The sequence below is a fragment of the Frateuria sp. genome, from assembly GCF_035943815.1.
GTDB lineage: Bacteria > Pseudomonadota > Gammaproteobacteria > Xanthomonadales > Rhodanobacteraceae > Frateuria_A.
Map to the genome: position 1 here is coordinate 281,353 of NZ_DASZBU010000015.1, position 57,671 is coordinate 339,023.

A 57,671-nucleotide genomic window follows, 5' to 3' on the forward strand; every position below is an offset into this window, starting at 1 on the left:
TGAAGTCCGGCATCGCGGTGTCGGGCGACAGCTGGATCATGCCGAAGGGGACCGTGGCGCCGGGAAAGGTATGGCCGTCGCCGCCGGTGCCGATGCGCGGGTCGACGTCGCCCGCATGGCTCGCTGCAAGAGCAAGGCCGGGCAGCAGGGCCAGGGCGAGGGCCAGGCGGGGCAGGCTCGGGCGCATCGGAGTCTCCATTTGGATCGTTCTAAACGGGCAAGCTATCAGCGCTGGGGCGGGTATGCATGTTGCGGTGCGTGAATGGCCCTTCGTCGCAGCGAGTCAGACGGGGCCTCCATACCCGAGTCCGTCCCCTGCGGACGCGGGGGATGTGCCGACAGCCGGGAGGAGGCGACTGGAGCGCGTGCCACCCCTTCGCGAAACCCGAGCTTGCACCCACCGGCCAATCGACTACATTTGGATCGTTCCAAACCAGGCCGCCCCATGGACAGCACTCCCCCGCTCGGCCGCAAGGTCACGGTACGCGACATCGCCGCAGGCTGCGGCGTATCGCGCGCGACCGTGTCGCTGGTGCTGCGCGGCAGCCCGCTGGTCAACAAGGATACCCGTGCCCGCGTCGAGGCCGAGCTGCGCAAGCAAGGCTACGTGTACAACCGCGCCGCAGCCAACCTGCGCCGCCGGACCTCCTCCTCGATCGCGCTGGTGATCAACGAGCTGGCCAATCCTTTCTTCGCGGAGTTCGCCGCAGGCGTGGACGAGATCGTGGGCGAGGCCGGCATGGTCACCCTGCTCGGCTCCTCCAGCGAATCGCCGCGGCGCGAGCAGGCCGTGCTCGGTTCGATGATCGAGCACGGCCCTGGCGGCATCATCCTGTCACCCGCCGAAGGCAGCGACGCCCGCCACGTGCTCGCTGCGGTGGGAGCACGCACGCCGCTGCTGCTGTTCAACCGCGAACTGGCCGGCGAACAGCCGGAATACGCGCACTGGGACACGCTGCTGCTGGACAACCAGCAGGGCGCCCGCGAGGCCACCGCGCACCTGATCGCCCAGGGCCACCAGCGCATCGCCTTCTTCGGCGGCCACCGCGATTCCAGCTCCTGCCGCCAGCGCCGCGCCGGCTACCGCGAGGCGATGCAGGCCGCCGGCCTGCCGGTGGCGCCACACTGGGAAGTCGAGTGCGCGCCGACCCGCCTCGATGCGGCACGCTGCGCCGAGGCGTTGTTCGCCGGCGACCCGGCGCCCACCGCGGCGGTCTGCTACAACGATGCGGTCGCGCTGGGCCTGATGCACGGCCTGACCCAGCGCGACGTCGCGCCCGGCCGCGACTTCGCGCTCACCGGCTTCGACGACATCGCCGAAGCTGCGCTCGCCGCACCTTCCCTGACCACGCTCGCCGCCGCGCCGCGCGCGCGTGGCCGCCAGGCGGCGCAGATGCTGCTGGAGCGGCTGCGCGACCCGACCGCGCAGGCGCGTCGCATCGTCGCCCCCGTCCAGCTGGTGATCCGCGCCAGCAGTTGCCCGCCCGCCTGACCCAGGAGCCCTCCATGGCCTTCGCCAACGCACCTGCCCCAACGCCCGTCGCCTCCGCGGCCGGACCGCGCGAGCGCTACACCGACAACCCGGTGGCGCTGGGCGTGGTCACCACCATCTTCTTCATGTGGGGCTTCCTCACCTGCCTCAACGACATCCTGATTCCCCACCTCAAAGCCTTGTTCGAACTGAACTACGCCCAGGCGATGCTGGTGCAGTTCACTTTCTTCGGCGCGTATTTCCTGATGTCGCTGCCGGCCGGCTGGGCGGTGGCGCGGCTGGGGTACAAGCTCGGCATCGTGGCGGGCCTGGCGATCGCCGGCGTCGGCGCGATGGGCTTCTGGCCGGCGGCGGGGCTGCATTCCTATCCCGCCTTCCTGGGCGCGCTGTTCGTGCTGGCCACCGGCATCACGGTGCTGCAGGTCGCGGCCAATCCGTACGTGGCGCTGCTGGGCCCCGAGCGCACCAGCTCCAGCCGGCTCACCCTGGCGCAGGCACTCAACTCCTTCGGCACCTTCCTGGCGCCGCACTTCGGCGGCCTGCTGATCCTGAGCGTCGCGGTGAAAAGCTCGCTGGAGGTGGCGCAACTGTCGCCTACGGCGCAGCTGGCCTACCGCACGCAGGAGGCGCAGACCGTGCAGGGCCCCTATCTGGGCCTGGCCATAGCGCTGTTCGCACTGGCGGTGCTGGTGTACCTGTTCCGCCTGCCCGCTCTGGAGGAAGCCACCGAGCAGGCCGACCGCAGCCGCCACACCCTGCTCGACGCGCTGCGCATCCCGCACGTGCTGTTCGGCGTGCTCGCGATCTTCTGCTACGTGGGCGCGGAAGTGTCGATCGGCAGCTTCATGGTGAGCTACCTGACCATGCCGCGGATCGGCAACATGCCCGAGACGACCGCCGCAACCTACGTGTCGTACTACTGGCTGGGCGCGATGATCGGCCGCTTCGCCGGCTCCTGGCTGATGACGCGCTATTCGCCGCGCGCACTGCTGGCGCTGTTCGCGCTCGTCAACATCCTGCTGCTGGCCACCACCATGAGCACGGCGGGGATGACCGCGGGCTGGAGCGTAGTGGCGATCGGCCTGTTCAACTCGATCATGTTCCCGACCATCTTCACGCTGGGCATCGAGCGGCTCGGGCCGTTGACGGAGAAGGCGTCCAGCCTGCTGATCATGGCCATCGTCGGCGGCGCCGTGGTGCCCTTCGCGCAAGGCGCGCTGGCCGACCGGATCGGCGTGCAGATGGCCTTCGTGCTGCCGGCGCTTTGCTACGCCTACATCGTGTTCTACGGCCTGCGCGGTTCGCGCGTCGTCGACGCGCCGACACTTGCGCGCTGAGGGCTGGGGCATGGCGCAGGACATCCTCTGTTTCGGCGAGGCGCTGATCGATTTCCACGCCGAAGGCAGTGGCGAAGGCGGCTTCCCGCGCGCCTTCGTGCCCTTCGCCGGCGGCGCGCCGGCCAACGTGGCGGTGGCGGTGGCGCGGCTGGGCGGCCGGGCGCGCTTCGCCGGCATGCTCTCGACCGATCCCTTCGGCGACTTCCTGCTCGACAGCCTGCGCCGCGCCGGCGTCGGCGTGCAGGACGTGGCGCGCACGGCCGAGGCCAACACGGCGCTGGCCTTCGTCAGCCTGGATGCGCGCGGCGAGCGCAGCTTCAATTTCTACCGCCCGCCTTCGGCCGACCTGCTGTTCCGGCCGGAGCATTTCCGAGCCGGCGCGTTCGACGCCGCCGCGGTGTTCCACGTCTGCTCCAACAGCATGACCGATCCGGAGCTGGCCGAAACCACCCGCGAAGGCATGCGCCGCGCACAGGCTGCCGGCGCGCTGGTGAGCTTCGATCTCAACCTGCGCCCGGCGCTGTGGCCGCGCGAATCGAACCCACGCCCGTCGGTGTGGCCGGCGTTGCACCTGGCCGACGTGGTGAAGCTGTGCGCCGAGGAATTCGCCTGGCTGGCCGAGGACGATGCCCTGCCCGGCCGCCTGTGGCAGGGCCGCACGCGCCTGCTGGTGGTCACCGACGGCCCGCGGCCGCTGCGCTGGTTCCGCCGCGACGGTAGCGGCGAACTGCCTTGCCCGCAGGTCGCTGCGGTCGATACCACCGCCGCGGGCGATGCCTTCGTCGGCGGCCTGCTGTGCCGGCTGGCGGCGCTCGAACCGGGCGGCTTCGACGCAACGCTGCGCGACGACGCGGCGCTGCGCGACCTGCTCGCCTTCGCCGCGGCCTGCGGCGCGCTCACCGTCACCCGCCAGGGCTCGTTCACCGCGATGCCGAGCGCGGCGGAAGTCCATGCCTTCCTGGAATCGCACCGATGACCACCCTGCCCGACTTCCGCAGCGAGAATTTCCTGCGCGAGCACATCGCCCAGACCATGGCGTTCTACCATCCGCGCGCGATCGATCCCGCCGGCGGCTTCTTCCAGTACTTCAAGGACGACGGCACGATCTACGACCGTAGCCACCGCCACCTGGTCAGCAGCACGCGCTTCGTCTTCAACTACGCGCTGGCGGCGATGGAATTCGAGGATCCGGACTACCTCGAGGCCGCCCGCCACGGCCTGCACTACGTGCACGAGGTGCACCGCAACCCGGCCACCGGCGGCTATGCCTGGACGATCCGCGACGGTAAGCCGGAGGATCGCACCAACCACGCCTACGGCGTCGCCTTCGTGCTGCTCGCCTGCGCCAGTGCACGGCGCGCCGGCATCGTCGAGGCCGCGCCCTGGATGGACGAGACCTGGGACCTGCTGGAGCGGCGCTACTGGGACGCCGAGGCCGGGCTGTACAAGGACGAAGCGGACGAGCACTGGAACTTCTCGCCCTACCGCGGCCAGAACGCCAACATGCACATGTGCGAGGCGATGCTGGCCGCCTACCAGGCCAGCGACGACGTGCGCTACCTGGACCGCGCCCTGCTGCTGGCCGACCACATGACGCGCCGCCAGGCCGCCAAGGCCAACGGCCTGGTGTGGGAACACTACGACGCGGACTGGAACGTCGACTGGAACTACAACCGCGACAACCCGCGCCACCTGTTCCGCCCGTGGGGCTTCCAGCCCGGGCACCAGACCGAATGGGCCAAGCTGCTGGTGATCCTCGAATCGCTGTTGGCCGAGCGCGGCCGCGAGGAACGCTGGCTGCTGCCTACCGCCCGCCACCTGTTCGACACCGCGCTGATGCGCGCCTGGGACGACAGGAACGGTGGCATCAGCTACGGCTTCGCCCCCAACGGCACGGTCTGCGACGGCGACAAGTACTTCTGGGTGCAGGCCGAGTCGCTGGCCGCCGCCGCGCTGCTGCATGCGCGTACCGGCCTGGCCGCCTATGACGAGTGGTACGTAAAACTGTGGGCCTACGCGTGGCGGCATTTCGTCGACCACAAGTACGGCGCGTGGTATCGCATCCTCACCCACGACAACCGCAAGTACGACGACGAGAAGAGTCCCGCCGGCAAGGTCGACTACCACACCATGGGCGCCTGTCACGAAGTTCTCGCGCTGATCCGCGCCGGCGGCCAACCGTAGCCACAGGGGATTGCATGAGAGCTCTCGTTTTTTCCATCGCCGGCGCGCTGGCGATGGCCGTCGGCATCGCGGCCGCCGCGGACGCGCCGAACTTCGACCCGCTCAAGACCTTCGCTCCGTTCACCTACCCCGACCCGGTCAACGCCTACCGGTCCGCCGACGGCAGGCCTGGGCCGCTGTTCTGGCAGAACCGCGCCGACTACGCGATCGAGGCAACGCTCGATCCGGACAGCCGCCTGCTGACCGGACGCGAGACCATCACCTACACCAACCACAGCCCCGGCGCGCTGGACGTGCTGTGGCTGCAGCTGGACCAGAACCGCTACAAGCCCGACGCGCGCGGCGCCTTCACCAGCCAGTTCCCCACAAAGTTCACCAGCGGCTATCGCGTCGCCTCGGTCGAGGTGCAGGACGCCAAGGGTCATCGCCAGAGCGCCCAATGGCTGGTCTCCGATACGCGCATGCAGGTCCGCCTGCCCGAAGCGGTCAAGGCCAACGGTGGCAGCGTGCGCGTGCACATCGCCTGGAGCTTCACCGTGCCGGGCGAGTTCGGTGGGCGCATGGACGTCAACGCCAGCAAGAACGGCGACATCTTCGAGATGGCCCAGTGGTACCCGCGCCTGTGCGTCTACGACGACCTGCGCGGCTGGGACACCGCCCCTTACTTGAACAGCGAGTTCTACCTCGAATACGGCGACTTCGACTACAAAGTCACCGTGCCGTCGGACATGATCGTGGCCGGCTCCGGCGAGCTGGTGAACCCCAGGGACGTGCTCACCGCCACGCAGATCAAGCGCCTGGACGAGGCCCGCCACAGCGACCGCACGGTGATGATCCGCACGTCGGCCGAAGTCACCGATCCGGCCAGCCGACCCAAGCAGGGCGGCACGCTGACCTGGCACTTCCGCATGCACAACACCCGCGACGTCGCCTTCGGCGCCTCGAAGGCGTTCGTGTGGGACGCCGCCCGCATCAACCTGCCGCAGGGCAAGACCGCCCTGGCGATGTCGGTCTACCCGGTGGAAAGCGCGGGCGACGCTGCCTGGGGCCGCGCCACCGAATACCTCAAGGCCTCCACCGAGTACTTCTCGAAGGAGTGGTTCCCGTATCCCTGGCCGGTGGCGATCAACGAGGCCGGAACCGCCGGCGGCATGGAGTACCCGGGCATCACCTTCGATGCCAAACGTGCCCGCGGCAAGAGCCTGCACATGGTGATCGCGCACGAGATCGGGCACAGCTGGTTCCCGATGATCGTGGGCTCCAACGAACGCCGCCACGCCTGGATGGACGAAGGCTTCAACACCTTCATCGACATCGGCGAAGCGGGCGCCTTCGGCCACGGCGTGTACGCGCCCAAACGCGACAGCGAATACGCCCCCAAGGGCGGCAACCCGGCCGACGAGATCGCCCAGGTGCTCGCCGACGCAGACGCGCCAGCCCTGCTCAATGGCGCCGACGAGACGAGCGAGAAGTACCGCCACCCGATCAGCTATTTCAAGGGCGCCTTCGGCCTGGTGCTGTTGCGCGAGCAGATCCTGGGGCCGGAGCGCTTCGACGGCGCCTTCCGCAAGTACATCGCCACCTGGGCCTACCACCATCCCTCGCCATCGGATTTTTTCCGCTTCATGGAGAGCGAGGGCGGCGAGGACCTGGGGTGGTTCTGGCGCGGCTGGTACCAGCACAACTGGCCCTTCGACATGGCGGTGCGCAAGGTCGAGCCGATCGACGGCGACTGGTCGCACGGCGCCGCGGTGACGGTGGCCAACCTCGACCCGCTGGTGCTGCCCAACACGCTGCGGCTGACCTACGACGACGGCAGCCACCAGGACGTGCGCGTGCCGGTGGAGACCTGGCAGCAGCACCGCGAATACGTGGTGCGGGTCCCTGGCACGCGCAAGGTGGTGTCGGCGGAGCTGGATCCCTCGCATGCGTTGCCGGAGGCGGACCGGGTCAACGATGTGCTGCGGATGAAGTGAGGTAAAGGCCTCCCCCTCTCCCCAGCCCTCTACCCGAGCAGGCTCGGGGGAGAGGGAGCGGGTGGTCTGCCGCGTAGGCTCCCTCTCCCCCGACCCCGCCGGGGGAGAGGGTTGGGGAGAGGGGGAGGCTCTCCGGCACACTGGCCGAGGGCGCTCAGCGGGGCGTTACACCTTCGGCAACCGCTGCTGCAGCTTGGCCATGCCCTCCCACGGATCGGCCTTGAGCTTGGCCGCCCGCTCCAGCGCCGCCTGCATGCCGAACGCGGCCCCGCCTTCGATCTTGCCTAGCTCCTCCCAGCGCAACGGCATCGCTACCGGCGCTCCTTCGCGCGCGCGCAGCGACCAGTTGCACACGCTGGTCGCGCCGCGCGCATTGCGCAGCCAGTCGATGAAGATCTTCCCCTCCCGCTTGGCCTTGCTGGCCGTGGCGATGTAGCGCCCGGGATCCCGCTCGACCATCGCGTCGGCCACCGACTCGCAGAACGCCTTGACCGCCGGCCAGCCCGGGCCGCGCCGGAACGGCACCACCACGTGCAGCCCCTTGCCTCCGCTGGTGCGCACGAAGCTCGTCAGGCCGAGCCGGTCCAGCTGCCCGCGTATTTCGCGTGCGCCCTCCGCCACCGCCTCCCACGCCACACCGGGTGCGGGATCGAGGTCGAGCACGATGCGATCGGGCGAATCGGGCTTGTCCACGCGCGAGCCCCAGGGATGGAACTCCAGCGTGTTCATCTGGACCAGTTGCAGCAGGCCGGTGAGGTCGCGGATGTAGACGTACTCGTCCTCGCCGCCCTCCTTTTCCTCCAGCGGGATGGCCCGCACGCTGCTGCCGAGCTTGGCCGCGTGGTGCTTCTGGAAGAAGCAGGCGCTGTCGGTGCCGCCGGGGCAACGCACCATCGACAGCGGCCGGTTGACCAGTTCGGGCAGCATCCATTCGGCCACCGCCGCGTAGTAGGCGGCGACCTCACCCTTGGTGATGCCGTCCTCCGGATAGACCACGCGCGAGGGGTGGGTGATCCTCACGCCCTGCACCGTCACGCTGTGGTCCCGGCCTGGAGCGGCCGCCGTCGTGGCGGCCTGTTGGCGTGCGGTCACGTCGAGGGCCTCCAGTTACCAGCGCCTGACGTGAAGCGCGCAAGGAACCTGCGAAAGGCGCATCGCCTCAACCCGCCTTGCGGCCCTTGCGGGTCGCCGGCGCCTTCTTGGCCGGCGCCTTGCGGCTGGCGGCCTTCTTGGCCGCCGGCTCGGCCTTCTTGGCGGCAGCCTTCTTCGCCGGTTTCTTTGCTGCCGACTCGTCCTCGCCGCGCGCGGGCGTGCGCTGCTTGTTCTCGATGCTCCTCTTAAGCAGCGACATGAAGTCGACCACGTTGGTAGTGGCGTTGGCGTGCGCCGGCTCCTCTTCCTCCAGCGCGGTGGTGACTCCCTTGCTCTTGAGCCGCTGCTCGATCACGGCGGTGAGCCGATCGCGGAACTCGTCGCGGTAGTTCTCCGGCTGGAACTTGCCTGCCATCGACTCGATCAGTTCGCCGGCCATCTCCAGCTCGCGGTCGCTGATGCGGTAGTCGGCCACCGGTTTGTCCGGCAGCGCGTACTCCTCCGCGCTGACCAGTTCCTGCGGGAAGCGCAGCAGGATCAAGAGCAGCGCCTCTTCCTGCGGCATCACCGCGCACAGGTATTCGCGCGTGCGGATGACCACGCGCGCGATGCCGATCTTGCCGGTGCGCTTGAGCGTCTCGCGCAGCAGCACGTAGCCTTTCTCGGCCTTCTTGCCGGGCACCAGGAAGTAGGGCTTCTCGAAGTAGGCCGGGGTGAGCGCGTCGGCGTCGATGAAGCTGTCGATCTCCACCGTCTCGTGCGTCTCCGGCGCAGCGTTCCTTATGTCCGACTCCTCCAGCACCACGTAGTTGCCCTTGGAGTATTCGTAGGCCTTGACGATGTCCTTCCAGGGCACTTCCTCGCCCGATTCGGCATTGACGCGCTCGTAGCGCACCGGCTGGTTGTTGCGCTGGTCGAGCATGCGAAAGTGCAGGTCGATCCTGCGCTCGGCGGTCATCAGGCGGATCGGGACGTTGAGCAGCCCGAACGACAGCGTGCCGGTCCAGATGGGGCGAGCCATGGCTTACCTCCAAAGTGGCGGGTTTCGATGGTAGTCATGCGGCGCGTGCACGAAATGCCAAGGCGCGGTAGCGCGGACGCGGTCCATCGTCCAGACTTGGCCGATGAGCACCTTGCCCGCCGCCGCCCGCCTGCTCGCCTGCGCCGTCCTGTCGTGGCCGCTGGCCGGCCAGGCGACGGCGCATCGCTACCGCTACGACACGGTGCACAGCCAGATCCTCTTCAGCGTCGACCACGATGGCTACTCGCGCCCGTTCGGCCGCCTGCACATCGCGCGCGGCTGGCTGCGCTTCGATCCGGACGACTGGAGCGATGCCGCCACGGAACTGGACATCGACCTGGCCAGCCTGGACATGGGCGATGCGAACTGGAACGCCGCGGTACTCAAGAGCGCCTTCCTCGACGCCACGCACCAGCGCTACGCGCACTTCGCCAGCACCTCGGTCGAGCGCACCGACGCCACCCATGGCGTACTGCACGGGCAGCTCACACTGCGCGGCGTCAACCGCGGGATAAGCATCCCGTTTACCTTCAACCGCGAGGCGCGCACCATCTTCGGCCTGCACACCATCGCCGGGTTTTCCGCCACCGCCGTGCTCGACCGCACCGATTTCGGCATGACCACCAACCTGGGCTCGATCGGCCGGCACGTATCGCTGTGGCTGGAAGTCGAAGCCATCCGCGAAGAACGCAGCCCCGCCAAGGAGACCGACCATGCTGCGCAATGATGCTTACCGCTGGGGCGCCGTCGCCAAGTTCTTCCACTGGACGATCGCGCTGCTGATCCTGGGCAACGGCGTGTTCGGCCTGCTGATGGACCTGGCCAGCACCCCGATGCAGAAGGTCAACTGGCTGGCCCTGCACAAGTCGATCGGCCTGACCGTGCTGGCCCTGTTCGTGCTGCGCCTGCTGTGGCGTTTGGGCAACCGCCCGCCGCGCGAGCTTCCCGCGCCCCGCTGGCAGCTGCTGGCCGCGCGCGCGGTGCATGGTTTGCTTTACGTGCTGGTGGCGGCGCTGCCGCTGTCTGGCTGGTGGTTCAACTCGGTGCGCGGCTACCCGCTGCAGTTCTTCAAGCTGTTCAACCTGCCGGCGATCGCCGCGAAGAACCCGGACCTGCGCCGCCTGTCGCACGAAGTGCACGAGTACCTGTTCTGGTTCCTGCTGCTGGTGCTCCTGGCCCACGTAGGCGCGGCGCTCAAACATCATGTGTTCGACCGGGACGACGTGCTGCGCCGCATGTGGCCGTTCGCCCGCCTCCGTCACGGACCGAAAGGAGATTCTGCATGACCCCGACCGCCACCATGCGCCTCGCCCTGCTGCTCTGCCTCGCTCTGCCGGGTGTCGCCGCGGCCACCGCCTACCACGTGCAGCAGGACGAGAGCACGCTGGGTTTCACCGCGACCTTCCAGGGCGCGGCGTTCCAGGGTAGCTTCTCGCGATGGCATGCGGACATCCGCTTCGATCCCGCGCGCCTGGCCAATTCGAAGTTCGACGTGACGGTGGACACCACCAGCGCCGCCACCGGCGACGCCGACCGCGACGGCGCCCTGCCGGGGGCGGACTTCTTCAACGCGACCAAATACCCGCAGGCGCACTACCTCACCACCGGTTTCACGCGGTTGGACGGCTCCCGGGCGATCGCGCACGGCAACCTCACGCTGCGCGGCGTCAGCCATCCGCTCAACCTCACCGTCACCTTCACGCCGCAGCCCGACGGTACCGCGCTGATGGACGTGACCGGCACGCTCAAGCGGCTGGACTACGGCGTGGGCGGCGGCGAATACGCCGACACCTCGGTGATCGGCGACAACGTGACGATCCAGGCGCACCTGGTGCTGTCGACGAAGTAAGGTAGCGCGGTTCGAACGAGCCACCGAGCAAGCCTTCCCCGTTTACGGGAGAAGGTGTCGACCGGCGGATGGGTGAGGTCTGCCTCAACCCCTCACGAACGCCGCCACCGCCTCCGCCCCGAACGGCCAATCCAGCTCGCGCCCATCGCGCACGTCGCGCAAGACTGGCACCCGCGCGCCATAGCGCGCCTCCAGCGCCGGATCGTCATCCACCCAGACGCTGTCGAAGTCCGGTGCGCGCGCCTGGGCGAGCACCGCCAGCGCCTGGTCGCACAGGTGGCAGTAGTCGCGCTGGTAAAGGACGAGGTCGGCCATGCGGTAGCGAACGGACTGCCAAAGGTGAAGGGGGCGCGTAGAATAACGGCTTCCGTCTACCACACCGCAGCGCGTTCATGGCCGTCAGCGTCTTCGACCTCTTCAAGATCGGCATCGGGCCGTCCTCCTCGCACACGGTCGGGCCGATGCGCGCAGCGGCGCGCTTCACCGAGCACTGGCTGGAGGAGAAAGGCGTGCTCGACCGCGTCGTTCGCGTGCGCGCCGAACTCTACGGCTCGCTGGCGATGACCGGCCGCGGCCACGGTACCGACAAGGCCGTGCTGCTGGGCTTCGAAGGCCACTACCCCGACAAGGTGGATGCGGACCTCATCCCCGACATCCTCGCCCGCATCCGCGGTACCGCCCGGTTGCGCCTGCTCGGCCGCCAGGAGATCGCCTTCGACGAGAAGAGCGACCTGGTGTTCAACAAGCGCCAGAAGCTGCCCTTCCATACCAACGGCATGCGCTTCACCGCCTACGACGCCGACGGCAACGAACTGGCCACGCGCGACTACTACTCCGTCGGCGGCGGCTTCGTGGTCAACCAGGACGAGGCGGCCGAAGATCGCATCGTCGCCGACACCACCGAGCAGCCCTACCCGTTCTCCACCGGCGAGCAATTGCTCGACCTGTGCGAAAAGCATGGCCTGACCATCGCCCAGCTGATGATGGCCAACGAAAGCGTTTGGCGTCCCGAGGCCGAGACCCGCGCCGGCCTGCTGACCATCTGGAAGGCCATGGCCGACTGCGTCGCCCGCGGCCTGCGCTCGCCCGGCACCCTGCCTGGCGGCCTGCACGTGACGCGCCGCGCGCCGGCGATGGCGGAGGAATTGCGCAATCAGCCCGAGGCCGCGCTGAAAGACCCGCTCACCATCCTTGACTGGGTGAACCTGTACGCGCTGGCGGTCAACGAGGAAAACGCCGCCGGCGGCCGCGTGGTCACCGCGCCCACCAATGGCGCCGCCGGCATCGTGCCGGCCGTGGGCCACTACTACCTGCGCTTCTGCCCGAAGGCGGACGAGAACGGCATCATCGACTACCTGCTCACCGCCGCCGCCATCGGCATCCTCTACAAGGAGAACGCCTCCATCTCCGGCGCCGAGGTCGGCTGCCAGGGCGAGGTGGGCGTGGCCTGTTCGATGGCCGCCGGCGGCCTCACCGCGGCGCTGGGCGGCAGCATCTGGCAGGTGGAAAACGCCGCCGAGATCGGCATGGAGCACAACCTGGGCCTCACCTGCGACCCGATCGGCGGCCTGGTGCAGATTCCCTGCATCGAGCGCAATGCGATGGGCTCGGTCAAGGCCATCAACGCCAGCCGCATGGCGCTCAAGAGCGACGGCAAGCATCGCGTGAGCCTGGACAAGGTCATCAAGACCATGCGCGACACGGGCCGCGACATGAAGGACAAGTACAAGGAGACGTCGCGCGGCGGGCTTGCCGTCAACGTCATCGAGTGCTGATGTTTCCGGTTTCCTGTTTCTTGCGGGGAGCGGGCATGGCGCGGCTTCTAGCGACTTGGCTGGATTGCGAAGAGCTTCCGATCGCCTGATCGGCGCTCGGGTCACTTTCTTTGCTGGCCCACGCCCGCGCCTGGAGCGCGGGCGAACAGCGAAGCTGGCCCGAAGGGCGAAGGGCGGGATGCCCGGAGTAAAGAAAGTAACCAAAGAAACGGCCCTGGTTCAGCCCGGGGCGAGACAAAAGCTAGGTGCCATTGCGACCTGCCGAGCGGGTCTCTTGCTCATAGAGGAGGTGCAGCCGCTTTACCGCGGGCGCTCGGGAGTTGAGGCAAGAGAGGGATCTGGATTTCTGGCGCGAGTGGCTCGGTTGCACGGGCGCACAACGGGCCGCGCGGCGCTCTGCTCCCTTTCCCTCCGGGGAGAGGGTTCGGGAGAGGGGCGGGGCGCACGGGAAGCTTCGCAGCACCCCGGCGTCAAGCTTTTGCCTACCCGAGTCCTTCCACTGCGACCGGCTTGCGCACGCTCAACGCCGTGCCTGCCGCCGCCACGATGATCGCCCCGATCGCCAGCCACTGCAGCGCGCTCAGATGCTCGCTGAGCAGCACCACGCCCGCCAGCGCGGCGATCGCAGGCTCCAGGCTGAGCAGGGTGCTGAAGGTGCGCGCCGGCAGTCGCGTCAGCGCCACCATTTCCAGCGAATAGGGCAAGGCCGAACTCAGCACCGCCACGCCCACCGCATAGGGCAGCAGCGCTGGCGACAGCAAGGTGGCGCCCGCGTGCACCACGCCGAAAGGGATGGCCAGCAAGGCGCCGACCGAGGTGCCCCACGTCACCGCGTCGCCGCCGTAGGCGGCACCGGCCTTCTGCCCCGTGACGATGTACAGGGCCCAGCCCAGCCCTGCGGCAAGCGCGTACATCACGCCCACCGGATCGAGCGCATGCGCCTGGCCGCGCAACGGCAGCAACAAGGCCAACCCCGCGATCACCAGCGCGATCCAGACGAAGTCGAGCAGCCGGCGCGAACCGATCATGGCCAGCACCAGCGGCCCGGTGAACTCCAGCGCGACCGCCAGCCCCAGCGGGACCGTGCGCAGCGACATGTAGAACACCAGGTTCATGGCGCCCATCGACAACCCGTAGGCCCACAACCCGCGCCAGTCCCGACCGTCTCGCAGGCGCCGCCACGGCTGGCGCCACGCCAGCAGGATCAACGCACTGATGCCCAGGCGATAAGCTGTCGCCCCTTGCGCCCCCACCTGCGGAAACAGGTGCTTGGCCAGCGACGCACCGCATTGATACGAAACCATGGCGACCAGCAAGGCGCCGATCGCGATGGCGATCCGGGGAGCATCCGAACGCGAGGACATGGGGAAACCACGACGGGGAAGGCTTCCCATGATGCCAGTAAGCGGTTGGCTCCAAGCTCCCGACCCTCCCGGTCCGGGCTGGATGGGAGGCCGGGGTTCGCGGGGACCTCACTGTGTAAGCACACCGCCTTCGGACGCGCGGTTACCGGCTCGCCTTCGGCGCTCCACCCAACGCCACGATCATCTCCCGCACCAGCCGGCGGTGCTCCTCCGGCAGCTTCAGAAACGCCTCGAACGCCAGGCGATCATGCCCGCGCACCTGCTCCGGCCAGCGGGCCGGCGCATCGCGCACGCCCCTGTGGGACCGATACTCCAGCTCGTGCGCCTCGATGCCCAGGATCGACGCCAGCGCTTCGATATGATCCGGCTTGGGCCTGTGCTTGCCATTGAGCCAGCCCGAGATCGCTTGCTGCGTCACGCTCACGGCGCCCTCGCGGGCAAGCAACCGCTCGATCGCCGCTGGGCTCGCCTCGATGCCTTCCGCCTCCAAGGCGGCCCGCAGGCGCTGGGCGAACGCTTTCTGGTCGGTCTTCATGGCTCGCGACCATAGGCGCGGGCCCACGGCCACAATGAAAGCCTTGCTTCTTTCCTATCTAAAGTTTTGCTTTCATCCGACGGGCGATGAGCTGTTCCGAAGGGCTGGCGACTGTTGCTGCCGCAGCCCGGCGATCGAGCACATCGTGTACGCGCTTGGCCTGACCTCGCGCGATTACTGCATTGCCGCATGCAAGCCTTCCGGACCGATGCTACCTTCCATATAGATCGATCTAAACGGTGGGGAGTCTTGGGCCGTCCGCAGCCATCCCGAAGCGTCTTCGCCTGCTCGGCGGCCTATCGCGCCCGGGCCGCGCACGCCTTGGACCTGCCTCCTGCCGGCGGGGCTTGCTGATGGCTGTCGACAGCGTGCCCTTGCTGGAAGTGGCGGCCAATTCGGTGGCTTCCGCGCTGGCCGCGCAGGAAGGTGGCGCGGGGCGCGTGGAACTCTGCGCGGCGCTGGAGCTGGGCGGGGTCACGCCTTCGTATGCCGAGATCGCCACCGCGCGCGATCAGCTGGCGATTCCGCTCTATGTGCTGATCCGCCCTCGCGGCGGCGATTTCCTCTACAACGATTTCGAATGCGAGGTGATGCAGCGCGACATCGAGGTGTGCGTCGCGCTGGGCTGCGACGGCGTGGTGCTGGGTGTGCTCGATGCGCAGGGACAGGTCGACGCGGCGCGCAGCCGCGTGCTGGTCGCGGCGGCCGGGGCGCTGGGTGTCACCTTCCATCGCGCCTTCGACATGGCGCGCGACCCGGCGCAAGCACTCGAAGCGGTGATCGACCTCGGCTGCGAACGCGTGCTGACCTCCGGCGCGCAGGCCAGCGCCATCGACGGCGCGGCGCAGATCCGCGCGCTGCTGGCGCAGGCGGCCGGTCGGGTGACAGTGATGCCGGGCGCGGGCGTGCATGCGCGCAACATCGCGGCGCTGGCGCAGGCCACCGGCGCCAAGGAACTCCACGCCTCGGCCAAGCAGCAGTTGCCCTCGCGCATGCACCATCGCCAGCCGGGCCTGGATGACATGGCCCGGGGCGAGTGGCGCAGCGACTCAACCGAGATCCGCGCGATGGTGACGGCGCTGCGGGAGCTGTCCACGCAGGCGGGAAACCATCCGCCTTAGCGGTGCAGACGGGTGGCGACGCCGCCGCCCGTCGCCCGTGCCGCCAGGAAACGCCATGCCCGCACCCGTCCCGCCGACCCGAACGCGCACAAGGCCACGCCTGCCACCGATCGCGTGCGCGCTGCTCCTGCTGGTGCCAATGCTGGCCACGGCGGCGCCGCTGGTTTCGCGCAAGCTCGACAGCGGCTGGCAGTTGCGCCTGGCGCCCGGCGACGTCCACGCCGCCGACCACCCGCAGGCAACCCGCTGGCTGGCGGCCACGGTGCCGGGCACGGTGCAGACCGATCTGCTCGCCGCCGGGCTGGCGGTCGATCCTTTCCTGGGCGAGAACGAGAAGGCCATCCAGTGGGTCGGCCTGTCCGATTGGGTCTACCGCACCACGTTCACCGTGGACACGGCCACGCTGGCGCGCCGGCATGTCGAGCTGGTGTTCGATGGCCTGGATACCTTTGCCGAGGTCTACCTCAACGGACACAGGCTGCTCGACGCAGACAACATGTTCCGACGCTGGGCGGCACCGGCGAAACCCTGGCTGCGCGCCGGCGCCAACACGCTCCAGGTGCGGCTGTACTCGCCGGTAAGGCGCCTGCAGCCCTGGCTCGCGCGCCAGCCCTACGCGCTGCCCGGCGAGTTCGACTCCGCCTTCGGCGACGAGCCCAAGGGGCGGCAGAGCGCCAACTACGTGCGCAAGGCCGCCTACCAGTACGGCTGGGACTGGGGCCCGCGCATCGTCACCGAAGGCATCTGGCAGGACGTGCACCTGGACAGCTGGGACGGCCTGCGCGTCACCGGCCTGCACGTCGCGCAGCCGCACGTGGATGCGCAGCGCGCGCAGACCCAGGTGCAGTTGGCGATCGACGCCGACGACACAGCAACACTGCAGTTGGAGATCGACGTGCTCGGACCGGATGGCAAGCCGGTCGCGCACCGGACGCAGCCGGTCACGCTCGCAGCCGGCAGCCACCGCGTCGAGGTGCCGCTGGCGATCGACCACCCCCGCCGCTGGTACCCGGCCGGCTACGGCGCGCAGGACATGTACGCCTACCACGTGCAGTTGCGCGGCAAGGACGACGCCGTGCTCTACGAAGCCACCCGCGAGGTCGGCCTGCGCAGCGTCGAGCTGCGGCGCGACCAGGACCGCTGGGGCCGCGGCTTCGCCTTCGTGGTCAACGGCATCCCGGTGTTCGCCAAAGGCGCCAACCTGATCCCCTTCGACAGCTTTCCCACCCGCGTCACCGAGGCGCAGATGCGCAACGCGCTTACGTCCGCGCGCGACGCCAACATGAACATGTTGCGCGTGTGGGGCGGCGGGTATTACCTGCCGGACAGCTTCTATGCCGAGACCGACCGGCTGGGCCTGCTGGTCTGGCAGGACTTCATGTTCGGCGGCGCGATCCCGCCGGATGACCCGGCCTTCGTCGCGAACGTGCGCGCGGAGGCCATCGAGCAAGTCGAGCGCCTGCGCGACCATCCAAGCCTGGTGCTCTGGTGTGGCAACAACGAGGTGCAGAGCAGCTGGCTCTCGTGGGACGACCGCAAGGCTTTCCGCAAGTCCATCACGCCGGCGCAGGACGCGCGCATCCAACAAGGCATGCGCATGCTGTTCGGCGACGTGCTGCGCCAGGTGGTGGCCCGGCACGATCCGGAGGTGCCGTACTGGCCCAGCTCGCCCAGCACCGGCGGCGACGGTTTCGCCACGTCGCTGGACGATGGCGACTACCACTACTGGGAAGTGTGGTCGGGCGAGGCCAAGCCGGCCCGTGCCTACCTCGACGTCACGCCGCGCTTCCAGTCCGAATACGGCCTGCAGTCGTTTCCCTCGATGCGCACGATCCGCGCGTTCGCCGGCGCAGGCGCGCTGGAAGAGGACTCGCCGGTGCTGCGCGCGCACCAGAAGTACGACGGCGGCAACGGCAACGCCCGCCTGGCAATGTACGTGGAGCGCGAGTACGGGCAGCCGAAGGACTTCCCCGCCCTGGTCTACCTGAGCCAGGCGATGCAGGCCGAGGGTATCGAGCTGGCGGCCGAGCACCTGCGCGCCTCGCGGCCGCGCAGCATGGGTTCGCTGTACTGGCAGTTGAACGACGTGTGGCCGGCGATCTCCTGGTCGAGCATCGACTACCACGGACGCTGGAAGGCCCTGCAATACCACGCCCGGCGCTTCTACGCGCCGCTGCTGGCTACCGCACTGCGCGAGCACGGCACCACGCAGGTGACGCTGGTGTCCGACCGCACGTCACCGGTGCGGGCGCGCTGGCGCCTGCGCGTGCTGGATTTCGCCGGCAGGCTGATCTCGGAGCAGGCGCATGACCTCACGCTCGCTCCGCTGGCGGCCACGCCAGTCGGGAGCTTTACCGACGCGCAACTGGCGGGCACGAAGCCGCGTGCGCGCTTCGCAGTGGTCGATCTTCTGGTGGATGGCCACGGTGTCTCGCGCTCGCTGGTGTTCTTCGACGCACCCAAGGCACTCGCTCTCCCGCTCCCGCACATCCGCACGCATTGGGCGCCCTCCGGCGACGGCTACACCGTGACGCTGGACACCGACATGCTGGCGCGCGCGGTATGGCTTTCATTCGGCCAGCTGGATGCGCAGGTGTCAGACAACGCCTTCGATCTCCTGCCGGGCGAACCGGTCAGCCTGCATGTGCGCAGCGATGCCGCACTGGACGCGCTGCGCAGCGCGCTGCGCGTGCGAAACCTGGCCGACGCCATGCGGAAGGGCGCGCCGTGAGGACGTGCTGGCCCGCACTCGCGTCCTGCATGCTGGCCGCGTTCGCCGCGCATGCCGGTCCCCGCGATGACGCGCGCGCCCGCGCCCAGGCGCTGGTCTCGCGCATGACTGTGCCGGAAAAGGTCGCCCAGCTGCAGAACCATGCGCCGGCGATCCCGCGCCTGGGCGTGCCGGCGTATGACTGGTGGAACGAAGGCCTGCACGGCATCGCGCGCAACGGCTACGCCACGGTCTTCCCGCAGGCGATCGGCCTGGCGGCGAGCTGGAACCCGGCATTGCTGGAGCAGGTGGGTGAAACGGTGGCGACCGAGGCGCGCGCCAAATTCGACGCGACGGGTGAGCACGGACCCTTCCAGGGGCTGACGGTGTGGTCGCCCAACATCAACATCTTCCGTGACCCGCGCTGGGGCCGCGGGCAGGAGACCTACGGCGAGGATCCCTTTCTCACCGCGCGCCTCGCCGTCGCCTACGTCCAGGGCGTGCAGGGTGACGATCCGGTCCACCCGCGCGCCATCGCCACGCCCAAGCATCTCGCCGTGCACAGCGGCCCGGAACGCGGACGCCATGGCTTCGACAGCGTCGTCTCCGCGCATGATCTGGAGGACACCTACCTGCCGGCCTTCCGCGCCGCGGTCATGGAGGGCCACGCCGGCTCGGTGATGTGCGCCTACAACGCGATCAACGGTACGCCCGCATGCGCCGATCGCTGGCTGCTCGACAGCGTGCTGCGCCAGGCCTGGGGCTTCCGGGGTTACGTCGTCTCCGATTGCGACGCCGTGGACGACATGACCCAGTTCCACCATTACCGGCCGGACGACGCGCGCTCCTCCGCTGCCGCGATCCGGGCCGGCACCGACCTCGATTGCGGGCAGGCCTACGCCGCGCTGGGCGAGGCGGTCGCCAAGGGCTACGCGCGGCAGGCCGACCTCGACGCCGCGCTGGTACGGCTTTTCACGGCCCGGTATCAGCTGGACCTCGCGGATCGCCCGACGCCCGTCGCAGACGCCGCGATCGAGGGCCCCACCCACCATGCGCTCGCGCTCGAAGCCGCCCGCGAGTCGATGGTGCTGCTGAAGAACGCGCACGGCACGCTGCCGCTACGCGAAGGTACGCGCATCGCGGTGATCGGTCCGGATGCGGACACGCTCGAAACGCTGGAGGCCAACTACCACGGCACCGCGCGGGCGCCGATCACGCCGCTGCAGGGCCTGCGCGAACGCTTCGGCGCCGGGCGCGTCAGCTACGCGCAGGGCGCGCCCGTGGCCGCCGGCGTACCGGTGCCGGTGCCGGAAACCGCCCTGCGCACGCCCGGCGGCCAGCGCGGCCTGCAAGGCGGCTACTTCGACGCGGCGGGCCTGGTCGGCAGCGCACGCCTGACCCGCACCGACCGCACGATCGATTTCGACTGGGACCGCGCGGCGCCCGGCGCTGGCCTGGATCCCGGCCATTACGCCGCGCGCTGGATCGGCACCCTGCTCCCGCCCGGCCCCGGCGACTACACGCTGGCCGTGCACGTCGACCGCTGCTTCGACTGCCACGGCCATGACCCGGTGCGCCTGTACCTCGACGGCCGCGAGCTGATCGACGACGCCGGCACCGACACGCCCACCCTGCAGGCGCAGCTCCATTTCGCCGACCGCTCGCCGCACGCGCTACGGCTGGAGCTGGTGCACAGCGGCGAGGACCAGGGCATCCGACTGCAATGGCTGGCTCCCGCGCGCGCCCAGCTCGACGAGGCGCTCGCGGCCGCGCGCGATGCGGACGTGGTGGTCGCCTTCGTCGGTCTCTCGCCTGACGTCGAGGGCGAGGAGTTGCGCATCGAAGCGGCTGGCTTCGACGGCGGTGACCGCACCGACATCGCGCTGCCGGGCGCACAGCGCAACCTGCTCGAACATGTGGCCGCGAGCGGCAAGCCGCTGGTGATCGTGCTGATGTCCGGCAGTGCGGTGGCACTGGACCGGGCGCAAGAGCATGCCGGCGCCATCCTGGCCGCCTGGTATCCCGGGCAGGCCGGTGGTACGGCAATCGCCCGCGTGCTGGCCGGCGACGACGATCCGGGAGGCCGGCTTCCGGTCACCTTCTACCGCGCCACCAGCGACCTGCCGCCGTTCACCCGCTACGACATGCGCGGACGCACCTACCGCTACTTCAACGGTACGCCGCTGTACCCGTTCGGCCATGGGCTGAGCTATACCCGCTTTGCCTACGAAGGCCTCGCGCTCTCGACGGACACGCTTGCCGCAGGCAATCCATTGCGGATCGGCGTGACCGTGCGCAATACCGGGCCGCGCGCCGGCGACGAGGTGGCGCAGGCCTACCTGCACGCGACCGACGTGCCGCTGGCACCGAGACGAACGCTGGTCGCTTTCCGCCGCGTGCACCTGAAGCCCGGCGAGAGCCAACGGGTGACTTTCGAGCTGTCGCCCCGCCAATTGAGCACGGTCGACGCTGCCGGCCGACGCTCCGTGGTGGCGGGGAGCTACCGCCTGTCCGTCGGCGGCGGCCAACCCGGCGATGGGCCGGGCGAGCAGGCCACCTTCACCATCACCGGCCGGCATGCACTGCCGCGATGACACCAGGAGACGCGATGTCCGACCGCCGCCACTTCCTCAAACTGCTCGGCACGGCCGCCGCGTGCGGCGGGCTGGCCGGGCTTTCGCCGGCGATGGCAACGGCTCCGGCCGCACGCTTCGCGAGCCACCGCCCGCCGCGGGCGCAGCGCAAGTTCACCAGCGACGCCGTCGAGCGCGAGATCGCGCGCGTCAGGGCATGCATCGGCGACCCCAAGCTGGCCTGGATGTTCGAGAACTGCTATCCGAACACGCTCGACACCACGGTGGAACTGGGCACGCTGGAGGGCAAGCCCGACACCTTCGTGATCACCGGCGACATCGACGCGATGTGGCTGCGCGACTCCTCCGCGCAGGTCAGCCCGTACGTGGCGCTGGCCAAGAACGATCCGGCGCTGCGCCGGCTCTTCCGAGGGCTGATCCGTCGCCAGGCGCATTGCATCCGGATCGATCCCTACGCCAACGCCTTCCTGCGCGATCCGCACGCACCGCCGCTGAGCTGGGCGCGCCAGGACGAGACCGCGATGGCGCCCGGCGTAGGCGAGCGCAAGTGGGAGATCGATTCGCTGTGCTGGCCGATCCGCATCGCGCACGCCTACTGGCAGGCCACGGGAGACGCCGAGCCGTTCGACGGCGGCTGGCGCGCGGCGATGCAGCGGGTGCTCGCCACCTTCCACGAGCAGCAGCGCCTGCACGGCCCCGGCCCGTACCACTTCCAGCGTACCTCGCCCCGTCCGAGCGATACCGTCCCGCTGGAGGGCTACGGCAACCCCACGCGCCCCAACGGCATGATCCATTCGATGTTCCGCCCGTCGGACGACGCCTGCCTGTATCCGCTGTTCGTACCGGCCAACCTGTTCGCCGTGGTGGCGCTGCGGCAGCTGGCGGTGATGAGCCAGGCGATCCATCACGACGCCGCCTTCGCCACCGCCTGCACCTCGCTCGCGCGCGAAGTGGAACAGGCGGCCCATCGCGACGGCCGGCTGCGCGACGAGGCGGGCGACTACTGGGCCTACGAGATCGACGGCTACGGCAACCGGCTGTTCATGGACGACGCCAACATACCCAGCCTGCTCGGCCTGCCCTACCTCGGCTGCTGCGCGGCGGACGATCCCACCTACCGGCGCACCCGCAAGCGCGCGTGGAGCTCGGACAATCCGTATTTCTTCAAGGGCACCGCGGCCGAGGGCATCGGCGGCCCGCACGAAGGCCTGCGCATGATCTGGCCGATGTCGATCGTCATGCGCGCGCTGACCAGCGACGATCCGGGCGAGATCCGCCAGTGCCTGCGCTGGCTGCGCGACACGGACGCGGGCACCGGTTTCATGCACGAGACGTTCGATCAGGACGATCCGGCGCACTTCACCCGCGCGTGGTTCGCCTGGGCGAACAGCTTGTTCGGCGAGTTGATGGTGAAACTCGCGGACGAACGGCCCGCACTGTTACGCCAGCCGTGATGCGCTCGCTCAAGGGCCAGTAGTTCCTCTTTCCACGCTTGCATGACCGACCCACAGGAGAACCCACCATGCTGACGCGCAGACGCTTCCTGCAGGGCATTGGCGCCCTCGCCACCCTGGGCACCGCGGCCGACATGCTGCCCGCCTTCGCCATGAGCCGCCCCGGCCGCGACCGATCCGCCGCACTGCCCGGCGATGGGGTGTCGCGCTACGTCGACGTGTTCGTCGGCACCGGCGGCCACGGGCACACCTTCCCTGGCGCCGCCCTGCCCTACGGTATGGTGCAGCTGAGTCCCGACACCAACGACGCCGGCTGGGACGCCTGCTCGGGCTACCACCAGCACGACGGCTCGATCATGGGCTTTTCGCACACGCACCTGTCCGGCACCGGCGCCAGCGACATGCTCGACGTGCTGGTGATGCCGGCGCAGGGCGAGGTACTGCTCGACCCCGGCGCGCGCGGCCTGCCCGACAAGAACTATCAGTCGCACTTCGACGAGGCCTCCTTCGCCAGCACGCGCCTGCCGCCGGACGCGGTGGGCAAGCCCGGCCGGGGATACCGCTCGCGCTACGACGGCGAGCAGGCCCAGCCGGGCTACTACCGCGTGCGCCTGACCGACCACGACATCCTCGCCGAGCTCACCGCCACGCTGCGCGCGGGCCTGCACCGCTATACGTTCAACAAGCATGGCGCAGGCCACCTGCTCGTCGATCTCGCGCACGGCTACCACGACGACGCCAAGGTGCCGGCCAAGGTCAGCGACGCGCAACTGCAACTCATCGGCGACGACCTGCTGGTCGGCAGCCGGCGCGTGCATCAATGGGCCAACGGCCGCTACATCCACTTCGCGATGAAGCTTTCGCGGCCGCTCTCGCGCGCCACCCTGTACTCGGAAGACAAGCCGCTGGCCGACGGCACGCGTTCGGCCGCCGGCGCGCACCTCAAGGCCGCGCTGCACTTCGACGATGCGGCCAGCGCACCGCTGCTGGTGAAAGTCGGCATCTCCGCAGTCGACATCGACGGCGCCCGCCGCAACCTGGACAGCGAATTGTCCGACTGGGACTTCGAGCGCGTGCGCAAGGAAGCGGCCGATGCGTGGGAGCAGGAGCTCGCGCGCATCCGCGTCGGCGCCGCCGACGAAGCCGTCAAGCGCACCTTCTACAGCGCGCTCTACCACACCATGCTCGCGCCCACGCTGTTCAGCGACGTGGACGGCCGCTACCGCGGCATGGACCTGAAGGTGCACACGCTGCCCAAGGGCCGGCACAACTACAGCACCTACTCGCTGTGGGACACCTACCGCGCGCTGCACCCGCTGCTCACGCTGTACCAGAGCGAGCGCGTGCCCGACCTGGTCGACGGCCTGGTGCGGATGGCCGCCGAGAGCCCGGACGGCCCACCGGTATGGCCGCTGCAGGGCGTGGAAACCGGCTGCATGATCGGCTACCACTCCGCGGTGGTGATCGCCGAGGCGCAGGCCAAGGGCTTCACCGGCATCGACTACGCCAAGGCCTGGCCGATCTACCGCAAGCGCGCCATGGACGACGACTACCGTGGCCTGCCGTACTACCGCAAGCTCGGCTACATCCCTGCCGACAAGGACTGGGAGTCGGTCAGCAAGACGCTCGAATACGCCTACGACGACTGGGCGCTGGCCAGTCTGGCCGAGGCGGCCGGCGCGCACGCGGACGCCGAACACCTGCGCCGCCGCTCGCGCAACTACCGCAACGTGTTCGACAAGCAGCTCGCCTTCGTGCGCCCGCGCGGCAGCGACGGCGCCTGGCTGCAACCCTTCGACCCGCGCGCGATGGGCCACTCGGACAAGTGGCGCGACTTCACCGAGTCCAACGCCTGGGAGGCGACCTTCCTCAACCAGCACGACCTCTACGCCTACATGCAGCTGTTCGGCGGCGAGCAGGCCTTCGAGCGCAAGCTGGACGCGCTCTTCAACACCAGCTCGGCGCTGCCGGCCGACGCGCCGCCAGACATCGCCGGCATGGTCGGCCAGTACTCGCAAGGCAACGAGCCGGGCCACCACGTGGCCTATCTCTATGCCTACACCGGCGCGCACCACAAGACGCAGGCGCGCGTACGCATGCTGCTCGAATCCATGTACCGGCCCCAGCCCGATGGCCTGGCCGGCAACGAGGATTGTGGCCAGATGAGCGCGTGGTACGTGCTGGGCGCGCTGGGTCTGTATTCGGTCGACCCGGTGAGCACCAACTACGTGTTCGGCAGCCCGCTGCTGGACCGCGCGCAGGTCGCGCTGGCTGGCGGCAAGACGCTAGAGGTGGTCGCCCACGGCAACGGGCCGGGCAAGCCGTACATCCAGTCGGTGCGCTGGAACGGCCAGCCGTGGACCAAGAGCTGGATCAGCCACGCGGAACTGGCCGCCGGCGGTACGCTGGAATTCGCCATGGGCGCCACGCCGAACGAACGCTTCGGCGCCGCCCTGGCCGACCGGCCGCCCTCGTTCGGCCAGCCGGCTGGCAAGGAGGCGCACGTGGGCTGAGGATGCGCGGTGATGGCCGCCCGACGCCACGACGGCGTGTCGCTGTGGGACACCGTCCCGGGCTCTCGACGTGGCAAGGCACACTCGGGCGCGGCGCAAACTCGTCGCCCGGTTCGTGTCCGCTGAGCAAGGGCAGCCCCAGGGTCGGACGTACTTCCTGCTGATCGACCGGTCCGCGCTGGACCGGCACGGCTTTTCTACGATGAACTCGAAACCACCGAGAAGAACGGATGAAGCCCGCACCCGCCCTGTTGCTGTTCACCCTGCTGCTGCCCATCGCCGCACATGCGGGCGACGGACCCTACGTGCCCGAGACCGACCCGCTGGTGCTGAAGAAGCTCGCCGCATGGCAGGACTGGAAGTTCGGCCTCATGCTGCACTGGGGCCCGTACAGCCAGTGGGGCGTGGTCGAATCCTGGTCGATCTGCTCGGAGGACCTGCCCTGGTGTGCGCGCCCGAGCGGCATCAGCTACGTCGACTACAAGAAGAGGTACGAGCAGCTGCCGACGACCTTCAACCCGACCAGGTTCGACCCCGACACCTGGGCGCGCGCGGCCAGGGACGCCGGCATGCGCTACGTGGTGTTCACCACCAAGCACCACGACGGTTTCTCGATGTTCGACACTAGGCAGACCGACTACCGCATCACCGCGCCCGACGTGCCTTTCCATCGCAACCCGCGCGCCAACATCGCCAGGGAAGTGTTCGGCGCCTTCCGCGCGCAAGGGTTCGGCATCGGCGCCTACTTCTCCAAGGCCGACTGGCACAACACGGACTACTGGGCGCCGGAATGGGCCACGCCCACGCGCAACAACAACTACGACACGCGCAAGTACCCTGAACGCTGGAAGCGCTTCGTCGACTTCACGCACAGGCAGGTCGGCGAACTCACCTCGCAGTACGGCCCGATCGACATCCTTTGGCTCGACGCCGGCTGGGTCAACCCGTACAGCCACCCGCACGCGCTCGCCTACAGCGACGAGGTGCCCTGGCCGCAGGACATCGACATGCCGGGGCTGGCCGCGCTCGCGCGCAGGAACCAGCCCGGCCTGATCGTCGTCGACCGCGACGTGGGCGGAAAGTACGAGGACTACCGCACCCCCGAGCAGCAGGTGCCCGCGCAGCCGCTGCCCTACCCGTGGGAAACCTGCATGACCATGGGCGATTCCTGGTCGTACAAGCCCGACGACCGCTACAAGCCGGCACGCGAGCTGGTGCACATCCTCGTCGACGTGGTCGCCAAGGGCGGCAACTTCCTGCTCAACGTCGGTCCCGACGCAACCGGGCAGCTGCCCGCCCCGGCGCTGGAGCGCATGCGCGACATCGGCGCCTGGATGAAGGTCAACGCCAGCGCCATCTACGCCAGCCACCCGGTCGCCCCCTACGCCGAAGGCAAGCTGCGCTTCACCCAGCTCAAGGACGGCAGCGTCAATGCGATCTACCTGGCCGACGAGGGTGAGACGCTGCCGCCGGCCACCATCACGCTCACCGGCTTGCGGCCGGCCGCCGGCGCTATGGTCCAGTTGCTCGGGACCACCACGCCGTTGACCGCCACGCGCGCCCGCGGGGCCACGACTATCACCCTCCCGGCAGCCGCAAGACGGCAGCTCGCCGGCGCCTACGCATGGACGATCCACCTTTCGGCCATCCAGCACTGAAGGCGGCTTTGCTCCCTCTCACCGCAGGAGAGCTGAGGTGAGGGTCGCCATCACCGGTGAAAGCCACCCGACGCGACCGCTTCACGCGGGCGCGCCGGATGGAGACTGGCAAGGCCGTAGCCGCGACGCTCAGTCCATGTCCCGCATGGGTTCGGACTTGAAGAACAGGAAGAAGTTGGAGGGCACCTCGACCGCATTGCCGCGCCGCTCCGCATCGTGCAGCTTCTTCGTCGACGTGATGCCGAGCGAACCGCCGGCCGAAGGCCAGCAGTTGGGGTCGGTGACCAGTACGGGTATCACCTGCCACCAGATGGCGCGTGTCCTGATCGCATCGCCATTGACCACGTGGCTGTGGTTGGGCGTGGGAAGGAAGACGTTCTTGGTCGACGGCGGCAGCTTGCCCAGAGCCACCAGTACCTTGCCCAGGTCGATGCTCGAGGCGTGCATCGTGCAGGTGCCCGGCGGCGAACCCGGGTCCGGGCACTGGGTGGCGACCAGCGGCTTCTTCTTGTAGGCCTCGGGAATGGCACCGAACAGGCTGACCAGTGTGTTGCCCAGCGCCTGGCCGCACAGCGTGGTCGGCCGCACGCCGGCCGGACACGGTATCGCGTCGTTCGCGTTCTTGTCGTTGTCGAGCGAGAACATCGGAACCAGCACGTACAGCGGTTCGGACTGCTTGATGTTCCTGCCGGTCGGATCGATCGAGGGTTCGGTGGCGGCCTGGCAGACCGGCATCTGGAATTCGCCCGGGTCGGACTGCGCGGGCTTGCCGTCGTAGTCGAGGTCGCTCCGCGGTTCGTGGATGCAATCGTAATTTTGCGTATAGGTGAAGATGAGGCGCTGCCCCGCGCCGAAGCCGCGGGTCTGGTTGGGCTTGAGCGTGCCTCCACTGCTGGCCACGACCGAATCCTGGGCCTGGCTCGAACTGGCCGTCTGTGCCGACACGCCGCCGGTGGCGAAGAGCCCGGCGAGCACCGCTGCGGACAGAAGCGATTGGACTGAGCGTTTCATAATGTCGTCCTGTAGCTGGGTAGACCCCCTGATGGTTTCCCCTGAGGACGTGCCTGCCGGTTCGCAGGCACGCCCCGCATCCGCGCAGGCAACGAGAGCCTCGAGCGCAGGACGCCACTGAGGGGTACGCAACGAGCGGGCATCTGGATGCGTTTTGTGTGCGCGTTTCGCTGGTTCGCGAGGCAGCGCCCGCTTTCCCCGCCGCGTTCGGTTATCAACGGTGGATCGCAAGCAAACGCTCCCCCGCATTGATTGGGTTCGTGATCCGGTCGCGCCCGGAGACGAACGATCGCGCACGCCTGTAGTCTTCGTCCGAACCGGTGGCCTTCCCGGCTTCCGGCGTTCGTTCCGACAGCTCACCCATCCTGGGAGAACGCATGAACAAGCACGCGCTACGCGCCAGTCTGGCCGCCGGTTTGCTCGCCAGCCTGACCTGCCTGGCCGGCCAGCAGGCCAAGCCCGCACCTGCCGCGACCACGGCGACGCCCGCGATCGACAACCGTGCATCGATGGAGGTGATGCAGATCCCCAGCCACGGTGCTCCGATGAATGCGCTGGTCTATGTGGCCGCCGGCGCCGGCCCGCACCCCGCGGTGATCCTGCTGCACGGCTTCCCAGGCAACGAGCGCAACCTGGACCTGGCGCAGGACATGCGCCGCGCAGGCTGGGACGTCCTGTACTTCAACTATCGCGGCTCGTGGGGCACGCCGGGCAACTTCTCCTTCGTCCACGGCATCGAGGACACCGCTGCCGCACTCGCTTATCTGCGGCAGGGCGCGGTGGCGAAGAGACTGCGGCTGGACCCTGCGCACATCGTGCTGATCGGCCACTCCATGGGCGGTTTCATGGCCATCCAGGCGGCCGCGGCCGACCCGGCGGTCGAGGCGGTCGGCGACATCTCCGGCGGAGACCTGGGCGCGGGCTACCTGGGGCTGCAACGGGAAAACCCCGCAGCCGAAGCCCTGCGCAAGCTGTCCGCCGCCCTGGCCGGCGAAGGCATGGCGCCGCTCAGCGGCTGCACGCCCGACGGCCTCGCCCGTGAGGTGGCCGCGCACGCCGCGCACTGGGCCTTCCCCGCGCAGGCGCCGACGCTGAAGGACCGCCCCGTCCTCGTGGTCACCTCCGACGACGGCCTGGCCGGCATGAACGACGCCTTCGCCGCTGCCCTGCGCAAGGCCGGCGACAGCCACGTGACGACCCAGCATTTCTCCACCGACCACGCCTATTCGGACAAGCGGATCGAACTGTCGCAGGCGGTGCTGGGGTGGCTGGCGACGCTGCCGAAGTAGTCCTCCGGCCGGCGCTTCCTGCCTGCTCTGCCATCAGAACCAGAAGCGCAGGCCCGCCACCCATTGCCGGTCGAACGGGCCCTGTCCGTCCTCGCGGGCGAAGCTGGCCGTGCCGCCAAAGCGGCGCGTCCAGACCACGCCGACATAGGGCGCGAACTCGCGGCGGAACTCGTAGCGCAGGCGTAGCGCGAGGGACGCATCGGATACGCCACTGCCCAGGCGCCGTTCCGGGTCGGCCCTGCCGTATGCGTCGGCCTCGAGCGCCGGCTGCAGGATCAGGCGCTGGGTGAGGAGCAGTTCGTACTCGACGCGGACGCGGGCGGCGGTGCGGCCGGCGGCACCGACGTAGCCGGTGGCTTCCAGCTCGAACCAGTAGGGGACCAGGCCCTGCACGCCGAAAGCGGCCCACCGTCGATGCGGGCCGTCACCGGTATCGGCGCGGATGCCCGCCTGGATGCCCCAGAAGGGAGCGGCCGCGTGGTTCCAGAACACCTCGACGCTGGCGTCCGTGAGCCGCCCGTCGCTGCGCTCGCCTTCGGTGCGCAGCCACAGCTTGTCGTAGTCGTTGCCGTAGTGGCCTTCGAGGTCCCAGTGCTGGCCGTTGCCGTGCTTGCCATGAAAGGCCTCCAGCTGGTCGGCCAGCAGCATGCCGAAGCGAGCGTTGTCGTCCATCTCCATGTGGATGCCGTGCATGGGGGCATAGCCGACGCCGGCGGAGTAGTCGGGGTCGCGGGCGGCGCCTGGCGTCCCGCTGTCCCGGATCGGTTGCCGTGCGATCCCAGGGGCGGCGTCGTGTGGCATGCCGTTCATGGTCGCGTGATCCACGTGCTTGGTGGCGTGCGGATCCATGGGATGCGCCGGCTGGGGTTCCGTGTCGTGCATCGCTTGCTGCCCCGCGCCGTGCATCGACGCGTGGTCAGTCGACGGTGTCGCTGCGGAAGCGTCGGCGTGTGCGTGCGAGGCCGTCTGCGGATGTGTCTCGCTCGCCGGCGCAGGCATGGCCATGCCGGACATCGATCCGCCGGCCATGGTCGCGCCGCCGCCCAACGCGGGCGCTTTTTGTGCGTGCGCGGCCGATGCCGACCAGGCCAGGACCGCGAGCAGCAACCGAACCCACGGGCGATTGCGGATGTCGTGGCGCGGGCTCATGACACCACCACCTCGCGGAACATGCCCGCCTCCATGTGGTAGAGCAGGTGGCAGTGGTAGGCCCAGCGGCCGGGGTTGTCGGCGCTCACCCGATAGCTGATGCGCTGTGCCGGCTGCACGTTGATGGTGTGCTTGCGCGCGAGGAAGCGGCCCTCGGAATCCTCCAGCTCGCTGAACATGCCGTGCAGGTGGATCGGGTGGTTCATCATCGTGTCGTTGACCAGCACGATGCGCAGGCGCTCGCCATAGTTGAAGTGCACCGGCTTGGCCTCGGAGAACTTCTGCCCATCGAAGGACCACATGAAGCGCTCCATGTTGCCGGTCAGGTGCAGCTCGATCTCGCGTTCGGGCTCGCGCGGATCGATCGGGCCGTCGAGCGAATGCAGGTCGGCATAGGTGAGCACGCGGCGGCCGTTGCCGCGCAGGCCGAGGCCGGGGTCGTCGAGATTGGTGCGTGGCGTATCGATGCGCATGTCGACGCCGGGGCCGTACTCGCTGCGCGCGTGGCGCACCGCGTGCGCGCCCTCCATCGGCATGCCCTGCGTGCCGCCCGCTTCAGGGCCGCCGCCATGGTGCATGCCATCCATCGGCATGGCGCCCATCATGTCCTGCATGCCAAGCCACACGCGGGGGTCCATCGCCGGCACCTGTGCCTGCATGCCCTCGTGCGGGGCCAGCGTGCCGCGGGCATAGCCGGTGCGGTCTATGGACTGCGCGAACACGGTGTAGGCGCGCTCATGCTCCGGCTGCACGATGACGTCGTAGGTCTCGGCCACCGAGATGCGGAATTCGTCCACCGGCACCGGTGCGACGTCCTGGCCGTCGGCCGAGACCACGGTCATCTTCAGGCCCGGGATGCGTACGTCGAAGATCGTGGATGCCGAGCCATTGATGAACCGCAGGCGGATCCTCTCGCCCGGCCGGAACAGGCCGGTCCAGTTGCCGGCCGGCGCGGCGCCGTTCATCAGGTAGGTGTAGGCGGCGCCGCCGACGTCGGAGAGGTCGGTGGGGTTCATGCGCATGCGGCTGTCCATGCGGCGCCCGGCCAGCGCCCGGCGCAGGCCCTCCCCGCGCACGTCGCGCAGGAAGTCCGCCGCGGTGGGCTGGTGGAAATTGTAGTAGTCGCTGCGCTGCTTGAGCTTCGTGTAGATGTGCTCGGGGTCTTCGTCGGTCCAGTCGTTGAGCATGACCACGTAGTCGCGGTCGGCCGGGTAGCGCACGGGGCCGGCCGGCTCGATCACCAGCGCGCCGAACAGGCCGGTCTGCTCCTGGAATCGCGAGTGCGCGTGGTACCAGTAGGTGCCCGACTGGCGGACGGGGAAGCGGTAGACGAAGGTCTCGCCGGGCGCGATGCCGTCGAAGGCGATGCCGGGCACGCCATCCATGCGAAAGGGCAACACGATGCCGTGCCAGTGGATCGACGTGGTAACGCGCAGCCGGTTGGTTACGCGCAGGGAGACGGTGGTGCCCTCCTTCCAGCGCAGGATCGGTCCCGGCAGGCTGCCGTTGACCGTGGTGGCGGTGCGCGTGGCGCCGGTGTAGTTGACCCGGGTCTCGCCCACCTCGAGCGCGAATTCGGTGCCGGGCTCGCAATGGCCTGGGCTGGCCAGCGCCCAGGCGCGATCCGGCCGCAGCAGGCCCAGCCCTGCGGCGGCCCCGCCCAGGGCGACACCCTGCACGAAGCGGCGGCGCGACAGGTCTGCCGATGCCGGCAACAACAGACGTTTCATGGAATCTCTCCGATGGGCGCCACCCGGGCGCCTCCGATCCGACGATGCCGTCGGCCGCGGGCCGGGCGCAGGCATCGATGCAAATGGCCGCAGGAGATCAGGCCATCGGAGGTCGCAACGGCGGAACCGTGCCCGGCGTCGGAGCCCGCACCCGGCCGGTACGCGCCTGGAGCACGGCGACCAGCACCGGTGCGACCAGGCAAGCCGATGGCAAGGCCAGCGCGGTCGCGCATGAGCCCTGGCAACGGCAGCCATGGCTAGCTCCCGCATCGTGGCCATGGCTATCGGGAACACAGCAGGCGTGGGCAGCGCCGCCGGCGGCTGGGGATCTGCCGGCATGGGCAGCGTGCTCGCCGAACGTGACCATCGTGGCGTGCGCGGCGGCATCGTGCAGCAGGCCGTCGACCGAAGCCGGATGGGCCAGTCCGCCGATCGCCAGCATCAGCCACGCCAGTACGCCCAAGGCGCGAAGGCCGCGGGAGCGAACCAGGCGGTGCATGGATGCAGGCATTGGCGGAAGCGTAACCACCCGATCTGCGCCCCTCAACCCTGGAGATGGGTTCAAGCCCTCTCAGAACGCATCCGGCGCACCGCCCTGCAGTTTCGGGCAGCCACTGCCGGGCAACTCACGCCTGAGCCTGCCCGAGGCGATCCACAGGATCACCGCGCTGCCCCGGCGGCGCACGCGTCTGGACCAGGGCGATGCTGTTCACCGGCGTGCCGGTGGTCGCGCAAGGCAGGATGACGCCGGCCTTGCCCGGAAAGGGCTGCGTGGACCCGGCCCAAGGAGCGGACCGATAAGCCGCACGCTGTCGATACGTGAAGTGCGGGCAGGCCCCACGCCGCGCCGGTGCGGCCGATCCTGCGCGCTGCATGCCGCCTGCCCCTGCGCGTACGCGATCACCTGACGGTTGCAGCCGCGGTGCGCAGGCGTTGTCGCGGTTCAGGCAGGTGCCGCCAGAGATGGAGCGACTGTGGGATGCGTGCCCGTGGCCATCGGCTGCGCAGCGCCTGCAGGGCGGTGTCCGCCGATTCGTGCCGTCCGACCTCCTGCTCATTCACCAGCGACCGCCAGCGATGGCCGTGCTTGACGATGCGGACGAGGCCGGGCTTGCAGGGGTGCACGTACTGGGTCACGGCGGCGCGATGTTCGGATCTCGGGGACGCGCAGTCTGCGCGTCCCGCATGACAAGCTTCTTGTCCACGCAAGACCGTCCCGTGACGGCGGCGGCCCAGCGTGTTTCAGCGCACCAGGATCTCGTCGGCGAACACATAGGCCGGCTGCGTCGCGCCGCCATGGCCAGGCGGCAGCGTGCCGTAGTTCTGAGCGCTGACGCGCACATAGCGCGCGGTAACCGGCGCTGCGACGTCCAGGCGCACGGTGTACACGGTCGGACGCAGGTTCCGCGGGTCGACGTCGATCGTCGTGGACCTGAGCGCGCGCCAGGCCTTGCCGTCGTTGGACACCGCAAGACCCACTTGCCGCGGCAGCAGGATCCAGGAGCCGCTCTGCTGCAGGAAGCGCACCTGGATCGAGTGCATGGGCGTGGCCTGCTGCAGGTCGACCGTGGCGTCCATGTCAGCGCCCTTCCAGCCGACCCATCGACCGTCGTGGAAATCGCTGCCGCCGAGAATGCCGTCCACCAGTTGGCCTGGCGTGCCGGTGTAGCGCGGATCGGGCACGGCGCGGTAAGCCACCGGCTTGCCCAGCGCCAGGTTGTCGACGATCTCGAAGGCCTCGCTGGCCTGGTAGGGCACGCCCTGGCGGAAGGGCGCGACCCGGATGGTCCCGGGCGCGTAGCGGTCCAGCACGTCGCCGAAAGCGGGCGACCGGGCGGTGGGTTCGCTGCCGTCCAGCGTGTAATGCAGCTCGATGTCGTCGAAGCCGCGTGCGGCGCGCAGGCGCCAGCGGCGGTGCGGCGGGTTGAAGCTCAACTGGTAATCGACCAGGTCGCGGTCTTCGGGACCGTAGGCCACGTGCTGCGCTTCCAGCCACGGGTACTGCGCGTGCAGGCGCCGCTGGAAATCGGCGTAGTCGCGCGCCTGCGGATTCCACAATCGCTCGGCGAAGGCGAGCACGCGCGGGTAGAGCATCGCCTCGGCGTTGCGCGTGGTCACCCGCTCGCTCCATAGCGGCGCCTCGGCGCCCAACATCTGCTGCGGGCGCGCGGCGAAGGCCGGATCGGCAAAGGCGTCGGTGCGGTAGAGATCCTGCAGGGTGAGCCGGTCGATCGGCGTATCCAGGTAGAACGGACCGGCGACGATCAGCCGGTTGCCGTTGGCCAGCGCCTTGCGCGCCTGCTCGGGGCCGCGCCACATTTCCACGATGGCCTGCCGGTCGACGCCGCCTTCAAGTATCTCGTCCCAGCCGACCAGGGTCTTGCCGCGCGCCGCCATGTCGCGCTGGATGCGGCCGATGAACCAGCCCTGCAATGCCTCGCCGTCAGCCAGGTGCCGCTCGTGCATGAGCCGTCGCGTGGCCTCGCTGTCGAGCCATTGCCGCTTGGGCACCTCGTCGCCGCCGATGTGGATGTAGGGCGCGGGAAACAGCGCAGCCACCTCGTCGAGCACGTCGTGCAGGAAGGCGAAGGCGCGCTCGTCGCCGGCGCAGAAGACGTCATCGAACACCCCCCAGCCGGAGGGCACCACGACCGGCCGCTGCGGGCACGAAAGCCACGGATACGCCGCGACCGCGGCCGAGGCGTGGCCCGGCATCTCGATTTCCGGGACCACCATGACATTGCGGCGGCGCGCGTACTCGACCACCTCGCGGATCTGCTGCTGGGTATAGAAGCCGCCCGTGCGCTCGCCGTCGGTCTCGGTGCGCCAGGCGCCGACCTCCGTGAGTTTCGGGTACTTGCGGATCTGGATGCGCCAGCCCTGGTCGTCGGTGAGGTGCCAGTGCAGCACGTTGAGCTTGTAGCGCGACATGAGGTCGATCTGCCGCTCGACGAAGGCGACCGGCTGATAGTGGCGCGCCACGTCGAGCATGACGCCGCGCCAGGGATAGGCTGGGGCGTCCTCGGTGCGCACCGCGCCAATGCTCTCGCTCGTTCCATTCCGTGCCGGAACCAGTTGGATGAACGTCTGCACGCCCCAGAACAGGCCGCGGTCGTCGGCCGCCGCGATGGTGGCGCGCCCTGGCGCGACGGTCAGCCGGTAGGCCTCTTCGCCACGCACCGACGGATCCATGCGCAGCTCGATGGCGGGCGCTTTCGCACCCGTGCGGACGACGCGCAACGCAAGGCCGGTCTGCGCCTGCAGCGCGTCGCGCAGGAAGCCCGCAATCTCCCGCGCGCGCCGGTCGGCGGGCGCCACGATGCGCGTGCGCTGGTCGAGCACGAAGCTGCCCTCGCCCGGACGGACCGCCTGCGGTTGAGGAACGAGCCCAGCCGATGGCGCGCCCGCGCAGGGGGCTCCGATCGACACCAATGCGCCGAACATCAGCGCCAGGATGCGCTTGGGCATGGTCGTCCTCCTGTTGCTGCCAGTTCCCGGGAGGCGGGAGACAGGCCGGCCCGCGGCCAAAAAAAGAAGCCCCAGCGGGAAGCCGGGGCGCGCGAATTCGCGCCGGGGATGATCGGTCGGCCGACCGCGCCGTCACCGACGCGATCGACCGCTCCAGTCGGACCCGGCTTCGATCGAACCGTGCTTCATCGAAGCAGATCCGATCGAGCTGTGGGTCAATCGAGCTTGTAGTTGATCGTCGCCAACACCTCGCGGCCGTTGTAGTTGGCGCCCTGCAGCGTCGGGACGAATTCGAAGCCGCCCGCGTAGTAGGGAATCTCGCCCACGTTGTCGAAGATATTGGTCACGCCCAGGCGCAGCTTCACCTTGTCGTTGAACTGGTAGCCGACGCTGGTGCTCCAGACGATCCACGGCTTGGTCCTGCCGTTGTAGACCACGCAATCGGGGTCGCCCGCCTGCGGCTGGATGCCGTTGGCGAGGATCTCGCAGCCGCCGTAGTTGTTGGCGCGGATGCTGCCGGCGCGGTCGCCGTAGAGCGTCGCGTCCCACTTGCCCTCGTGCCAGGCCAGCACGCCGCGCACCTTGCTGGCCACACGGTCGTAGCGGGTGTTGACCAGCGGATCGGAGGCGTTGGTGCGCTCCTTATAGGAGAGATTGTCGGTGTACTGCAGCTCCAGGTTGAAGGCGCCCCAGTTCTCGGTCCGCAGCGCGTAGGTGAGCTTGGCGTCGATGCCGCTGACGTAGAGCTGGGTCTTGTTGATCGGGCCGACGTAGATCGCGGTGATGTTGCCGGCGGCGTCGCGCTTGACGTCGGCGATCACCTGCTGGCAATAGGCCGAGCCCGGCGAATTGGTCAGGTAGGGGCCGCCGCCCACGACCTTGCCGGTGCGGCAGCCGGCCTCGTCGGTCAGCAGCGTGCCCATGTCGACATAGTCGATCGCGTTGTCGATGCCGGTGTGCCAGTAGTCGGCCTGCACCGCCAGACCATCGACCCAGGGCAGATCCCAAACGAAGCCGTAGGTCCAGCCGTGGCCGGATTCAGGCAACAGATTGGGGCCGCCGCCGGAGTGCTGGGCGAAGTAGGTCGAGTGCTGCACCGCGGTGCACGCCGCCTGGTTGTTGATGATGCACTGGTAGGGATCGGAGTAGATGCCGACCGTGGAGACCGAGTCCGCCTTGTAGACGTAGTTCATGTCCGGCGCGCGGAAATTGGTGCCGTAGTTGGCGCGCAACAGCAGGCTGTCGAACGGGCGGAACTCCAGCGAGGCGCCCCAGGTGCGCGCGATGTCGGTGGCGCTGGCGTCGCGGTACTTGTCGAGACGACCGGACAACGTGCCGGTGAGCATCGAGGCCAGCGGGATGCGGAACTCGGTGCCGGCCGAAATGCGGTTACGCGTGCCGCCGCCGGTGTTGTAGTCCTGGAACGGGTCGCCGAAATGGGTGTCGTTGCCGCGCGGGTCGGGCGAAAGGCGGTAGTTCTGGTGCGCCGCCTCCAACACGCCGGCGAAACCGATCGGCTGGCCGGTCCAGGTGTTGAACAGGTCGCCGCTGACGTTGAGGCTGGCCTGGTCAAGGCGGCTGGAGGCGGTGTTCTCGCCGCTGACGCCGAAGCTCTGGTACTCCTGCGGCGTGATCGGGTTCCAGAAGCGCTGGCTGTTGAGCGCGTACACCGGCAGCGCGTTGCCGTTGACGGTGGTGGTGCCCAGCTGCGGCCCGAAGAAGAAGTCGAACATGCCCTGTTCGTTCAGGCCGGTGTAGTACTCGTGCACGATGTAGCGCGCGGTGCCGAGGTTGAAGTCCCAGCTGAAGCGGTCATCGAAGAGCGTGCCGCGCAGGCCGGCGTGGATGTCCCAGTTCTGCTCGCGGTCGTGGGTGTTGCCGTAGCCGCCCAGCTCCTGTGGGGTGAGCTGGCGGAAGTAATTGCTGATCACCTGGCCGCTGGTCTGGTCGTAGAAGCCGTTGGGGAGACCGCCCATCGGATACAGGAACGGCAGCTCGGTGTTGGAGGTGCCCGTCGTTTTCCACAGGCCGGCCGAACCGTAGAGCTGCAGGCCGCCGCCGAAGTCGTAGTCGCCGGCGACGTAGGCGTCCTGGTTGTCGCTGCCCGGGGTCAGCACCCAGTTGGAGAACAGCGCCGGCTGCGTGCAGTAGTAGCCGTGGTCGGTGACGTCGGCGGTGTTGACCGTGTGGCCGGTGGTCGACACCGTCTGCGAATGGCGCAGCGCGAAGTTGTTGCCGAACTGGCCGCAGGCACCCGGCGGCGGGGCGATGTAGTTGCCGTCGGCGTTGTTCAACGCCAGGCCGGGGTAGGTGTTCCAGCCGAACAGGCGCGCGTTGTAGTCCCATGCGCCGTAGCCGGCGTCGGCCTCCGAATCGGTATAGGGGCGGTCGCGACCCCACAGCGCGTTGCGGTGCGAGCGCTCCAGGTTGTAGACCACGTGCCAGTGGTCGCCCGCGCGGCCGCCAAGGAAGTTCAGATCGCCGTACTCGCGTCCGCCATGGGTGGCGCCGCCCAGGCTGAACTGCACGTCGTCGCCCTGGTATTCCTTCTTGAGGATGATGTTGACCACGCCGGCGATGGCGTCGGAGCCGTAGATCGAGGAGGCGCCCGCACCGACGATCTCGATGCGCTCGATCATCCCGGCCGGGATGTTGTTGTAGTTCTGGAAGTTCTGCTTGCCGCCCGCGGCCATCGGGTAGTCCGCCACGCGGTGGCCGTCGACCAGCAACAGGCTGCGGCCGGGACCCAGGTTGCGCAGGTTGAGCTGGCGCGCGTTGACCGAGGTGCTGCCCCAGCTCGGCGGCGTTTCCGGGCGGCCCACCTGGGTGAGCGAATCCATCACTTCGTAGACGGTGGTAAAGCCCTGAGCCTTGATCTGGTCGCCAGAAATCACGGTGACCGGCGTGGGCCCCTCGATCTGCGCGCGCGGGATGCGCGAACCGGTGACGACGACCTTCTCCAGGGTCACCGGCTTCTTGCTGGCGGCCTTGCCGGCGTTGTCCGCCTGCGCCTGCCCGGACGAGCCGGCCGTCTGCGCAATGGCGCCCAGCGGCAACAGCATGGCGACGGCAAGCGCGCCGGCAAGCGCGTTGCGACGAAACACGGTCACATGATGCATGAGATGCCCTCCCCGGGCGGTAACGAATGTTGTGGGTCCAGTCGTGCGCCTGCGATGCGGCGGTCCACCCGGAACAGCGGGCGGAAAGCACTTTCCTTTCGCAGGCCACGCCTAGGACGATTTTTATTTTTTTGAATCGATCTAAATAGATCGATTCATAAGGTAATAACAAGCCGTCGCGGGCGCATCTTGCAGAGCAGCACGCTTGCGCCCGCTCGGCAGCCGCCACGGCCTCGTCGGGCCTTTGGGCGGGATGCCTGGGTGGGCCTTTCGCACGGTCTCCCCACGCGTCCTTCGGGCACCTCTCCGTAAACGGGTGAAGGGTTGCCTCAGCGCCGCACACCAACCTTCCCCGACTCCGGCCGGAGCGCGGCGATGGTTCACCAACGCTTCCCACCAGGCATACGAAGCGGCGCCCGGCCTGCCACAGGCTGACAGCCACGTGAACGGTCTGTCATCATCGGGCCTTGTGCTGTCCGCGACGGCGCTGTTCGTCCCCCACCGATCCGGGAGCTTGCATGTCTTCACCCAGTTCCATCCGCCGCGACGTCGGTCCCTTCGCCCTCATGCTCACCGGCCTGGGCTCGATCATCGGGTCGGGCTGGCTGTTCGGCGCCTGGCGCGCCGCCGGCCTGGCCGGTCCGGGCGCCGTATGGGCGTGGGTGCTGGGCGCGGCGATCATCATGACGATCGCGCTGACCTATGCCGAGCTGGGCGCAATGTTCCCCGAGTCCGGCGGCATGGTGCGCTACAGCCATTACTCGCACGGCTCGCTGGTGGGCTTCATCGGCGCGTGGGCGAACTGGATCGCGATCGCCTCGGTGATCCCGGTGGAGGCCGAAGCCTCGGTGCAGTACATGGCCTCGTGGCCGTGGCAATGGGCGCAGGACCTGTACATGCACCTGCCCGGCGGCGCGGGCGAACTGGCGCCGGCCGGCCTGGCGATCGCCGCGGTGCTGGTGATCATCTATTTTCTGGTGAACTTCTGGAGCGTGAAGCTGTTCGCGCACTCCAACACGGCCATCACCGTGTTCAAGCTGGTGGTGCCGGCGGCGACCGGCCTTGCGCTGATCGCCAGCGGCTTCCACCGCGGGAACTTCTCGGTCGGCGTGCACGGCGGCGACCATGCGATCGACTTTGCGGCGGTGCTCACCGCGGTGGCGACCGCCGGCATCGTGTTCAGCTTCAACGGTTTCCAGAGCCCGGTGAACCTCGCCGGCGAGGCGCGCAACCCCGGCAAGAGCATCCCGTTCGCGGTGCTCGGCTCGATCGTGCTGGCGACCATCGTCTACGTGATCCTGCAGGTGGCCTACATCGGCGCGGTGCCGACGGACATGCTCGCCAAGGCCGGCTGGCATGGCATCGACTTCCGCTCGCCGTTCGCGGAGCTGGCGATCATCGTCAACCTGCACTGGCTGGCGATGCTGCTGTACGTCGACGCCTTCATCAGCCCCAGCGGCACCGGCATGACCTACACCGCGACCACGGCGCGCATGCTCTACGGCATGGAGCGCAATGGCACGCTGCCGGCGGTGCTGGGCCGCGTGCACCCGAAGTGGGGCGTGCCGCGCCCGGCGATGTGGGTGAACCTGGCGGTGGCGTTCGTGTTCCTGTTCTTTTTCCGCGGCTGGGGCACGCTGGCGGCAGTGATCTCGGTGGCCACGATCATTTCCTACCTGACCGGCCCGGTCAGCGCGATGACCCTGCGCCGTACCGCGCCCAACCTGCACCGCCCGTTGCGCCTGGCCGGCCTGCCGCTGCTCGCCGGCGTGGCCTTCATCATGGCGACCGAACTGCTGTACTGGGCGCGCTGGCCGCTGACCGGCGAGATCATCCTGCTGATGGTCGTGGCGTTGCCGATCTACCTCTACTACCAGGCCAAGAGCGGCTGGCACGACTTCGGCCGCCAGATGAAGGGTGCCTGGTGGCTGGTCTGCTACCTGCCGGCGATCGCCGCGCTGTCCTGGGGCGGCAGCACCACCTTCGGCGGCAAGGGCTACCTGCCCTACGGCTGGGACCTGGCCGCGGTGGCCGTGGTCGGCCTGGTGTTCTACGGCTGGGGCGTGAAGTCCGGCTGGCGCACGCCGTCGGTTGAGGCGGCCGAGCTGGAGGCGAAGGCCGATCCGAATGCGCCGCTGGTGCCGCCGGACGAGGAAACGGCCGAGCGCATCACCGGGCTCTGAGCCTATCCGGGCAAGCGAACGCGCGGTGACGAGCCGCGCGTTTTTTTGTGCCCGGCGCCGGGGCCTACTCACGCGATCGATACGCTCGGGTTACGGCACACGCCACAGGATCGCTCTGCGCATGAGCGGCGACGCCCGCTCATCCCCAAGGAGAGCATCCATGAGCGACCTCAAGAGCGAACAGCGTGGCGACCTGCCCAAGGGCGAATTCGCCTTTCCCAAACAGCGCAAGGAGCCGCTGGAAGACGCCAGTCACGTACGCAACGCCATCGCGCGCTTCGACCAGGTCGAGGGCGTCAGTGACGACGAGCGCGACGAGGCATGGAAACGCATCAAAGCCGCAGCGAAGAAGTTCGACGTGGACGTCAGTGAGAAAAGCTGGCGGGAGCTTGGGAAAAAGTCCTGAGCGCGACGGGCAACGCGGCCGATCCGCCATTGCCGGCTGTCGGATGTCCCCCGGTTTGGGCCCGCCCTAGCCTTTCGGCGCCAGCGCGAGCACGTCGCCCAGCAACGCCTGAGCCGTCACCTCCGGCCCCGCGCCCGGCCCCTGGATCACCAGCGGCTGGGTGTTGTAGCGGGTGGTAGTGAGGGCAAACTGGTTGTCGGTGCCGTAGAGGCGCGCGGCCGGATGGGTCGGCGGCACTTCGACCAGGCCCACGCGGGCGCGGCCGCGCTGGTTGAGCCGGGCCAGGAAGCGCAGCACGTTGCCGCGCGCACGCGCCTGCGCGTGGCGCTCGGCCAGCGGCGAGTCCAGTTCGGCCAGCCGGCCGAGGAAGCCGGCGGTATCCAGCTCGCGCAACGCGGGCGGCACCAGGCTTTCGACCTCCACTTCGTCGCTGCCCAGCGCGAAGCCGGCGTGGCGGGCAAGAATCAGCAGCTTGCGCGCCACGTCCTCGCCGGAAAGGTCCGAACGCGGGTCCGGTTCGGTGTAGCCAAGCTCGCGCGCCTGGGCGAGCAGCGCCGAGAACGGCCGGCTGCCGTCGTACTGGTTGAACAGGTAGGAGAGCGAACCGGAGAACACGCCCTCCAGCGTGAGCAGGCTGTCGCCGCATCGGCGCAGGCGGCGCAGCGTGGATAGCACCGGCAGGCCGGCGCCGACGGTGGCCGCGTCGCCGTAGCGCGCGCTGCCTCCCAGCGCCGCCTGCAGGGCACGCCAGCCTTCGAGCTCGCCGCCGGCCAGCGCCTTGTTCGCGGTGACCACGTGACAGCCCCGCGCCAGCCATTCGGGATGGCGTCGCGCGAGCGACGCGGAGGCGGTCGCGTCGACGATCGCCTTGACCGACGCACCGCTGGCCTCGAGCGCGGCGAACAACGTGCCATCGTCGCGCGCGTCGCCTTCGCCGCGAAGTTGCTCGCGCAGGTTGCGCTGGGCCAGGCGCCGCGGATCGGTCTGCTGGCGGCGCGAATTGGCCGCGCCGACCAGCCCCACCGACGCCGCGGCCGGCGTATCGAACAGCCTGAGCAGCGCACCGCCGACCACGCCCGTGCCGAGCAGCACCACGGCAATCGGCAAAGCTGCCCGCGGTGGACGAGCGGCGAGCACCGCGCTCATGCGCCCACCCGGCGTTTGGACGGCTGGACGGCGGCGCGGTCGAGTGCCCGCGCCAGGTCCAGCAGCAGGTCGTCGCCATGCTCGATGCCGACCGAGACGCGCAACAGGGTATCGGCGATGCCGGCGTTGCGGCGCGCCTCCGGCGCCATCGCGGCATGCGTCATCGAGGCTGGATGGGCCACCAGGCTTTCCACGCCGCCCAGCGACTCGGCCAGCGAGAAGAACTCCAGCCCGTCGACGAAGGCGGCCACGTTGGCCTGGTCGCCTTCCAGCTCGAAGCTCAACATCGCGCCGAAGCCCTGTTGCTGGCGCGCCGCAAGCGCATGGCCCGGGTGGCCGGGCAGGCCCGGGTAGTGGACCGCGCGGACGGACGGATGCAGCGCCAGGAACTCGGCGACGCGCAGCGCGTTCTCCTGGTGCTGGCGCAGCCGCACGGCCAGCGTGCGCAAACCGCGCAGGGTCAGGAAACTGTCGAACGGGGCGCCGGTCAACCCCAGGCAGTTGCCCCACCATTTCAGCTGCTCGGCCACGGCCGCATCGCGCGCGATCACCGCGCCGCCCACCACGTCGCTGTGGCCGTTGATGTACTTGGTCGTCGAGTGCACCACCACGTCCGCCCCCAGCGCCAGCGGCTGCTGCAGTGCGGGCGAGAGGAAAGTGTTGTCCACGACCAGCAACGCGCCCACCGCGTGCGCGGCTTGCGCGGCATGGCGGATGTCGGTGATGCGCAGCAGCGGATTGGACGGCGTCTCCACCCACACCAGCGCCGGCTTGCGGGCGAGGCCGGCGGTCAGCGCGGCGCCGTCGGTGAGGTCGGCGAAGGCAAGCTCGAAGCGGCCCTTCCGCGCCCAGGCATCGAGCAGTCGCCAGGTGCCGCCGTAGCAATCGTGGGCGGCAAGCACCAGGCCGCCGGGCGGCACCAGCTCGAGCGCCAGCGCCACGGCCGCCATGCCGCTGGCGGTCACCACCGCACCGGCGCCCAGCTCCAGTTCGGCCAGCGCCTGCCCGAGCAGGTCGCGCGTCGGGTTGCCGCTGCGCGAGTAGTCGTAGGGCCGCTTGCCGCCGAGCCCGTCGAAGCTGTAGTTGGTGGACAGGTGCAGCGGCGGGACGATCGCGCCGTGCTGGGTGTCCGATTCGATGCCGGCGCGCACGGCGCGGGTACAGGGTGCCGATTCGCTCATGGTCTTGTGCTCCGTGTGTTCAGGCCAGCGCGGCGCGCAGCAGCGGCGCGAGCCGGTGGGTTTCCTTCAGGAAGCCGTCGTGCCCGTAGGGCGACTGCAGGACTTCCAGCGTGGCGGGGCCGTGCAGGCGCCGCTGCAGCTCGCACAGATCCGCCAGCGGCACCAGCAGGTCCGAGGCGAAGCCGATCAGCGTGGCCGGCGTGGGGATGGATTCGGGCGTGACGTCGTGCAGGTCGATCGATTCGGACAGCGCCAGGAAGCGCCCGGCGTCGAAGCGCTCGACGAAGCGGCGGCCCTGGTGCTCGAGGTAGTCCTCGACCGGCAGGCGGAAGCGGCCCTCGCGGAATTCCGGCGCGCCTGCGAAGCGGCGCGCGAACTCCTCGCGGCCGCGATAGGTGGTCACCGCCAGTTGCCGCGCCAAAGCGAGCGCCTCGTCGGCCTGCCCGCTGGCCAGCCCGAGGCGCACGATGCCGCGCTGCACGCTGCGCTGGGCGGATGCCAGCGGGTGCGGGCGATGCGCACCGGCCAGCAACACCAGCCGCTCCAGCGCCCACGGGTGCCGCGCCGCGAAGGCCAGCGCGACCATCGCGCCATACGACGCGCCCACGAAGGCCTGCGCGCGATGGATGCCCAACGCCTCCAGCAGCGCCGCGAGCACATCGGCCTGGTCCTCGCTGGAGATCGTCTCCACGCCCAGCTCGGCCGGCGCAAGCCAGTCGATCGACAGCACGCGGCACTGCTCCAGGTCGATCGCGGCGCCGGCATCGACCAGCGCCTGCCACCAGCCCGGCGAGGCGGCGCCGTCGGAGGCGGTGACGTCGCGGCCGGCGGAGATGCCGCCTTGCACGATCACCGTCGGCGCATCGGCCGCCCCGCACCACAGGTAGCGCACGTCGACCGTGCGCGGACCGTGGCCGTACTTGGGCGAAAGCGACAGCCGGCGCGAACTGCGCTGGGCGGTGAGGCCTCCCATGCGGGCATCCACGCGCGGTGGAAGGGCGGACGATGCAGACAGGGGCAGCGGCTGGGCGGACATGCGGTTCTCCGTGGCATCGCCCGCAGGAACCGGAAAGGTCGCCATCCCTCGCCGGCGGCAAGCCGCGGCGACGAATCACGCCCATCTCTCGGCAGCGCTCGTGCGCCCCGCAGGATTTGGCACCGTCGCGGGAACGCTCTCCCGCAGGTTGCCCCGGCATCAAAGGGCCTATCCCTCCGCCGGTCTCGATGAGTTGGGCGGATTCTGGGCTCGACATATCTATATGTCAATAGACGTTTAGACGTCTGGATGTCTTTTTTCAATTTGTCTAGGGCCGCACCATCTTCCTAGGATAGGTCTAGGGTGAGGGGCGGCTCTTGCCGCAGGCCTGCTACGGAGCGACATAAGGCACGCCGTAGTGGCAAGTTTCCCCGCCAGCCCCGGCCCCTCGCCCAGCCCTCTCCCCCGGCCTTTATCAAGGATGGGGGAGAGGGCTCAAGATCGCGCAGGCGTATGCTGTGAGCCCCCTTTCGCCCGCCCCGATCCATGACCACCGCACTCGCTACGCTGCACGACCAGCTCCGCCAGGACGGCTTCGCCTTCGTGGCTGCCGATGCCATGCGCGATCTGCTCGACGCCGCCTCTCTGCCAGACTGGCCGGCCTTCACCGCCAGCTGGGACGCCCTGGCGCCGGACGCCTACCTCGCCACGATCGGCCGCCACCGTCGCCGCCGCCATGCAGTGTTCTCTGCCGACGCGCAGGGTGTCCGCCGCGAGGTGCACCGGCCGCACTACCAGAGCAAGACCTACAACGCGCTGCAAGGCGACATCGAACGCTGGTTCGAGCCCATCGCGGCCGATGGGCCGAGCCTGCGCCGCATACTCGACTTCTGCCATGGCTTCTTCGGCGGGCTCGCGCCGCAGGTCGATCGTTGGCACGTGGAGGCGCACCAGTTCCGCATCGAGGCCCGCGCCGGCGAGGCCGGCGAGCCGACGCCGGAGGGTGTGCACCGCGACGGCGTCGACTTCGTGCTGGTGCTGCTGATCGACCGCAGCAACATCGAGCGCGGCACCACGACCATCCATGCCGCCGACGGCGAGTTGCTCGGCAGCTTCACCCTGACCCACCCGTTCGACGCGGCCCTGGTGGACGATGCAAGGGTGTTGCACGGCGTCACGCCGGTCACTCCGCTGGACCCGACCCGGCCGGCGCACCGTGATGTTCTGGTGGTCACCTTCCGCGCAGCCTGAGCACGCGCAGGCGCGCCGGAACGCGCCGCGCCCGCCCTGGCCATCACTGCTTGACGGCGACGAACGACGTGTGGGTGCCGCGCAGTCGGTTGTCGATGGCTACATCCATCGTCTTGCCGTCGGGATGGACGCTCATCCGGGCAACGCTGACCGGCTTGCCGTCGCGCTTGTCCGTCTCGACGAAGGTGCGCGCATCGGATCGGGTCACGCTGACGCTGGTGACGCCGGGATCGCCGTGGAAGGGCGCGTCGGTGCCATCGAGCCTGGCGGTGTAGGACTGCCCGGTCGGGCTGTGCATGGTCAGGCTGCCACCCTCCTCCTTGAAGGTCATGCTGAGCGCGTTGTCCGAGATGCGCCGGTAGCTGGCGGTACGCCATGAGCCGGACAGGGCATGGGAGCCGGCCGGGCCCTTGGCGGTGCGCGCCAGGGTGCCTTCGCCGGTCACCGGCGGCCCCTGGCTGTCGCTGCTGTCGCTGAACTCGAAGGTCGCGGTCTTGCCGTCGGGCGCCACCGTGGTGGTCGTCGTGGCAACGACCCTGCCGTTCTTCTTGTCCGTTTCCTTGACCGTGTGGTCGTCCACCACGGTCACCGCCACGGTATCGAAATAGGGATGGCCGGCGACCATGTGGTCGGCGCCGTCGGCCTTGACCTCGTACGGTGGCGCGCAGGTGCCGCAGCGGAACATGTCGTCCTTGAGCACGAGTACGTCCGATTTGGCGGGCAGCTTCACCTGGTTCATGTCGATCTTCCAGGTGCCGTCGATCGGGCTTTGCGCCATCGCCAAAGCGGGCACCAGCAGGCCCGCCAGCACGCCAGCCAGCATTGAGGTTTTCATGGCCGATACTCCCGGGGTTGGTTGTGCCGGGATGGCTTGCTCCTGCCGTATCCAGGCAAGCCAGCGCCGGCCTGCGCACGCTACCCCCGGATTTGCTAACGGCCGATCAAGCAGGGGTGACGCCAGGCGACCGGCACGCCGCGGCCGGCCCTGCCATGATGCCCCTCCCGTCAACCGAGGTCGCCCATGAGTCTTCGAGAAGCCGTCGGCAGCCGCTTCGACCCCATACGCATGCAGTACGCGCGCACGCAAAGCTGGGCCGCGCTGGAGCGCATCCGCGAGCGCATGCGACCGGGCCTCGACGAAAAGGAGGCCAGGGCCCAGGCGCTGCAGGTGTTAGGGGAACTGGGCATGGAGCGGCTGTGGCATCCGGTGATCATCCGCATCGGCGCCAACACCCTCAAAACCTACCGCGAGCGTTCGGACCCTACCGTCCGCCTGGGCGAGGACGACATCTATTTCATCGACCTGGGCCTGGTGTTCGACGGGCACGAGGGCGACGTGGGCGATACCTTCGCCACCGGTGCCTCGACGGAGCGCCGGGCGTGTGCGCAAGCCGCGCGCACGCTGTTCGGCGAAGTCGCGCAGGCATGGGGAAACGAGGGCCTGGGCGGCCGCGCGCTGTACGACTTCGCCGCCGATCGCGCGCAGGCCATGGGCTGGCGGTTCAACCACGCGATCAAGGGGCATCGCCTGGGCGACTATCCGCACGCGGTGCACAAGGGCGGCGACCTGGGCACGCTGGACGGGACGCCCTCGGCGGGCCTGTGGGTGCTGGAGATCCAGATCGCGCACCCGACCGAGCCGTTCGGCGCGTTCTATGAGGACTTGCTGACAGGTCCGGCCGCGGCCTGACGGTCGCGCGCGCGTAGCGTGCACCTTTCCCGCACCCTGCGCCTCCCCCGCGACGCCTGCGGAAGCCCACGCATTTAGCGTGCAGTATCCCGGCCCGATCTATGCTTGCCCGCGATGCGGACAGCGTTCGGCCGTGCCGGCCGAAGGGGGACTGTCCGTGCCCGGGTGCGGGGAGCACCCTTCGAAAAATAGGGAACGAAACATGGACTCAAGCCCGTCGTCGCACGCACGTCCTGTGCGCCACCTTCCTGTGCGCCATCCGCTGGCCGCCGCCTGCATCGCCACGTTGTTGGCTTTCGGCGCCCAGCAAGCCCTGGCGCAGGACCAGGCCGGCCCGCCGCCGGGCAACGCGCCTTCGCAGGCCCAAGCCGCCGGCCCTGCGAAAGGCCTGGATGCGCAGGCCAAGCGCAAGCCGCAGGGCGACGTGAGCAACCTGAGCACCGTAGTGGTCACCGGCATCCAGGGCAGCATCGAAAGCTCGATCAAGGCCAAGCAGAACGCCGACGACATCATCGAGGCCATCTCCGCCGAGGACATCGGCAAGCTGCCCGATGCGAGCATCGCCGAGAGCCTCGCGCGCGTTTCGGGCCTGGCCACCCAGCGCGTGGACGGCCGCGCCAACATGATCTCCATCCGCGGCCTCTCGCCGGACTTCGCCGGCACCACGCTGAACGGCCGCGAGCAGGCGACCATCGGCGAGAACCGCGGCGTGGAGTACGACCAATACCCCTCCGAACTGATCAGCGGCGCGGCGATCTATAAGACGCCCGACGCCAGCCTGATCGGCCAGGGCCTGTCCGGCACCGTCGACCTGCACACGATCCGCCCGCTGGACCTGTCCCGTTCCGTGCTGACGATGAACCTGCGCGGCGAAGTCAACAGCAACGACAAGCTCACCCCGGGCAGCGGCGTGGGCGACACCGGCCATCGCCTGAGCTTCTCCTGGATCGACCAGTTCCTCGACCACACGCTCGGCGTGGCGGTGGGCTTCGCCCAGCTCGACTCGCCCATCCAGGAGAAGCAGTACCAGGCCTGGTGGTGGAGCGTGGACAACGGCCCGGGCAGCATTGAGACCCCGCCTCCGGATGGCTGGGGCGGTTCGCACACGCCAGGCATGCCCGACGGGGTGATCTCGCAGGAAGGCATGCAACTGCGCGCGCAGTCGCAGCGCCAGCTGCGCAACGGCCTGATGGCGGTGATCGAGTGGGCGCCCGGCGAGCACTACCACTCCACGCTGGACATGTACTACTCCACCTTCGGCAACAAGAAGTTCACCAACGGCGCGCAGTGGTCGAGCAGCCCCTACGACAACGTCAGCTATTCGAACGTGGGCATCACGCCGGCCCAGCCCTATCCGATCGTCACCTCCGGCACCGTCGCGGGCATCGCGCCGATCCTGCAGAACGAGTACACCAAGGAGCACGACAACCTCTTCTCCGCCGGCTGGAACAACCAGTACGACTTCGGCAACGGCTGGGCGGCCAGCGCCGACCTTTCCTACTCCAGCGCGAAGAAGAAGCTGCACGACGCCTACCTGTTCGCCGGGCTGCCCGGCGGCGCGTTCACCTCGGCGGACTTCGTCACCAAGGTCGATGGCGGCTACCCCTGGTTCGTGCCCGGGGTGAACCTGGCCGACCCGGGCGCGCTGGTCTTCACCGACCCTGACAACTACGGCTACGACGGGCGCGAGGAGTTCGACCGCCAGAAGGACACCATCAAGGCCGTGCGCCTGGAGGTGACCCACCCGCTGGGCTGGATCTTCAGCGACATGGCGCTGGGCGTGGATTACTCCGACCGTGTCAAGACCAAGCAGGCCGACGTGTACTTCGCCTGGCTGAACGGCAATGGCTCGGACTCGGCCACCTACGACCACCACTTCGGCGCGCCGATCGGTTTCGTGGACGGCACCACCTCGCTCGGCTACGGCGGCATCCCCGGCATCGTCTACTACGACGTGCTCGGCGCGCTGCGCAACCAGTACTACACCACCGCGCGCAATGGCCTGGCCGACTACAACCGCAACTACACGGTCCAGGAGAAGGTGCCGCTGGCGTATGCCAAGTTCAACATCGACACCACGCTGGGCTCGGTGCCGCTGCGTGGCAACATGGGCGTGCAGTTCGTGCGCACCGACCAGTCCTCCAGCGCGCTGCAGACCAACGGCGACACGCTGGTCGGGCGCATCTCCGACGGCGCCAAGTACAACGAGGTGCTGCCCAGCCTGAACCTGGTGGCCCAGCTCACCGACCGCCAGTACCTGCGCTTCGGGCTGGCCAAGACGATGGCGCGCGGGCGCATCGACGACGAGAAGGTGGCCACGTCCGCCAGCGTCGCGCAGGTCAAGGAAGGCCCGGGTGCCGGCCAGGTGCTGTGGTCGGGCAGCGGCGGCAACCCGCAGCTGCGGCCCTACGTGGCGGTGGGAACGGACCTGTCCTACGAGTTCTACTTCGGCAAGTCCAGCTATCTGGCCGCGGCGGTGTTCAACAAGAACCTGCTCAACTACATCTACACGCAGACCACGCTGGACTACGACTTCTCGCACTACACCAACGACAACCCCACGCTCACGCCGACTAGCACCACCGGCTCGTTCACCCGGCCCGAGAACGGCACGGGCGGCCGCATGGAGGGCCTGGAGCTGTCCGGCGCGCTGGAAGGCGGCCTGATCACGCCGGCGCTCACCGGCTTCGGCGTGCAGGCCAACTTCTCCCTGACCAACAGCTCGATCCCGCAGGGCTCGATCTCGGCCATCCCGGGCGGCCCCAAGACCCTGCCGGGCCTCTCGCGCAAGGTGGCGAACCTGACGCTGTACTACGAGAACCACGGCTTCTCCGTGCGCGTGGCCGAACGCTACCGCTCGTCCTTCACCGGCGAGGCGGTCGCACTGTTCGACCAGCTCGGCTATACCAAGGTGCAGGCCAACAAGCAGACCGACCTGCAGCTGGGCTACGACTTCGGCGAGGGCCGCTGGCAGGGCCTGTCGCTGCTGCTGCAGGTCAACAACCTCACCGACACGCCCGACCAGACCCAGCAGATCTCGGGCCTGCCCAACAACGTGCAGGTGGCGCGGCCGCTGGAATACGACACGTTCGGGCGGACGGTGATGTTCGGCGTCAACTACAAGCTGTAACACCGACCTCGGCTATAACACCGACCTCGGCCCTCTCCCCTAAGGGGAGAGGGTTGGGTTAGGGCCGGGCTCGCGGGGAAGTTGCTTTTTGTCGCCACGGACAGCGCTACCGGGCGGGTTACCGGGCCGCTGCTGTCCTGCTCGGCGCGTTTTGCGGGGATCTGCTGACGCGTGAGCGCCCGCCGGCCACGCAAGGCCCCCGCCACGGCAAGGGCCCGCGACCGACGCGCCGCTCCCGCTGCTACTTCAGCACGAGCTCGCGAATCAGCTGGCTACCGATCAGCTCGCGCATGGACCCGCGATCCATCATCGCCTTGTCCTGCGCCTCCAGCGAACCCATCACCTTCGCGCGCACGGCATCGGCTTCATCGGTGCGGTCGAGCGCGGCCATGTTGGGATAGGTCACGGTGAGGATCAGGTCGGCGTCCGCCGGCGACCTCGGGCGCGACTGGTAGACCGAATACTCGGTGATCAGGCCGGCTTTCCTGGCGGCCTCCATCGAGGCCTTGTACGGCCCGTCGAGATATTTCATGTAGTTGTTGAACTGCCCCGGCTTGATCTTGACGAAGTTGACCTCGCGTACCGCTCCCTCCCGGTACGGCTTGGTGTCTTGGGCGAACGTCGAGCCGGTCATCGCGAACAGCACCAGAGTTGCGAACAGCATGGCGACACGTTTCATAACCCACCTCCTTGATGGGGCGCGCGGATGCGGCGCGTCGCGACGCTACTCCCGCGCGCTGTTCCGCCTGTGTGAAAGCCGTGTGGCTGCAGGCCCCGCAGGCCCATGCCGCCCGGCTGCCCGCGCGATCCCGGCTACAATGGACGGTTCGAATCCCCGCCCGACTACCCACATGTCCGCGCACGCCCAAGAAACCCGCCGCCGCCGCACCTTCGCCATCGTCAGCCATCCCGACGCGGGCAAGACCACGCTGACCGAGAAGCTGCTGCTGTTCGGCGGCGCGATTCAGATGGCCGGCTCGGTGAAGGGCCGCAAGGCTGCGCGCCACGCCACCTCCGACTGGATGGCGCTGGAGAAGGAGCGCGGCATCTCGGTCACCTCCTCGGTGATGCAGTTCCCGTACGAGGGCAAGATCGTCAACCTGCTCGACACCCCGGGCCACGCGGACTTCTCCGAAGACACCTACCGCGTGCTCACCGCAGTGGACTCGGCGCTGATGGTGATCGACTGTGCCAAGGGCGTAGAGGAGCGCACGATCAAGCTGATGGAGGTGTGCCGCCTGCGCGACACGCCGATCATGACCTTCATCAACAAGCTCGACCGCGAGGGCCGCTCGCCGATCGAGCTCCTGGACGAGGTGGAATCGGTGCTCGGCATCGCCTGCACGCCGGTGACCTGGCCGATCGGCATGGGCAAGCGCCTGAAGGGCGTGTACCACCTGCTGCTGGACGAGGTGCACGTGTTCGAGCAGGGCCGCAACTTCACCCGCCAGGACTCGACCATCTTCAAGGGCCTGGACGCGCCGGGGCTGGAAGCCGCGGTCGGCGCGGACATGCTCGCCGAGCTGCGCGACGAACTGGAACTGGTGCAGGGCGCCTCCAACCCGTTCAACCTGGACGACTACCTCGCCGGCAAGCTCACACCCGTGTTCTTCGGCTCGGCGGTCAACAACTTCGGCGTGCAGCTGCTGCTGGACTTCTTCGTCGAACACGCGCCCGGCCCGCGCGCGCGCGCCACGCTGGGCCGCGAAATCCAGCCGGAAGAGGACAAGCTCACCGGCTTCGTGTTCAAGATCCAGGCCAACATGGATCCCGCCCACCGCGACCGCGTGGCCTTCATGCGCGTGTGTTCGGGCACCTATTCGGCCGGCATGAAAATGATCCAGACGCGCACCGGCAAGGAGGTGCGCATCGCCAATGCGCTCACCTTCATGGCGTCCGACCGCGAGATCGTCGAAAGCGCCTTTCCGGGCGACGTGATCGGCCTGCACAACCACGGCACCATCTCCATCGGCGACACCTTCACCGAAGGGGAGAGCGTGCACTTCACCGGCATCCCCAACTTCGCGCCGGAACTGTTCCGCCGCGCGCGGCTGCGCGATCCGCTGAAGATGAAGGCGCTGCAGAAAGGCCTGGCGCAGCTTTCCGAGGAAGGCGCCACGCAGTTCTTCCGCCCGCTGATGAGCAACGACCTGATCCTGGGCGCGGTCGGCGTGCTGCAGTTCGACGTGGTCGCCTACCGCCTGAAGGACGAGTACGGCGTGGACGCCTCGTTCGATCCGGTGGGCGTGGCCACCGCGCGCTGGGTGCATTGCGAGGACGCCAAGAAGCTGGAGGAATTCCGCGAGAAGAACGCGATGAACCTCGGCATCGACGCCGCCGGCGAGCTGGTCTATCTCGCCCCTTCGCGGGTCAACCTGCAACTGGCGCAGGAGCGCTGGCCGCAGGTGCGCTTCTCGGCCACGCGCGAGCACGCGGCGGCGGTGGAAGTGTGACCTCCGGCAGGGCATGACGGATGGCAGGCGGTAACGGCCGCCCAGAACGGGAGACTGCGCGCTCCCCATCACGGAGGCTCCCATGATCGTTCCCGGCCAACAGGTCGCTTTCGCCACACCCGCGGGTACGCCCGGCTGGAAACGCTGGCTGGTGTTTTCGCCGCTCGCGCGGCTGCTGATTTTCGTGGCCCTGTTCATCCCGTGCGTGAAGCTGGTGACGATCGCCATGCATGCGCTGGGCTGGACACACGGCGGCACGCCGCTACAGGTGGGCCTGGGCCAGATGATCGGCCGCATCGTGCCGGCGCTGGTGGCCTACCTGGTGCTGGTCTGCCTGGTCGAGCGACGCAAACCGACCGAACTGCTGTCGCGCAACGCCCCGTCGCGCGCCCTGCTCGGCCTCGCGGCGGGCACGCTGCTGTTCAGCACCGTGGTCGGCGTGCTGTGGCTGCTCGGCGTCTACCACGTCACCGGCTTCAATCCGCACGCCAACTGGCTGACCGCGCTGCTGATGGTGGGGATCGGTGCCGGCATCGGCGAGGAGATCATGTTCCGCGGCGCGCTGTTCCGCCTCGTGGAGGAAGGCCTGGGCAGCTGGGCGGCGCTGCTGGTCTCGGCGCTGTTCTTCGGTTTCGCCCATGCAGGCAATCCAGGCGCCACCCTCTGGAGTTCGGCGGCGATCGCGATCGAGGCCGGCCTGCTGTTCGGCCTGCTCTACATCGTCACCCGCTCGCTGCCGGTCTGCATGGGCCTGCACGCGGCCTGGAACTTCTGCCAGGGCACGGTCTACGGCATCCCGGTCTCCGGTCTGAAGGCCGATGGCTGGCTGGTTTCCACCCGCAGCGGCCCGGACTGGCTGAGTGGCGGCGTGTTCGGCGCGGAAGCCTCGGTCGTGGCGCTGGCGCTGTGCCTGACCGTCTCGGCCGTGCTGCTGTGGGTCGCCGTGCGGCGCGGGCTGATCGTGCCGCCTGTCCGGTGGCGCACCCGCGACTGAAGCCCGTCGCGCTATCCATGCCATCGGCCGGCCGGCTCATCTGGCCCGGATCCGCCGACCGCGGCGCTCGCACGGACGAGGTGGAACTCGACCACCCGAAACACGCGAGACTCGCATGGTGGAAGCAACGGCACCGGAGCCCTCCCGCAAGACCGCTGCGTGCTGGCGGCCTAGGGCCTCGCCCGGCACCCGTCTATCGTGTACAGGCGGCGGCTTCCTCCTCTCCCCCTTCCGGGGAGAGGTCCCCGGGGCACGCTCAGGCGATGCGCTTCTGCGGTTGCGCCTCCTGTTTGCGATCCGCCCGCGTCACCTTCGCGCCGAGCTCGGCCGGATCGAAGTCGTCCACCGAGATGAATTCGAATACGCCATCGTGCACGCGCTTGAGCAGCGCGGCCTCGACTTCGGTGATGACGCCTTCGCGCACCGCCTCGGCCAGTTGGCCGTCGTAGTCGTGCGCCTTGAGCTGGCCGGCCTTGAACGCCTTGCCGAACTTGCGCTCGACCGGCTCGGCCGCAATGACGTCGGGCAGCAGCGCGTTCATGCGGCCGATCGTGTTGTTCGGCGTGGGCTTGAGGTAGACCCAGTCGACCAGCCGGTCGCGCGCCTCGCCCGGCGCGGTGAGGATCGCGGCCACGCGCCGGCCCAGTCGGTCCGACGGCGGCACTTCGCGGCGGCCGAACGGGAACACCAGCACGCGCAGCAGGAAACCGACCGGCTTGACCGGGAAATTCCGGATCGCGCCGTCCAGCGCCATCTGCGTGCGCCACATGCACTCGTGGAAGGCCCAGGCCAGCAGCGGACGGTCGGCCTCGGGACGGCCGGTGTCCTCGTAGCGCTTGAGCATGCTGCTGGCGATGTACAGGTAGGACAGCACGTCGCCCAGCCGCGCCGACAACTTCTCCTTGAACTTCAGCTTGCCGCCGAGCACGCCCATGAACACGTCGGCGCACAGCGCCAGCGCGGCCGAGTAGCGGTCGAGCTTGCGGTAGTAGCGCCGCGTATAGGCATCGCCCGCGCTCTGCCCGATCGAGGCGCCGGTGACGCCCAGCACGAAGCTGCGCACTGCGTTGGAGATGCCGAAACCGAGGTGGCCGAACAGCAGCCGGTCGAAGGTGCGCAGCTTCTCGCCGTAGTCGGCGATCGACAGCGCCTGCATCTCCTTGAGCACGTACGGATGGCAGCGGATCGCGCCCTGGCCGAAGATCATCAGGCTGCGCGTCATGATGTTGGCGCCCTCGACCGTGATCGCGATCGGCACGCTTTCCCAGCCTCGCCCCGCGTAGTTCTTCGGGCCCAGTTGCACCGCCTTGCCGCCGTGCACGTCCATGGTGTCGCCGGCGACCTGGCGTGCCCATTCGGTAGCGTGGTACTTGGCGATCGCCGAGGTCACCGCGGGTTTCTCGCCGCGGTCGACGGCGGCGGCGGTGGCGCGCGACAGCGCCGCGGTGGCGTAGGTCAGGCCGCCGATGCGCGCGAGCGCTTCCTCCACGCCCTCGAAGCGGGCGATCGCCAGCCCGAACTGCTTGCGCATCCGCGCATAGGCGCCAGTGGCGGCCGCCGAGGCGCGCATCCCGCCGGTGGCGTTGGAAGGCAGCGAGATCGCGCGGCCGACCGAAAGCACCTCCACCAGCATGCGCCAGCCCTGCCCGGCCATGTGCGGACCGCCGATGATGGTGGTCAGCGGCGCGAACACGTCCTTGCCGTGCACCGGGCCGTTCTGGAACGGGATGTTGAGCGGATAGTGCCGCCGGCCGATTTCCAGCCCCGGCGTGGAGCGCGGCAGCAACGCCAGGGTGATGCCCAGGTCTTCCTTGTCGCCCAGCAGGTGCTCGGGGTCGTACATGCGAAAGGCCAGGCCGATCACCGTGGCGATCGGCGCCAGCGTGATGTAACGCTTGTCGAAGGTGAGCCGGATGCCCAATGTCTCGACGCCGTCGACCATCTGCTTGCAGACGATGCCGTAATCGGGAATGGAGGTGGCGTCGGAGCCCGCGTACGGGCCGGTCAGCGCGAAGCAGGGAATCTCCTCGCCCACCGCCAGGCGCGGCAGGTAGTGGTTCTTCTGTTCCTCCGATCCGTAGTGCAGGAGCAGTTCGGCCGGGCCGAGCGAATTGGGCACCGCGACGGTGGAGGACACTGTCGCCGAGGCGGTGGAAAGCTTCTGCAGCACGGCCGAGTGAGCCAGTGCGGAGAACTGCAGACCGCCGTATTGCTTGGGGATGATCATGCCGAAGAACTTGTTCTTCTTGATGAACTCCCAGACCTGCGGCGGCAGGTCGGCCAGTTCGTGGGTGATCTGCCAGTCGTCGATCATCGCGCAGAGCTCTTCCACCGGGCCGTCGAGGAAGGCCTGTTCCTCGGTGCTCAGCTCCGGCCTGGGCTGGGAAAGCAGCACCCTCCAGTCCGGCTTGCCGGAGAACAATTCGCCCTCGAAGCCGACCGTGCCGGCCTCCAGCGCAGTCTGCTCGGTGGCCGAGAGCGTGGGCGTGGCGCGGGCGAACAGCTTGAGCAGCGGTGCGCTGATCCGGCGACGGCGGAAGGTCGGCAACAGCAGCGGCACGGCGACCAGGAGCTCGATAGCCAGCAGCACGGTCGTGGTTACCGGCGCGTGGGCCAGCAGGCCGACCACGAGCGTGGCCGCCAGCGTAGCGATCGCCCAGGTGCGCAGGCTGCTGCGGTGGTAGGCGCAGGCGCCGGTCGCGACGACCGCAGCCAGCAAGGTCAGGAACACGGACATTTCAATGCACCTCTTGCGGAATGGCCGGCCGGCACGTGGCGCCGCCCGGGAAAACAGCTTGGATGAAGGCGGCGATCTGACGCGTAAAGGCGTCGTTCGCATCGCCGGCGAGCATGTGGGTGGCGCCGGCCACTTCGACGTGGCGGGCGTGCGGCACCAGTTTCAGGAACTCGCCGACCGTGTCACGCGAGACCACGTCGCTGCGTTCGCCCGACAGCAGCAGGACCGGCACATCCACGCGCGCCGCGGCGGCCAGCAGGCGCGGCTGGTAGCGTTCGCTCTCGCGCACCACGCCTTCGAGCAGAGCCGGATCCCAATGCCAGCGCAGGCGGCCGTCCGCGCCCTCCCGCAGCAGCGGGCGCAGTTGATCCTCGCGCTTGCGCTCGCGCCGCTGCGGCAGGTAGGCGGCGACCCGTTCGGCGGCCTCGGCGTAGCCGGCGAAACCGTCCGGATGGGCCTGCATGAAGGCGAGGATGCGCTCCACCCCGGCAGCCTCCCAACGCGGCGTGATGTCCACCAGCACCAGCGCGCGGAACGGCGCGGGGCGGATCTCTCCGGCCAGCACCAGACCGAGCAGACCGCCCATCGAGGCACCGACCAGAACCGGCGCCTGCGACTGGGCCTGCGCCAGTGCCAGCAGGTCGCCGGCGAACTGGTCCATGTGATAGTCGCCGCCGGGCAGCCGACCGCTCTGGCCGTGTCCACGACTGTCGAAGCTCACGCAGCGGCAGCCGAGCGCCGCGAGGGCGTCGGCCGCGCCGTTCCAGGCGCCGCGGGTCTGGCCGAAACCGTGCGCGAACAGCAGCGTCGGGGCACCGTCGCCGCGGATGTCGACCGCCAGCGGCAGGCCGTCGTGGCTGGTCACCATGGATGTACGGACAGTTACCATACGCATGAGTATTGAGTGCTCGCCCGATGGCCGTCAACCGCCGGACGCCGTCCACCGCCTGTCGCCCGCCCTCGCCTAAGCGCTACCATGCGCCAATGAATGCCAGCAGCAAGCCCGAACGCACGCGCCTGTCCGCCGAGAACTGGGAAGACGCCGCCCTCGATGTGATCGCCGAACAGGGCGTGGGTGCGCTG

At 69.0% G+C, this 57,671-nt stretch carries 42 protein-coding genes, 1 pseudogene and 1 riboswitch (2 of these 44 only partly in view); of the genes and pseudogenes, 24 read left to right on the plus strand and 19 right to left on the minus strand.

The window, feature by feature from the left end; all coding sequences use genetic code 11:
• Window positions 1-187: the 5' end (the start) of a GH92 family glycosyl hydrolase gene (locus tag VGU65_RS11890; protein WP_327475966.1), read on the minus strand. 2,075 nt of this gene lie to the left of the window's left edge; 187 of the gene's 2,262 nt are visible here — the first part of the coding sequence; the start codon lies at window positions 185-187; its stop codon lies beyond the left edge, outside the window.
• Between the two features lie 258 nt (window positions 188-445).
• Here VGU65_RS11890 and VGU65_RS11895 point away from each other — a divergent pair, with 258 nt between their 5' ends.
• The 5 genes from VGU65_RS11895 to VGU65_RS11915 are packed head-to-tail and all read left to right on the plus strand — an operon-like array spanning window position 446 to window position 6,989.
• On the plus strand, window positions 446-1,492 hold the full coding sequence (locus VGU65_RS11895; RefSeq protein ID WP_327475968.1) for a LacI family DNA-binding transcriptional regulator: 1,047 nt from the start codon (window positions 446-448) through the stop codon (window positions 1,490-1,492).
• A gap of 14 nt (window positions 1,493-1,506) precedes the next feature.
• Entirely contained in the window at window positions 1,507-2,829 is a 1,323-nt protein-coding gene (locus VGU65_RS11900; protein WP_414655815.1) for a sugar MFS transporter, read from the plus strand.
• Window positions 2,830-2,839: 10 nt separating this feature from the next.
• Window positions 2,840-3,805, plus strand: a complete 966-nt coding sequence (locus VGU65_RS11905) for a carbohydrate kinase family protein (protein ID WP_327475970.1) — start codon at window positions 2,840-2,842, stop codon at window positions 3,803-3,805.
• A complete protein-coding gene (locus VGU65_RS11910) occupies window positions 3,802-5,013 on the plus strand; it encodes an AGE family epimerase/isomerase (protein WP_327475972.1) in 1,212 nt (403 codons plus the stop codon). The genes VGU65_RS11905 and VGU65_RS11910 overlap by 4 nt, the downstream gene beginning before the upstream one ends.
• 14 nt (window positions 5,014-5,027) lie before the next feature.
• Window positions 5,028-6,989: a M1 family metallopeptidase gene (locus VGU65_RS11915; RefSeq protein ID WP_414655816.1), complete on the plus strand. Its 1,962-nt coding sequence runs from the start codon at window positions 5,028-5,030 to the stop codon at window positions 6,987-6,989.
• Between the two features lie 165 nt (window positions 6,990-7,154).
• On the opposite strand, the pseudogene ligD reads toward VGU65_RS11915, so the two are convergent.
• Together ligD and ku are read right to left on the minus strand one after the other, a co-directional pair.
• Window positions 7,155-8,009: pseudogene (ligD, locus tag VGU65_RS11920) on the minus strand (non-homologous end-joining DNA ligase); the annotation flags it as partial.
• Window positions 8,010-8,148: 139 nt separating this feature from the next.
• Window positions 8,149-9,102: a non-homologous end joining protein Ku gene (gene ku, locus VGU65_RS11925; protein WP_327475974.1), complete on the minus strand. Its 954-nt coding sequence runs from the start codon at window positions 9,100-9,102 to the stop codon at window positions 8,149-8,151.
• A gap of 103 nt (window positions 9,103-9,205) precedes the next feature.
• Between ku and VGU65_RS11930 the strand changes: the two genes are divergently transcribed.
• The 3 genes from VGU65_RS11930 to VGU65_RS11940 are packed head-to-tail and all read left to right on the plus strand — an operon-like array spanning window position 9,206 to window position 10,951.
• Window positions 9,206-9,829, plus strand: coding sequence for a YceI family protein (locus tag VGU65_RS11930; RefSeq protein WP_327475975.1), 624 nt, complete (start codon window positions 9,206-9,208; stop codon window positions 9,827-9,829).
• The gene (locus VGU65_RS11935) at window positions 9,816-10,388 is read left to right on the plus strand and encodes a cytochrome b (protein WP_327475977.1); all 573 of its coding nucleotides are present in this window, start codon (window positions 9,816-9,818) and stop codon (window positions 10,386-10,388) included. Before VGU65_RS11930 ends, VGU65_RS11935 begins: the two co-directional genes overlap by 14 nt.
• Complete coding sequence (locus tag VGU65_RS11940; protein ID WP_327475979.1) at window positions 10,385-10,951, plus strand: YceI family protein; 567 nt, start codon at window positions 10,385-10,387, stop codon at window positions 10,949-10,951. Before VGU65_RS11935 ends, VGU65_RS11940 begins: the two co-directional genes overlap by 4 nt.
• A gap of 84 nt (window positions 10,952-11,035) precedes the next feature.
• On the opposite strand, the gene VGU65_RS11945 is transcribed toward VGU65_RS11940, so the two are convergent.
• Window positions 11,036-11,266: a glutaredoxin family protein gene (locus VGU65_RS11945; RefSeq protein WP_327475981.1), complete on the minus strand. Its 231-nt coding sequence runs from the start codon at window positions 11,264-11,266 to the stop codon at window positions 11,036-11,038.
• Between the two features lie 77 nt (window positions 11,267-11,343).
• On the opposite strand from VGU65_RS11945, the gene VGU65_RS11950 reads away from it, so the two are divergent.
• A complete protein-coding gene (locus tag VGU65_RS11950; RefSeq protein WP_327475983.1) occupies window positions 11,344-12,726 on the plus strand; it encodes an L-serine ammonia-lyase in 1,383 nt (460 codons plus the stop codon).
• A gap of 482 nt (window positions 12,727-13,208) precedes the next feature.
• On the opposite strand, the gene VGU65_RS11955 is transcribed toward VGU65_RS11950, so the two are convergent.
• Together VGU65_RS11955 and VGU65_RS11960 are read right to left on the minus strand one after the other, a co-directional pair.
• Window positions 13,209-14,090, minus strand: a complete 882-nt coding sequence (locus VGU65_RS11955; protein ID WP_327475985.1) for an EamA family transporter — start codon at window positions 14,088-14,090, stop codon at window positions 13,209-13,211.
• 142 nt (window positions 14,091-14,232) lie between these two features.
• Window positions 14,233-14,625, minus strand: a complete 393-nt coding sequence (locus VGU65_RS11960; protein ID WP_327475987.1) for a helix-turn-helix domain-containing protein — start codon at window positions 14,623-14,625, stop codon at window positions 14,233-14,235.
• A gap of 353 nt (window positions 14,626-14,978) precedes the next feature.
• On the opposite strand from VGU65_RS11960, the gene VGU65_RS11965 reads away from it, so the two are divergent.
• From VGU65_RS11965 to VGU65_RS11990, 6 genes are all read left to right on the plus strand, one after another.
• Complete coding sequence (locus VGU65_RS11965; RefSeq protein WP_327475989.1) at window positions 14,979-15,746, plus strand: copper homeostasis protein CutC; 768 nt, start codon at window positions 14,979-14,981, stop codon at window positions 15,744-15,746.
• A gap of 55 nt (window positions 15,747-15,801) precedes the next feature.
• On the plus strand, window positions 15,802-18,477 hold the full coding sequence (locus VGU65_RS11970; protein WP_327475991.1) for a beta-mannosidase: 2,676 nt from the start codon (window positions 15,802-15,804) through the stop codon (window positions 18,475-18,477).
• Between the two features lie 29 nt (window positions 18,478-18,506).
• Window positions 18,507-21,050, plus strand: a complete 2,544-nt coding sequence (locus VGU65_RS11975; RefSeq protein ID WP_327475993.1) for a glycoside hydrolase family 3 C-terminal domain-containing protein — start codon at window positions 18,507-18,509, stop codon at window positions 21,048-21,050.
• 14 nt (window positions 21,051-21,064) lie between these two features.
• Window positions 21,065-22,504, plus strand: coding sequence for a glycoside hydrolase family 125 protein (locus tag VGU65_RS11980; protein WP_327475995.1), 1,440 nt, complete (start codon window positions 21,065-21,067; stop codon window positions 22,502-22,504).
• A 68-nt stretch (window positions 22,505-22,572) separates the two neighbouring features.
• Window positions 22,573-25,017 (plus strand): GH92 family glycosyl hydrolase, encoded by a 2,445-nt coding sequence (locus VGU65_RS11985; protein ID WP_327475997.1) that lies wholly within the window; start codon window positions 22,573-22,575, stop codon window positions 25,015-25,017.
• 230 nt (window positions 25,018-25,247) lie between these two features.
• Complete coding sequence (locus VGU65_RS11990; RefSeq protein ID WP_327475999.1) at window positions 25,248-26,675, plus strand: alpha-L-fucosidase; 1,428 nt, start codon at window positions 25,248-25,250, stop codon at window positions 26,673-26,675.
• Between the two features lie 129 nt (window positions 26,676-26,804).
• Here VGU65_RS11990 and VGU65_RS11995 read toward each other — a convergent pair whose 3' ends face one another.
• The gene (locus VGU65_RS11995; RefSeq protein ID WP_327476001.1) at window positions 26,805-27,686 is read right to left on the minus strand and encodes a hypothetical protein; all 882 of its coding nucleotides are present in this window, start codon (window positions 27,684-27,686) and stop codon (window positions 26,805-26,807) included.
• Window positions 27,687-28,063: 377 nt separating this feature from the next.
• Here VGU65_RS11995 and VGU65_RS12000 point away from each other — a divergent pair, with 377 nt between their 5' ends.
• On the plus strand, window positions 28,064-28,975 hold the full coding sequence (locus VGU65_RS12000; protein WP_327476003.1) for an alpha/beta fold hydrolase: 912 nt from the start codon (window positions 28,064-28,066) through the stop codon (window positions 28,973-28,975).
• Between the two features lie 33 nt (window positions 28,976-29,008).
• On the opposite strand, the gene VGU65_RS12005 is transcribed toward VGU65_RS12000, so the two are convergent.
• The 5 genes from VGU65_RS12005 to VGU65_RS12025 form a co-directional block, all read right to left on the minus strand.
• Window positions 29,009-30,124 (minus strand): copper resistance protein B, encoded by a 1,116-nt coding sequence (locus VGU65_RS12005; RefSeq protein ID WP_327476005.1) that lies wholly within the window; start codon window positions 30,122-30,124, stop codon window positions 29,009-29,011.
• Window positions 30,121-31,854, minus strand: coding sequence for a copper resistance system multicopper oxidase (locus tag VGU65_RS12010; RefSeq protein WP_327476007.1), 1,734 nt, complete (start codon window positions 31,852-31,854; stop codon window positions 30,121-30,123). The genes VGU65_RS12005 and VGU65_RS12010 overlap by 4 nt, the downstream gene beginning before the upstream one ends.
• Window positions 31,855-31,951: 97 nt before the next feature.
• The gene (locus VGU65_RS12015; protein WP_327476009.1) at window positions 31,952-32,353 is read right to left on the minus strand and encodes a hypothetical protein; all 402 of its coding nucleotides are present in this window, start codon (window positions 32,351-32,353) and stop codon (window positions 31,952-31,954) included.
• 743 nt (window positions 32,354-33,096) lie between these two features.
• Complete coding sequence (locus tag VGU65_RS12020) at window positions 33,097-35,322, minus strand: glycoside hydrolase family 20 protein (protein WP_327476011.1); 2,226 nt, start codon at window positions 35,320-35,322, stop codon at window positions 33,097-33,099.
• A gap of 215 nt (window positions 35,323-35,537) precedes the next feature.
• The gene (locus VGU65_RS12025; RefSeq protein ID WP_327476013.1) at window positions 35,538-38,441 is read right to left on the minus strand and encodes a TonB-dependent receptor plug domain-containing protein; all 2,904 of its coding nucleotides are present in this window, start codon (window positions 38,439-38,441) and stop codon (window positions 35,538-35,540) included.
• Window positions 38,442-38,959: 518 nt separating this feature from the next.
• Between VGU65_RS12025 and VGU65_RS12030 the strand changes: the two genes are divergently transcribed.
• Both VGU65_RS12030 and VGU65_RS12035 read left to right on the plus strand, forming a co-directional pair.
• The gene (locus VGU65_RS12030; protein ID WP_327476015.1) at window positions 38,960-40,624 is read left to right on the plus strand and encodes an APC family permease; all 1,665 of its coding nucleotides are present in this window, start codon (window positions 38,960-38,962) and stop codon (window positions 40,622-40,624) included.
• 160 nt (window positions 40,625-40,784) lie between these two features.
• Window positions 40,785-41,030, plus strand: coding sequence for a DUF6582 domain-containing protein (locus tag VGU65_RS12035; RefSeq protein ID WP_327476017.1), 246 nt, complete (start codon window positions 40,785-40,787; stop codon window positions 41,028-41,030).
• Window positions 41,031-41,096: 66 nt separating this feature from the next.
• On the opposite strand, the gene VGU65_RS12040 is transcribed toward VGU65_RS12035, so the two are convergent.
• The 3 genes from VGU65_RS12040 to metX are packed head-to-tail and all read right to left on the minus strand — an operon-like array spanning window position 41,097 to window position 44,393.
• Window positions 41,097-42,176, minus strand: a complete 1,080-nt coding sequence (locus VGU65_RS12040; protein WP_327476019.1) for a homoserine dehydrogenase family protein — start codon at window positions 42,174-42,176, stop codon at window positions 41,097-41,099.
• Window positions 42,173-43,357, minus strand: coding sequence for a cystathionine gamma-synthase (gene metB / locus VGU65_RS12045; protein WP_327476020.1), 1,185 nt, complete (start codon window positions 43,355-43,357; stop codon window positions 42,173-42,175). The genes VGU65_RS12040 and metB overlap by 4 nt, the downstream gene beginning before the upstream one ends.
• A 19-nt stretch (window positions 43,358-43,376) precedes the next feature.
• Entirely contained in the window at window positions 43,377-44,393 is a 1,017-nt protein-coding gene (metX, locus tag VGU65_RS12050; RefSeq protein WP_327476022.1) for a homoserine O-succinyltransferase MetX, read from the minus strand.
• Between the two features lie 78 nt (window positions 44,394-44,471).
• Window positions 44,472-44,588: riboswitch (SAM riboswitch) on the minus strand.
• 291 nt (window positions 44,589-44,879) lie between these two features.
• On the opposite strand from metX, the gene VGU65_RS12055 reads away from it, so the two are divergent.
• Window positions 44,880-45,584 (plus strand): 2OG-Fe dioxygenase family protein, encoded by a 705-nt coding sequence (locus VGU65_RS12055; protein WP_327476024.1) that lies wholly within the window; start codon window positions 44,880-44,882, stop codon window positions 45,582-45,584.
• 43 nt (window positions 45,585-45,627) lie between these two features.
• Here the strand turns inward: VGU65_RS12055 and VGU65_RS12060 are convergent, their stop codons facing one another.
• Window positions 45,628-46,419 (minus strand): hypothetical protein, encoded by a 792-nt coding sequence (locus VGU65_RS12060; RefSeq protein WP_327476026.1) that lies wholly within the window; start codon window positions 46,417-46,419, stop codon window positions 45,628-45,630.
• Window positions 46,420-46,605: 186 nt separating this feature from the next.
• Here VGU65_RS12060 and VGU65_RS12065 point away from each other — a divergent pair, with 186 nt between their 5' ends.
• Together VGU65_RS12065 and VGU65_RS12070 are read left to right on the plus strand one after the other, a co-directional pair.
• Window positions 46,606-47,274: a M24 family metallopeptidase gene (locus VGU65_RS12065; protein WP_327476028.1), complete on the plus strand. Its 669-nt coding sequence runs from the start codon at window positions 46,606-46,608 to the stop codon at window positions 47,272-47,274.
• Between the two features lie 235 nt (window positions 47,275-47,509).
• The gene (locus VGU65_RS12070; protein WP_414655817.1) at window positions 47,510-50,404 is read left to right on the plus strand and encodes a TonB-dependent receptor; all 2,895 of its coding nucleotides are present in this window, start codon (window positions 47,510-47,512) and stop codon (window positions 50,402-50,404) included.
• Between the two features lie 241 nt (window positions 50,405-50,645).
• Here the strand turns inward: VGU65_RS12070 and VGU65_RS12075 are convergent, their stop codons facing one another.
• The gene (locus VGU65_RS12075) at window positions 50,646-51,083 is read right to left on the minus strand and encodes a hypothetical protein (protein WP_327476032.1); all 438 of its coding nucleotides are present in this window, start codon (window positions 51,081-51,083) and stop codon (window positions 50,646-50,648) included.
• A gap of 172 nt (window positions 51,084-51,255) precedes the next feature.
• Here VGU65_RS12075 and VGU65_RS12080 point away from each other — a divergent pair, with 172 nt between their 5' ends.
• Both VGU65_RS12080 and VGU65_RS12085 read left to right on the plus strand, forming a co-directional pair.
• Window positions 51,256-52,857: a peptide chain release factor 3 gene (locus tag VGU65_RS12080; protein WP_327476034.1), complete on the plus strand. Its 1,602-nt coding sequence runs from the start codon at window positions 51,256-51,258 to the stop codon at window positions 52,855-52,857.
• A gap of 82 nt (window positions 52,858-52,939) precedes the next feature.
• Window positions 52,940-53,851 carry a CPBP family intramembrane glutamic endopeptidase gene (locus tag VGU65_RS12085; RefSeq protein ID WP_327476036.1) on the plus strand — a complete coding sequence of 304 codons (912 nt, stop codon included), beginning with the start codon at window positions 52,940-52,942 and terminating at the stop codon, window positions 53,849-53,851.
• Between the two features lie 256 nt (window positions 53,852-54,107).
• Here VGU65_RS12085 and VGU65_RS12090 read toward each other — a convergent pair whose 3' ends face one another.
• Window positions 54,108-56,588: an acyl-CoA dehydrogenase gene (locus tag VGU65_RS12090; protein ID WP_327476038.1), complete on the minus strand. Its 2,481-nt coding sequence runs from the start codon at window positions 56,586-56,588 to the stop codon at window positions 54,108-54,110.
• Between the two features lies 1 nt (window position 56,589).
• Window positions 56,590-57,456, minus strand: a complete 867-nt coding sequence (locus VGU65_RS12095; RefSeq protein WP_327476040.1) for an alpha/beta fold hydrolase — start codon at window positions 57,454-57,456, stop codon at window positions 56,590-56,592.
• A gap of 116 nt (window positions 57,457-57,572) precedes the next feature.
• Here VGU65_RS12095 and VGU65_RS12100 point away from each other — a divergent pair, with 116 nt between their 5' ends.
• On the plus strand, window positions 57,573-57,671 hold the start of the coding sequence (locus VGU65_RS12100) for a TetR/AcrR family transcriptional regulator (protein WP_327476041.1). Its footprint extends 480 nt past the window's final position; only the first 99 of its 579 coding nucleotides appear in the window; it begins with the start codon at window positions 57,573-57,575; its stop codon lies off the right edge, out of view.

Excerpts from the sequence above, each read along its gene's own strand:
- VGU65_RS11910 (WP_327475972.1), top strand. The coding sequence starts at position 3,802 with ATGACCACCCTGCCCGACTTCCGCAGCGAGAATTTCCTGCGCGAGCAC.
- VGU65_RS11965 (WP_327475989.1), top strand. The coding sequence starts at position 14,979 with ATGGCTGTCGACAGCGTGCCCTTGCTGGAAGTGGCGGCCAATTCGGTG.
- VGU65_RS11935 (WP_327475977.1), top strand. The coding sequence starts at position 9,816 with ATGCTGCGCAATGATGCTTACCGCTGGGGCGCCGTCGCCAAGTTCTTC.
- VGU65_RS12075 (WP_327476032.1), bottom strand. The coding sequence starts at position 51,083 with ATGAAACGTGTCGCCATGCTGTTCGCAACTCTGGTGCTGTTCGCGATG.
- VGU65_RS12085 (WP_327476036.1), top strand. The coding sequence starts at position 52,940 with ATGATCGTTCCCGGCCAACAGGTCGCTTTCGCCACACCCGCGGGTACG.
- VGU65_RS11980 (WP_327475995.1), top strand. The coding sequence starts at position 21,065 with ATGTCCGACCGCCGCCACTTCCTCAAACTGCTCGGCACGGCCGCCGCG.
- VGU65_RS12035 (WP_327476017.1), top strand. The coding sequence starts at position 40,785 with ATGAGCGACCTCAAGAGCGAACAGCGTGGCGACCTGCCCAAGGGCGAA.
- VGU65_RS11930 (WP_327475975.1), top strand. The coding sequence starts at position 9,206 with ATGAGCACCTTGCCCGCCGCCGCCCGCCTGCTCGCCTGCGCCGTCCTG.
- VGU65_RS12040 (WP_327476019.1), bottom strand. The coding sequence starts at position 42,176 with ATGAGCGCGGTGCTCGCCGCTCGTCCACCGCGGGCAGCTTTGCCGATT.
- VGU65_RS11990 (WP_327475999.1), top strand. The coding sequence starts at position 25,248 with ATGAAGCCCGCACCCGCCCTGTTGCTGTTCACCCTGCTGCTGCCCATC.
- VGU65_RS12095 (WP_327476040.1), bottom strand. The coding sequence starts at position 57,456 with ATGGTGACCAGCCACGACGGCCTGCCGCTGGCGGTCGACATCCGCGGC.
- VGU65_RS11970 (WP_327475991.1), top strand. The coding sequence starts at position 15,802 with ATGCCCGCACCCGTCCCGCCGACCCGAACGCGCACAAGGCCACGCCTG.
- VGU65_RS11995 (WP_327476001.1), bottom strand. The coding sequence starts at position 27,686 with ATGAAACGCTCAGTCCAATCGCTTCTGTCCGCAGCGGTGCTCGCCGGG.
- VGU65_RS12020 (WP_327476011.1), bottom strand. The coding sequence starts at position 35,322 with ATGCCCAAGCGCATCCTGGCGCTGATGTTCGGCGCATTGGTGTCGATC.
- VGU65_RS11915 (WP_414655816.1), top strand. The coding sequence starts at position 5,028 with ATGAGAGCTCTCGTTTTTTCCATCGCCGGCGCGCTGGCGATGGCCGTC.
- VGU65_RS11905 (WP_327475970.1), top strand. The coding sequence starts at position 2,840 with ATGGCGCAGGACATCCTCTGTTTCGGCGAGGCGCTGATCGATTTCCAC.
- VGU65_RS11960 (WP_327475987.1), bottom strand. The coding sequence starts at position 14,625 with ATGAAGACCGACCAGAAAGCGTTCGCCCAGCGCCTGCGGGCCGCCTTG.
- metB (WP_327476020.1), bottom strand. The coding sequence starts at position 43,357 with ATGAGCGAATCGGCACCCTGTACCCGCGCCGTGCGCGCCGGCATCGAA.
- VGU65_RS12030 (WP_327476015.1), top strand. The coding sequence starts at position 38,960 with ATGTCTTCACCCAGTTCCATCCGCCGCGACGTCGGTCCCTTCGCCCTC.
- VGU65_RS12090 (WP_327476038.1), bottom strand. The coding sequence starts at position 56,588 with ATGTCCGTGTTCCTGACCTTGCTGGCTGCGGTCGTCGCGACCGGCGCC.
- VGU65_RS11985 (WP_327475997.1), top strand. The coding sequence starts at position 22,573 with ATGCTGACGCGCAGACGCTTCCTGCAGGGCATTGGCGCCCTCGCCACC.
- VGU65_RS12080 (WP_327476034.1), top strand. The coding sequence starts at position 51,256 with ATGTCCGCGCACGCCCAAGAAACCCGCCGCCGCCGCACCTTCGCCATC.
- VGU65_RS12010 (WP_327476007.1), bottom strand. The coding sequence starts at position 31,854 with ATGAAACGTCTGTTGTTGCCGGCATCGGCAGACCTGTCGCGCCGCCGC.
- VGU65_RS12015 (WP_327476009.1), bottom strand. The coding sequence starts at position 32,353 with ATGCACCGCCTGGTTCGCTCCCGCGGCCTTCGCGCCTTGGGCGTACTG.
- VGU65_RS12065 (WP_327476028.1), top strand. The coding sequence starts at position 46,606 with ATGAGTCTTCGAGAAGCCGTCGGCAGCCGCTTCGACCCCATACGCATG.
- VGU65_RS11895 (WP_327475968.1), top strand. The coding sequence starts at position 446 with ATGGACAGCACTCCCCCGCTCGGCCGCAAGGTCACGGTACGCGACATC.
- metX (WP_327476022.1), bottom strand. The coding sequence starts at position 44,393 with ATGTCCGCCCAGCCGCTGCCCCTGTCTGCATCGTCCGCCCTTCCACCG.
- VGU65_RS11955 (WP_327475985.1), bottom strand. The coding sequence starts at position 14,090 with ATGTCCTCGCGTTCGGATGCTCCCCGGATCGCCATCGCGATCGGCGCC.
- ku (WP_327475974.1), bottom strand. The coding sequence starts at position 9,102 with ATGGCTCGCCCCATCTGGACCGGCACGCTGTCGTTCGGGCTGCTCAAC.
- VGU65_RS12000 (WP_327476003.1), top strand. The coding sequence starts at position 28,064 with ATGAACAAGCACGCGCTACGCGCCAGTCTGGCCGCCGGTTTGCTCGCC.
- VGU65_RS12060 (WP_327476026.1), bottom strand. The coding sequence starts at position 46,419 with ATGAAAACCTCAATGCTGGCTGGCGTGCTGGCGGGCCTGCTGGTGCCC.
- VGU65_RS11975 (WP_327475993.1), top strand. The coding sequence starts at position 18,507 with ATGCTGGCCGCGTTCGCCGCGCATGCCGGTCCCCGCGATGACGCGCGC.
- VGU65_RS12055 (WP_327476024.1), top strand. The coding sequence starts at position 44,880 with ATGACCACCGCACTCGCTACGCTGCACGACCAGCTCCGCCAGGACGGC.
- VGU65_RS12025 (WP_327476013.1), bottom strand. The coding sequence starts at position 38,441 with ATGCATCATGTGACCGTGTTTCGTCGCAACGCGCTTGCCGGCGCGCTT.
- VGU65_RS11950 (WP_327475983.1), top strand. The coding sequence starts at position 11,344 with ATGGCCGTCAGCGTCTTCGACCTCTTCAAGATCGGCATCGGGCCGTCC.
- VGU65_RS11900 (WP_414655815.1), top strand. The coding sequence starts at position 1,507 with ATGGCCTTCGCCAACGCACCTGCCCCAACGCCCGTCGCCTCCGCGGCC.
- VGU65_RS11940 (WP_327475979.1), top strand. The coding sequence starts at position 10,385 with ATGACCCCGACCGCCACCATGCGCCTCGCCCTGCTGCTCTGCCTCGCT.
- VGU65_RS11945 (WP_327475981.1), bottom strand. The coding sequence starts at position 11,266 with ATGGCCGACCTCGTCCTTTACCAGCGCGACTACTGCCACCTGTGCGAC.
- VGU65_RS12005 (WP_327476005.1), bottom strand. The coding sequence starts at position 30,124 with ATGAGCCCGCGCCACGACATCCGCAATCGCCCGTGGGTTCGGTTGCTG.